At 37.1% G+C, this 42,423-nt stretch carries 22 protein-coding genes and 5 pseudogenes; 12 read left to right on the forward strand and 15 right to left on the reverse strand.

Annotated features, from left to right (window positions below; translation table 11 throughout):
* The 3 genes and pseudogenes from ACFIK8_RS07175 to ACFIK8_RS07185 all read right to left on the reverse strand — a co-directional run.
* Positions 1–104: pseudogene (locus tag ACFIK8_RS07175) on the reverse strand (phage tail protein); the annotation flags it as partial.
* Between the two features lie 30 nt (positions 105–134).
* Positions 135–428: a hypothetical protein gene (locus ACFIK8_RS07180; RefSeq protein ID WP_375669075.1), complete on the reverse strand. Its 294-nt coding sequence runs from the start codon at positions 426–428 to the stop codon at positions 135–137.
* A gap of 83 nt (positions 429–511) precedes the next feature.
* Positions 512–1,264, reverse strand: a pseudogene (locus ACFIK8_RS07185) (phage tail sheath family protein); the annotation flags it as partial.
* On the opposite strand from ACFIK8_RS07185, the pseudogene ACFIK8_RS07190 reads away from it, so the two are divergent.
* From ACFIK8_RS07190 to ACFIK8_RS07215, 6 genes and pseudogenes are all read left to right on the forward strand, one after another.
* Positions 1,261–1,456, forward strand: a pseudogene (locus ACFIK8_RS07190) (transcriptional regulator); the annotation flags it as partial. The pseudogenes ACFIK8_RS07185 and ACFIK8_RS07190 overlap by 4 nt on opposite strands.
* An 843-nt stretch (positions 1,457–2,299) precedes the next feature.
* Positions 2,300–7,522, forward strand: a complete 5,223-nt coding sequence (locus tag ACFIK8_RS07195; protein WP_375669076.1) for an autotransporter outer membrane beta-barrel domain-containing protein — start codon at positions 2,300–2,302, stop codon at positions 7,520–7,522.
* A 2,316-nt stretch (positions 7,523–9,838) separates the two neighbouring features.
* On the forward strand, positions 9,839–13,528 hold the full coding sequence (locus ACFIK8_RS07200) for an autotransporter outer membrane beta-barrel domain-containing protein (protein ID WP_404978553.1): 3,690 nt from the start codon (positions 9,839–9,841) through the stop codon (positions 13,526–13,528).
* A gap of 1,171 nt (positions 13,529–14,699) precedes the next feature.
* Positions 14,700–17,177: an autotransporter outer membrane beta-barrel domain-containing protein gene (locus ACFIK8_RS07205; RefSeq protein ID WP_375636411.1), complete on the forward strand. Its 2,478-nt coding sequence runs from the start codon at positions 14,700–14,702 to the stop codon at positions 17,175–17,177.
* Between the two features lie 674 nt (positions 17,178–17,851).
* Complete coding sequence (locus ACFIK8_RS07210) at positions 17,852–20,263, forward strand: autotransporter outer membrane beta-barrel domain-containing protein (protein WP_375636409.1); 2,412 nt, start codon at positions 17,852–17,854, stop codon at positions 20,261–20,263.
* 144 nt (positions 20,264–20,407) lie between these two features.
* On the forward strand, positions 20,408–21,625 hold the full coding sequence (locus tag ACFIK8_RS07215; RefSeq protein ID WP_375636407.1) for an autotransporter outer membrane beta-barrel domain-containing protein: 1,218 nt from the start codon (positions 20,408–20,410) through the stop codon (positions 21,623–21,625).
* A gap of 257 nt (positions 21,626–21,882) precedes the next feature.
* On the opposite strand, the gene ACFIK8_RS07220 is transcribed toward ACFIK8_RS07215, so the two are convergent.
* Positions 21,883–22,620, reverse strand: a complete 738-nt coding sequence (locus ACFIK8_RS07220) for a hypothetical protein (RefSeq protein WP_375636406.1) — start codon at positions 22,618–22,620, stop codon at positions 21,883–21,885.
* A 73-nt stretch (positions 22,621–22,693) separates the two neighbouring features.
* On the opposite strand from ACFIK8_RS07220, the gene ACFIK8_RS07225 reads away from it, so the two are divergent.
* Positions 22,694–24,841 carry an autotransporter outer membrane beta-barrel domain-containing protein gene (locus tag ACFIK8_RS07225; protein ID WP_375669078.1) on the forward strand — a complete coding sequence of 716 codons (2,148 nt, stop codon included), beginning with the start codon at positions 22,694–22,696 and terminating at the stop codon, positions 24,839–24,841.
* 1,614 nt (positions 24,842–26,455) lie between these two features.
* On the opposite strand, the gene ACFIK8_RS07230 is transcribed toward ACFIK8_RS07225, so the two are convergent.
* The gene (locus ACFIK8_RS07230; RefSeq protein ID WP_273788300.1) at positions 26,456–26,860 is read right to left on the reverse strand and encodes a flagellar protein FlgN; all 405 of its coding nucleotides are present in this window, start codon (positions 26,858–26,860) and stop codon (positions 26,456–26,458) included.
* Positions 26,861–26,898: 38 nt separating this feature from the next.
* On the opposite strand from ACFIK8_RS07230, the gene ACFIK8_RS07235 reads away from it, so the two are divergent.
* Positions 26,899–27,327, forward strand: coding sequence for a hypothetical protein (locus ACFIK8_RS07235; protein ID WP_375669079.1), 429 nt, complete (start codon positions 26,899–26,901; stop codon positions 27,325–27,327).
* Positions 27,328–29,593: 2,266 nt separating this feature from the next.
* Here the strand turns inward: ACFIK8_RS07235 and ACFIK8_RS07240 are convergent.
* Positions 29,594–29,824 (reverse strand): hypothetical protein, encoded by a 231-nt coding sequence (locus ACFIK8_RS07240; protein WP_375644942.1) that lies wholly within the window; start codon positions 29,822–29,824, stop codon positions 29,594–29,596.
* A 428-nt stretch (positions 29,825–30,252) separates the two neighbouring features.
* Here ACFIK8_RS07240 and ACFIK8_RS07245 point away from each other — a divergent pair.
* A pseudogene (locus ACFIK8_RS07245) lies at positions 30,253–30,611 on the forward strand (integrase); the annotation flags it as partial.
* 78 nt (positions 30,612–30,689) lie between these two features.
* On the opposite strand, the gene ACFIK8_RS07250 reads toward ACFIK8_RS07245, so the two are convergent.
* From ACFIK8_RS07250 to parA, 5 genes are all read right to left on the reverse strand, one after another.
* Positions 30,690–30,908, reverse strand: a complete 219-nt coding sequence (locus ACFIK8_RS07250) for an EexN family lipoprotein (protein WP_375636402.1) — start codon at positions 30,906–30,908, stop codon at positions 30,690–30,692.
* Between the two features lie 3 nt (positions 30,909–30,911).
* A complete protein-coding gene (locus ACFIK8_RS07255) occupies positions 30,912–31,178 on the reverse strand; it encodes an EexN family lipoprotein (protein ID WP_375644940.1) in 267 nt (88 codons plus the stop codon).
* A gap of 188 nt (positions 31,179–31,366) precedes the next feature.
* Positions 31,367–31,603 carry an EexN family lipoprotein gene (locus ACFIK8_RS07260; protein WP_375644939.1) on the reverse strand — a complete coding sequence of 79 codons (237 nt, stop codon included), beginning with the start codon at positions 31,601–31,603 and terminating at the stop codon, positions 31,367–31,369.
* A 1,153-nt stretch (positions 31,604–32,756) separates the two neighbouring features.
* Positions 32,757–32,987, reverse strand: coding sequence for a plasmid partition protein ParG (locus ACFIK8_RS07265; protein WP_015856697.1), 231 nt, complete (start codon positions 32,985–32,987; stop codon positions 32,757–32,759).
* Positions 32,984–33,613 carry a ParA family partition ATPase gene (parA, locus tag ACFIK8_RS07270; RefSeq protein ID WP_375636396.1) on the reverse strand — a complete coding sequence of 210 codons (630 nt, stop codon included), beginning with the start codon at positions 33,611–33,613 and terminating at the stop codon, positions 32,984–32,986. The genes ACFIK8_RS07265 and parA overlap by 4 nt, the downstream gene beginning before the upstream one ends.
* A 1,001-nt stretch (positions 33,614–34,614) precedes the next feature.
* Between parA and ACFIK8_RS07275 the strand changes: the two genes are divergently transcribed.
* Complete coding sequence (locus ACFIK8_RS07275) at positions 34,615–34,944, forward strand: TIGR01244 family sulfur transferase (RefSeq protein WP_375636395.1); 330 nt, start codon at positions 34,615–34,617, stop codon at positions 34,942–34,944.
* 159 nt (positions 34,945–35,103) lie between these two features.
* A pseudogene (locus tag ACFIK8_RS07280) lies at positions 35,104–35,331 on the forward strand (D-alanyl-D-alanine carboxypeptidase); the annotation flags it as partial.
* A 1,652-nt stretch (positions 35,332–36,983) separates the two neighbouring features.
* On the opposite strand, the gene ACFIK8_RS07285 reads toward ACFIK8_RS07280, so the two are convergent.
* Together ACFIK8_RS07285 and ACFIK8_RS07290 are read right to left on the reverse strand one after the other, a co-directional pair.
* On the reverse strand, positions 36,984–37,985 hold the full coding sequence (locus ACFIK8_RS07285) for a bifunctional riboflavin kinase/FAD synthetase (RefSeq protein ID WP_375644938.1): 1,002 nt from the start codon (positions 37,983–37,985) through the stop codon (positions 36,984–36,986).
* On the reverse strand, positions 37,985–38,830 hold the full coding sequence (locus tag ACFIK8_RS07290) for a TIGR01459 family HAD-type hydrolase (RefSeq protein ID WP_375636389.1): 846 nt from the start codon (positions 38,828–38,830) through the stop codon (positions 37,985–37,987). The genes ACFIK8_RS07285 and ACFIK8_RS07290 overlap by 1 nt, the downstream gene beginning before the upstream one ends.
* Before the next feature lie 1,240 nt (positions 38,831–40,070).
* On the opposite strand from ACFIK8_RS07290, the gene ACFIK8_RS07295 reads away from it, so the two are divergent.
* Positions 40,071–40,430 carry a helix-turn-helix domain-containing protein gene (locus ACFIK8_RS07295; protein WP_375636387.1) on the forward strand — a complete coding sequence of 120 codons (360 nt, stop codon included), beginning with the start codon at positions 40,071–40,073 and terminating at the stop codon, positions 40,428–40,430.
* A 661-nt stretch (positions 40,431–41,091) separates the two neighbouring features.
* Here the strand turns inward: ACFIK8_RS07295 and ACFIK8_RS07300 are convergent.
* Both ACFIK8_RS07300 and ACFIK8_RS07305 read right to left on the reverse strand, forming a co-directional pair.
* Positions 41,092–41,466 carry a helix-turn-helix domain-containing protein gene (locus ACFIK8_RS07300; RefSeq protein WP_375636575.1) on the reverse strand — a complete coding sequence of 125 codons (375 nt, stop codon included), beginning with the start codon at positions 41,464–41,466 and terminating at the stop codon, positions 41,092–41,094.
* 65 nt (positions 41,467–41,531) lie between these two features.
* Positions 41,532–42,317, reverse strand: coding sequence for a DNA adenine methylase (locus ACFIK8_RS07305; RefSeq protein ID WP_375645185.1), 786 nt, complete (start codon positions 42,315–42,317; stop codon positions 41,532–41,534).
* Positions 42,318–42,423 lie beyond the last annotated feature (106 nt).

Below are 42,423 nucleotides of genomic sequence, written 5' to 3' on the forward strand. Positions count from 1 at the left end.
TCCATACAAACCCATGAGGCAGAAAACTCTTCTTCAAAGGATTGGAAATTCAGCCAGTCCACATAAAATTGATGCGGTCCTAACATCATCAAAGGATCTCTCATAGGCTCCCTCCCCTCATTGCCTCCCTCCCCTCATTCTGTCCCGCCATGCAGCGCATTAGCGCGTGCCCGTTGAATGGCGTGGGCAACCGCACGACCAGTGGCCACAGGATCACGGGCGCCATTGACATGCACCGTGACATTTTGATTGTGGGTGATGGGGGAGCGCTCTTTGCCTCTTTGTTCTCTCACAGAGTAATTGGCATGCCCCGCCCCCGCAAATTGTGCAATCGGTTGAATGGCTGTTGTGCCTCCCAAAAAACTTGGTAAATGGAAAAGGTCTGATAAATCAACGCTGCCAATCCATTCTCTGATGCGGCTTGGCAAAGATTTAAAAAATCACTCAACCTTGTGATGGGTACCCATAAAACCATCAACAATCAGGGTAAAACCGCGTACAATGCGTAAAGTCATGCCTCACTCCTTGCTGCTTTGCGATAAGTTTCAAGCGTATCGCCAAAAGTGTGCATCATTTTCTTTTGGATATCTTCAATAAGCCAATCAAATATGCGCTATTGCACCGGCTACCGAAACTTAAATCTCCTAAAGGTGGCACTTCTTCTGCATCAAACTCCACCCGAAACTGTCCTAATTGTAAAATACTGTTGGAATTTAAATCGCGATCAAACCAAACCCGCCCCCCAGCAGTGCACCCCGCGCAATAAGATCATCAAGAAACTGCGTGAGAGAGCGGGTAATAGCAATGACATAGTGAGCAGTCAGATTCTCGTCATTAGCCCAAGGGCTAAAACTGTTAGTGATAGTTTTTTCAACGCTGCACGGGTGCGCACCACATTGACAAAACGCCAGAGTGGATCACTGGAGGTGGTATGATTTCCCCATAAAATACGTCCATTGGCAGCTATTTGTCCCCCAGAATTATTTAAATGCGCATTTTGGCTAAGCCGTGCTGGAATAAAGGTCGCAATATCGGCTTGGTTGAGGCGATTTGCCTCATGATCGATTTCGCCATCAAAATAGCTAATCGGGCGCGCCGTGCCTAAAATGCCATGCACATCTTGGTTGGAGGGAGACCAAAAAACACCGCCCCTTTGCTTATCACGTTTGATAAACATGGCGGCAGCAAAGGGACTTGCCGGTTTAATGCTCCATCCACCATCACTATTTGCCACCCGTACAAAGGGATCAATCAAATAACAAAAATGCAACAATTAAATTTCCCCCTGAAGATATAGCAGAACTCGCGGCGGAGCTTTATAAAAAGTTACAAGAGCTTATTCAAGACATCAACGACAGTGAAGAAATAGAGCTTACCTTGCCTCTTTTTAAAATTGCATTTAAAACATCAAATAGAGGTTAAAAAAACACTCAAGAACGACACAAATCCAACCTAACCATCATTAAAAATGGAAAATGAAGGTGCCTTTCTCCTTACATTAAGATTTTTAATAACAATTTGTTTTTAAAATATCATATCTTTTTTCGCTTTTTGGGCTGATTTGGGAGCGAACTTCACAATTTATAGATTTTTTTCAAAGGGTCTTCAAAGGCGGCTTTCTAGGCTTCCACAGAGTTTTTTTTAATCCTCAAAGCCTTTTCCTATTTTTTCCATTGAATCACAGATTTTTCTCATTTTTAGATGTAAAAATCCATTTTGATAAAATGTGCATTTAATGGTGAAAATTAGTCATAAAAAAATCATAAATTCCCACCCAATCTCACCTATTCCCACTTAAAAAACTCCTGTCAAACGACAAGCTTTCTTTTTTGTATATTCACAGCAGCATAGATACTGCTATTCTTTATTGCTCATTTCCTCTTTTCTGGTTTCTTTTTTAATATCTTCTCCATTATTTTCTTTCTTGTGATAATTCAATAAAGTTTATCTCTAAATAATGCACAATAATAACACTATGATATACAATAAAAAATTACAAATAAATTTTAATATCTTCATATTATTTTATAAATTTTTAATAAATTAGTGATTTAAATATTTTAATTTTTAATATTATAAAATAATTTTTATTTATAATTTAGTTTTATTTTTATTCATAATGAATAATAAAATAGATTTACAGTAAAACATTACGTATTTTATTATAAAATTTATAATTATACTTTACACAAAAATAAAAATAATCTATTTGTCTCAAAGTAGAAAACCATTCATTTGATATCCTTCTTATAAGCGGGGGCGGAATGCGTGGGGCTTATAAGTTAAGGAAAATATCTAAATGTATAAAAAATCTCTGTTACTCTGTACAGCGGCTATGACTGTTACGCTGTTTGGCACCCATTTCAACGCATATGCTGCTAACAATGTTCTTAAAAATGATGCAAAAGGTACAATAACGACTGCCACTTCAGGCAGTTCCTATGATGCAATTGAAGCAACAAATGGTGGCGCAATCAAGGGTGAAAATTTAATAGTAACCTCTCCTGATCCTGAAAAATTCAGCACTGGTGTAGCGTCGAAAGATTCGGGCAGTGAAATTACGTTAACGGGCACAACAACCATTGAAAAAGTTAAGGACGGACTTTCTGCAGAAAAAGGTGGTAAAATCACCAGCGAAAATTTAATAATAAATGGAACCAATATTGGTTTAGTAGCCCAAGATTCTGGTAGCAAGATTGAGTTAACGGGTACAACAACCATTGAAAAAATGACTAACGGGCTTCGGGCAGTAGGCGGTGCAGCAATTACTAGCAACGCTTTAACGATAACCCTTAATGAAGCTGGAGAATCTAATGTTGGTGTGTACGTCCAAGATGCTAATAGCAAGATTGAGTTAAATGGAAAAACAACCATTAAAAACGCCACAAACCATGGTCTTATGGCAGTAAATGGTGCAATCGTTAGTAAAGATTTAACACTAACTGGTGCTGCAACCCAAGGAACAAGTATTGGTATAGGAGCCTACTCACCTAATAGCAAGATTGAGTTAAATGGAAAAACAACCATTGAAAAATTCAAAAATGGCCTTGTAATGAACAATGGAGCAGCAATCAAGATAGATGGCGCTTCCATTACAGCTTCTGAAATTGGTGCTTCTTTCAGCGATAGTAAGAACAACGAAACCACGCTAGAAAATGTGAACATATCGAGCGGTAACGATGGCGCCTTGATGGATAAGGGAATAAATGCCGAAAAAAGCACTGTGACTTTAAACAATGTAACCGTCACTCAAGCAAACACAGGCATATTTGCAAATGATCACTCCACAATAACAGTCTCTGGAGGATCATTCGATGGAAAAACTGATGGGGTATATGCTAAAGAAGGCAGCACCATTAATTTAACCGGCGATGCTAAAATTACATCAACTGATGGTTATGGACTCCATGCAGAAGGCTCAGGGTCTAAGATCACTAAGGAGAAAGAAACCGTAACTGGGAAACAAGCTGCATTATTTGCAGAAAAAGGCGGACAGATTGATGTCACGGACGTTACTTTAACAACAACAGACGGCAGCGGAACTGGTGCAAAAGCCGATGGCGCTGACAGCATGATTACATTAAAAGGCAAAACAACCATTAAAAAAGTTACTAACGGGCTTCAGGCAGTAGGCGGTGCTGCAATTACTAGCAAAGATTTAACGATAACCCTTAATGAAGCTGGAGAATCTAATGTTGGTGTGTCCGTCCAAGACTCTAATAGCAAGATTGAGTTAAAGGGAAAAACAACCATTAAAAACGCCACAAACCATGGTCTTATGGCAGTAAATGGTGCAATCGTTAGTGAAGATTTAACACTCATTGGTTCTGCAACCAAAGGAACAAGTATTGGTATAGGAGCCTACACACCTAATAGCAAGATTGAGTTAAATGGAAAAACAATCATTGAAAAATTCAAAAATGGCCTTGTAATGAACAATGGAGCGGCAATCAAGATAGATGGCGCTTCCATTACAGCTTCTGAAATTGGTGCTTCTTTCAACGGTAGTAAGAACAACGAAACCACGCTAGAAAATGTGAACATATCGAGCGGTAACGATGGCACATTGATGGATAAGGGAATAAGTGCCGAAAAAAGCACTGTGGCTTTAAACAATGTAACCGTCACTCAAGCAAACACAGGCATATTTGCAAATGATCACTCCACAATAACAGTCTCTGGAGGATCATTCGATGGGAAAAATGATGGGGTATATGCTAAAGAAGGCAGCACCATTAATTTAGACGAAAAAGCTGCGGTTACATCATCTGATGGTTCTGGACTTCATGCAGAAGGTTCAGGAGCAAAAATCACGAAGACGGGAGGAACTGTCAGTGGAAAACAAAATGCATTATTTGCAGAAAAAGGTGGACAGATCGATGTCACGGATGTTGCTTTAACAACAACAGATAGCACTGGAACTGGCGCAAAAGCCGATGGCGCTAACAGCGTCATTACATTAAAAGGCACAACAACCATTGAAAAAGTTATAAACGGCCTTGATGTACAAAATGGAGCTACAGCCAAGATGACCGGTGGTTCTATTGCTGCTTCTCAAATAGGTGCTCTTTTCAACGCTAGCGGAAGTGATGAAAATAAAAACACGCTGGAAGATGTAACAATATCGAGCGGTAACGATGGCACATTGATGGATAAGGGAATAAGTGCCGAAAAAAGCACTGTGGCTTTAAACAATGTAACCGTCACTCAAGCAAACACAGGCATATTTGCAAATGATCACTCCACAATAACAGTCTCTGGAGGATCATTCGATGGAAAAACTGATGGGGTATATGCTAAAGAAGGCAGCACCATTACTTTAAACAACAATGTTACAGTCGCATCATCTAATGGTAATGGACTCCGTGCAGATGGTTCAGGATCTAAGATCACAATGGCAGGAGGAAAAGTAACAACAATAGGGGATGCGCTAGTTGCATTATTTGCAGAAAAAGGCGGACAGATTGACGCCACGAATGTTGCTTTAACAACAGATGGCAAAGGAACCGGTGCAGAGGCCTTTGGTCCTGATAGCAGAATTGAATTGCATGGCGATACAACAATTAACAATACTTTGAACGGTCTTGGAGCAGTTGATGGTGGTAAAATTACCAGCGAAAATTTAACAATAATCGGTGGTGAAGCAAGTGATCAAGACCCCGACAAAGACCGCTCTGGTGTATGGACAGCGGACTCTGGGAGTGAAATTACGTTAACGGGCAAAACGATTATTGAAAATGTTGATGAAGGTTTTTATGCAGATGGTGGGAGTAAAATCATTAGCGGAGATTTAACAATGACCGGTGGTGAAAGTAAAAATGAGACCGTTGCTGTAAACGCTGCAGAACCTGATAGTGCAATCGAATTAAATGGTAAAACAACCATTCAAAATTTTGATGAAGGTCTTTTTGCAGGAAATAATAGCACGATTAAGATGATTAATGGTGATACTAAAGCAGCACAGAGTGCCGTAGAAAACAAAATAGAAGTAAAAAAAGTTGCACTAGCCGTAGCATATGGTGGACTTATTGATCTCAAAAATGTTTCTGTAACAGCAGGAATTAGCGGCTTGCAGTTTTTAGGTCTCTCTAAAACCAAACTCAATGAATCGGATGATCCCCAAAAACATCAAAGTAGTGAAATCAATTTAACCAATGCAGATATTCACGTTGAAAATGGTACTGGAATTCTTATTGGAGCTCTCACTGACAACGATATTGAAAATAATGCAGATCTGGCAATCGGTACAGCAAATCTCAAAAATTCAGAAATCCATGCCGATGTTTTACTAGGAAACGGCATTTATTTGAAAGACAAAGGGGTTTGGAACCAAGTGGGTTTAAAAGAGATCTCCAACGGCACTTTTACATTAAGCGCTGATCAGTCTACTCTAGAAGGCAGAGCGAATATTGCTACAGACAGAAATGTACACTTTAATCTGAAAAACAATACAACATGGACGTTGAAGATCAGCAAAAACGAAAAAGATGATGATGGCAATCTGCTTGATATTGCTCAAAGATCTCGTTCTGATATTTCCACGCTTAGTCTCGATAATAGCTCCATTATTTTTAGCGAACCAACAGAAGAGCATTACCAAACATTGCATATAGGTTCTGGTAAACCAGACACAAAAGCAGTCTACAATGCAACGGGTGATACGAAGATTTACTTCAACGCAGAATGGAGTGATGGTGCTGCAATAAATGAGCAAAAAACCGATAGACTTTTGATCAATGGGGATGTCTCTGGCAACACATCAGTTTATGTTACGGGGCGCTTAGAAGAGAACAATGTCGAAGAAAATACCTCTGCTGCTGCCAATATCCGTGGTCTTTCACTCATTCAAGTTTCTGGAAAAGCAGAAGAAAGCTCTTTCAAACTTGTAAATGGCTATACCACAAGAGGTGGTTTACCAGATATGTATACACTACGTGCCTATGGACCAGATTCAAGCCAAGGCAAAGCCAATATTGCGCAAAACCTGTTTGATGAAAAGAATGAAAATTTCTGGGATTTCCGTTTGCAACCCGAACTGCTTGGAAATGGTTCAGATGTGATCGCCCCTGTAGCACAAACAGCAAGCTATTTGGTCATGCCAAATGCTCTCTTCTATAGTGGATTAACAGATATGGCTAAACAAAACGCGCTCTTAGCCAATATCAGAACATCCATCTTAGGAAAAGAAGAGGAAAAACAAACCGGTTTCTTCTTATACACCTATGGAAGCACAGGAACTTTATCTTCTGAACGCGGACCTCTCAAATACGGTTATGGTGCTGATATTCGCTATGCTGCTCTCCAAGCCGGTGTTACATTGGCAGCAATTGAAGGGCAAAATACCACAACACATCTCGGTCTTGTAGGTACCTATGGGCAGCTGTCGTTTACACCAAAGGACATGTCAGATGCAGGGAAGAACACGCTAGATAAATGGTCACTGACAGCCTATGGTAGTATACAACACAACAATGGTTTCTACATTGATGCACTCTTATCCTACGGTATCCTAAAGGGGCATATCGCCAATGCTCTCAGAGGAAATACCGCAAAGTTGAACGATGCCAAAATGTTTAGTATTTCCACCACTATTGGCAAAGAATTTGCAACCAATATGGAAGGTTTAACATTTGAGCCACAAGCACAAGTTGCCTATCAACATTTGATGTTTAACACCATTGAAGATGCTGATAATTTTACTGTTGATATGAACAATCCTTCTCAATGGTTGATCCGTGTTGGTGGACGTTTGACCAAAACCATTTCCACTGAAAACAACCGTCCTATGTCTTTCTATGGAAAAGTAAACTTAATCAAAACCTTTGGTGATGATGGTACCATTCATATTGGTAGAGACTTTGACCTTGATCCTATGGGACCTGCAATTGAAGGCGGCATTGGCATCAATGCACAACTGTCTCACAATTTCTCCCTTCATGGTGATGTAAGCTATCAACAAAAGCTTCAGAAAACTGGTATAAGTGGTGCAAGCTTTTCAGGTGGAATACGCTATCAGTTTTAAGACAAGGCTGTAAAAATAGCCTATCATTCTATTCAATTTAAAAAAAGGCAGCACAATGTGCTGCCTTTTCGCTTTATATAAATCCTAATGACACTAAAACTACCCCCTCCCTTTTTATCAAGAAAAATATAAGGTATTTTTATCCAGAATATATTAAAACCCACAAATAATGAACGCGGAAACTTTTTAATAACAGTGCAATTTTATTGACCAAAGTACTATTCATTTAAAACCTTAACATGAATCTCTTTATTAATTACGTTTTTAAACTTAAGATATGTCTGTTTTACCGCCCTCAATAAGATAAGCGATTATCAGAAACTTTCTCCTCATCTGAAAACTCAAACAATTTTTTGTCTATACAATATTCAAACAAGAAAAAACACAAAAAACTATAAACGATAGGATAGTAAAATATATTTTTGTATTAAGTGAAAATATCTTCAAATAATTATCATAAAATATCTTAATAGTCATAAAGAACTCTCAGTAATTATCAAAAATTATTTTTATTATTTTATCAAGATATAAAAATAATCCCACTACAAACAGAAAATAAATAAACTCATTTAATAAAAAATAAACTATACATAATATACATTTTCATGAAGATTATTTAAAATATTTGACAGAAAAATTAAAATAACTTACCGAGTTAGAGGTAATGTAACAACACTAAGAACAGTAACTCATTTTCTATTCTTCTTATGAGGTCGGTGGGGAAATGAATATTGGGGACTTCAAAGGAGAATACGGATGTATAAAAAATCCCTTTTATCATATACAGCAACAGTCGCGATCATACTCTCTAGTATCTATTCCAATGCACATGCTGAATCTCTTGAAGCTTCAGGAGAAGGACCAGCCGTCACCGGAGAAACCGGTAAGTCCTATGAAATTCTTCATGCAAAAGAAAGTGGCAAAATCACTGGTGAAAATTTAACAGTAACCGGAAATAAGGATACCGGCGAAGGCTCATCCACATCTTCTCCAGGATCATCTTCTCTAGAATCACCCGCTGCTGTAACAGCTGAAGGCGAGAACAGTATGATCACTTTAACGGGGGATAAAACAACCATTAAAGGAACTGATTTTAACATTAACCTTGGTCTTGAAGCAAAAAACAACGGTATAATCAAAATAACCGGTGGAACAGTAAATGCGAAGGAAATGGCATTATTTTCAGGTAACGGCGGACATATTATAGTTGAAAATGTCGTTCTAACAACGGAAGATGACGAAGGATTAGGTGTCGTCGTCGCTAGTGGAGATAAAAGCACGATTGAACTACAAGGAAATACAAAGATTGAAAATGCTGTCGTTGGATTAACTGCAAATAACGATAGCACGATCAAAATGACCGGAGGGTCTATTACAGCTTCTGGAGGGGGGGCTGCTTTCTTAAACAGTAAGGGCGATGCAAACGAACTGAACGGAGTGACGATATCCAGTCATAATGAAGTACCACTGCTATTCGGAATCAGTGCAAACAAAAGCATGGTAACTTTAAAAAATGTAACAGTCACTCAAGCAGAAATAGGCATATTTGCGAATGATTCTAAACTAGAAGTTTTTGGGGGAGAATTTAATGGAAAAAACCAAGGAGTATATGCTCTAAATGGTGGTACCGTTATTTTAAATAAAGGCGAAAAAGATGGTGCTACAATTACATCAACTGATGGAACAGGACTCGTTACAGAAGGTAAAAACTCTACAATCAAGATGACTGGAGGAATAGTAACAGGAAATCAAGCAGTATTATCTGCAACACAAGGCGGACACATCGAGGTCACGGATGTTTCTCTAAAAACAAATAGCAAAGGAGTTGGTGCACAATCTACCGGTCCTAACAGCACGATTGAATTGCACGGAAACACAATAGTTGATGATGCTGTAATCGGACTTTTTGCACAAGACGGCGGTGCAATCAAAATGAGCGGTGGTTCTATTACAGTATCCACAACTGGCAAATCTACAGTTGGTGCGAACTTCTCAAACAATAGTAAAGGAAATAAGCTTGAAAATGTGACAATATCAAAAAAAGAAGGTGATACATCCTCATTATTGGGAATAAGCGCCATCGATAACAGTCAAGTTACGTTAAAAAATGTAACCGTAAAACAAGCAAAAAAAGCTATTTTTGCGAGTAATTCTGAAATAAACGTATTTGGAGGAACATTTGAGACGGAAAATGACACAGTGTATGCTTTAAACGGTGGCAGCATCACTTTAGCTAAAAATGGAAACGATGGTACTACAATTATATCAACTGATGGAAATGGGCTCCATGCAGAAGGTGAAAACTCCATAATAAAAATGACGGATGGAACAGTAACCACGAAGAACTACGCATTATTTGCAGAAGATAAAGCACATATCGAGGTAGAAAATGTTACTCTAAAAACGACAGGGGACAAAGAAGGAGCTGGTGCAATTGCTATTGGTGACGACAGCGTCATTAAATTACATGGAAATACAACTGTTGATAATGCTATAATTGGACTCTTGGCACAAGACAATGGTGCAATTAAAATGACCGGAGGATCCATTACAGCTTCCAAGATTGGTGCTTACTTCGAAAACACTGAGAGCGAAAAGAACAAACTGGAAGGTGTGACGATATCGAGCGGTAAAAACGATGCGCCACTAATCGCTGGAATAGAAGCAGACAAAAACAGTACAGTCGCTTTAAAAGATGTAACCGTTACGCAAGCAACCAGTGCCATAATTGCAAATGATCACTCGACAATAACAGTCTCTGGAGGATCATTTGAAGCAAAAGGTATAACAATAGGTGCCGCAAACGGCAGCACCATTACTTTAACCAACGAAGCGCAAATTACCTCATCTGAAGACTATGGACTCTATGCAGAAGAATCCGGTAGCACCATCACAATGACAAAAGGAAACGTTACGGGGAAAGGTGTGACATTGGCTGCAGAAAATGGCGGACATATTACGGCCACAGATGTTACTCTAAAAACAACAGATGGCGATGGTATCGGTTCAGGTGCTGATGGCTCTAATAGTGTAATTAAGTTGCTTGGAAACACAACGATTAGTGATAGTGCAATTGGTCTTCACGCCCAAAGCAATGGCGCAATCAGTATGAAGGGAGGAAGCATTAAAGCTTCTGTAGCTGGTGCTGTCTTTTCTAAAAGTGAGAGCGAAGAAAACTATCTGGACAACGTGATAATATCAAGTAGTGAAGGCGGTGCGCTGCTAGGCTATGGAATAGAAGCAGAAGAAAAAAGTAAAGTCACTTTAAAAAATGTAACCATCTCTGATGCAATTAATGCCGTAGCTGCATATGACAATTCTACAATTAAAATCTCTGGGGGATCATTTAAGGCGGAAGGTGAAACAATATATGTAGCAGATAGCGGCACCATCAATTTAGACGATGCTGCACAAATTACCTCATCTAATGGTTATGGACTCCATGCAGACGGTTTAAACTCTACCATCACAATGAATGAAGGACACGTCAAAGGGGACCGTACAGCATTGAGTGCGGAAGATGGTGGTCATATTACGGTCACAGGTGTTACTATCACAACAGAAAAGCACCTTAGCGGATTAGGTGCAAGTGTTATCAATTCTAATAGTATGATCGAATTGCATGGAACAAATATTAGAGACACTTCGACTGGACTCCTTGCACGAGACGGCGGCGTAATCAAAATGAATAAAGGAACCATTACAACTTCTACAGGGGGAGCCACCTTTAATAACAGTAAAAGCAACGAAAACAAATTGGAAGATGTGACAATATCGAGCAATGGAAAAGGTAACTCGGTAATATTTACAGGATTAAATTCCCAAGCAAGCAATGTCACTTTAAAAAATGTACACATTACAAAAGCATTCATCGGCGTAATTGCAATGGATCATTCTCAAATCACAATCTCTGGAGGATCATTTGCTGGAAAAAATGTGGGGATACGTGCAGAGAGTGGAAGCACCATTACTATAACCGAAAACGCCCAAATTACATCATCTAATGGTTATGCCCTCCATGCAACCGGCTTAGACTCCAGCATCACAATGATGACAGGAAGTATAACAGGAACAGAGGCAGCATTAGCTGTTGAAAACGGTGGACATATTGATCTGACGGGAATTTCTGCAAAAGCAGAGAAAAACGGCATAAAATTTGAAAATCCTGTGGAAAATACAACCTCAGAAGTTAATTTAACCAACGCAAAGCTTCACGTTGAAAACGGTGTTGGAATTAACGTAGATGAATTAACCGGCACCGTCAATCTTGGCAATAAATCAGAAATCCGTGCTGATGTTTTATTAGTAACCAAAAATTCAACTGAAGAAAATAATTTAACTTTTACACTCAATTCTGATGACTCCATATTAGAGGGTAGAGCAAAAATTATTAACAGCCCTAAAACAATCTTTAATTTGCAAAACAATACACAATGGATTGTAAAAACCAGTACAAATGAAAAAGATGATGATGGCAATCTCCTTGATATTGCTCAAAGATCTCGTTCTGATGTTTCCAAGCTTAACCTCAACAACAGCTCCATTATTTTTGAGAAACCAACAGAAGAGCATTATCACACATTGCACATAGGATCTGGAAAACCAGACAACACAGCAGTCTACAATGCAACGGGAGACGCAAAGATTTACTTCAACATTGCTTGGAGTGATGGCGTAGCAAGTGCCGATCAAAAAACCGATAGGCTTCTCATTCACGGTGATGTCTCAAGCAACACAACAGTTTATATCAAAAGCGATTCAGGGGATAAAAATAGTGTAGTAAATGCTGCTGATCCTTCGAATATCGGTGGACTTTCGCTTATTCAAGTCTCTGGAAAAGCACAGGAAGACTCTTTCAAACTGGCAAATGGCTATACCACAAGAGGTCGTTTACCTTATAAATATACGCTGACTGCTTATGGACCAGACTCAAGCCATGGACAAGCCGATATTGCGCAAAACCTGTTTGATGAAAAGAATGAAAATTTCTGGGATTTCCGCTTACACAAAGAAATTCTTGAAACTGGTTCAGGTTCTGGTGTGGACACTCTTGTACCACAGACAGCAAGCTATATAGTTATGCCAAATGCTCTCTTTCACGCTGGATTAACAGATATAGCTAAGCAAGACGAGTTTTTAGCTAATATGAGAATATCCACCATAGGACAAGAACAAGGGATAAAGAACGCATTCTTCTTATACTCCTATGGAAATACAGCTACCTTATCTTCCAAGCGTGGTCCTCTGGAATATGGTTATGGTGCTGATATTCGCTATGCTGCTCTCCAAGCCGGTGTCACATTGGCAGCAATTGAAGGGCAAAATACCACAACACATCTGGGACTGGGGGGAACCTATGGACGCCTCTCTTTCACTCCAAAAGATATAGAAGATGCAGGGAAGAACACGCTGGATAAATGGGCCATTACAGCCTATGGTAGTATACAGCATAACAATGGTTTCTACATTGATGCACTCTTGTCCTACGGTATCCTAAAAGGGCATATCGCCAATGCTCTCAGAGGAAATACCGCAAAGTTGAACGATGCCAAAATGTTGAGTGTTTCCACCACTGTTGGCAAAGAGTTTGCAACCGGAATGGAAGGTTTAACATTTGAGCCACAAGCACAAATTGCCTATCAACATTTGATGTTTAACACCATTGAAGATGCTGATAATTTCACTGTTGATATGAACAATCCTTCTCAATGGTTGATCCGTGTTGGTGGACGTTTGACCCAAACCATTTCCACTGAAAACAACCGTCCTATGTCTTTCTATGGAAAAGTAAACTTAATCAAAACCTTTGGTGATGATGGTACCATTCATATTGGTAGAGACTTTGACCTTGATCCTATGGGACCTGCAATTGAAGGCGGCATTGGCATCAATGCACAACTGTCTCACAATTTCTCCCTTCATGGTGATGTAAGCTATCAACAAAAGCTTCAGAAAACTGGTATAAGTGGTGCAAGCTTTTCAGGTGGAATACGCTATCAGTTTTAAGGAAAGGCTGTAACAAGAAGCGTATTGCTATTCTGTACATTTTATCAAAAAAGGCAGCACAATATGCTGCCTTTTTTAATCTATATAAGCTACTATTCTTATCCCCTGAAACTTTTTTCTTTTCTCCTCAATGATCTTCTTCTCTCCCATTTACACGAGCCGCGCGGCATATTCATTATCGAATTTGTCTATAAAGCTAAGCAAAGTGTATTTTTAAACAATATAAAGAAAAGAACATTGGAAAAGATAATGATAAAAGAAGCTCTCTCTTCATACCTTTAATCTGTTTCTTCAATCCATTAGCTTAACACCACCTGTAAGGATTCATTTATATTTCCATGTAGCGTTTTTTAGGCAAAGCATTTTGACAATGCTTATCCCTCTCATTCCATACAATATATTGATTTATAAAGATAATTATTTGTTTTACATGTTGAATGAGAGTCCTGAATATCGTAGGATTATCTCATTTCAAACTTGTTTTATGTTGAATCAATTAAAAATTTGCTTGCACGTTACAAGCGGGGCTGGCGTGTGGAGCAAAGTTATATAAGAAAAGCTTAAGAAGCCCTATAATGAACTGTCTGAAGAACCAAGAGCTTGTCACAAACATTGGGAGCTAGCAAAGTGTGTGATGGGCTTGCTCTTTTATTAAGCTTAAAGGTATCAGCTTGCTCCTTCGTAAGCGTAAAGATGATGAGACTCTATGGCTTTAGCGTTATAACATTCATAACCACCGTCGCGAAATAGGCTTTGCTACCCTTAAGGAAAAGTCTCTTTAAAGAACGCCTGTGAATAGCCCCCTCATCTCTTCTTCTTATAGCAGAGAAAATTTGCTGATCGTTTTGGTGAGTGCACAAAATAATACATCTCAACGCTATAGAGCTTTTATAACGATTATCCTTAATAGACAATTTTAAATATCATACTTCATAGTGTTTTTTAGCATAAGCTTGACCAAGCTAGGTTTTATGAAATCCATTTTTCCCGACTTCTTATGATCATTAAAAAGTTTTTCTTAAGAAAAACTTCAAATCATAGAGAACACCATAACTATAATTCGTTTTGTTGTTTACAATAAAAACATAATGATATAAAAACTGATTGGGTACTTGCGCCATCAGGGGAATGAAGTAAGCATCAAAGCATACCAAATACTAAAGGCATATCTATGTGTAAGAAATATATTTATAAGAAAAATTTTTTGTTATGTACAATTGCTGGAACTTTCATTTTTTCTCATTTTGCTCCAACTTATGCAAATAGACAACCTCCTGAAATTATTAGTGAGTTTAAGCTGGAAAAAGGAGAAGAAAAAACTCTTAATAACGTTTTTATCCGCAATGGATTGAGCGCAGTGCACGCCTCTGAAAAAGCAATTGCCACAATTACGAACTCAACAATACATTCAGCTTCGTTTGCTTTTGCTGTATCACAAGGTGGACGTATTAATGCTAAAGAAGTAAAAGCCAATGCCCTGTATACTGGTCTATCGATTTCAAACGGTATCATTAACATTGAAGATTCATTCATAGAAAGCAAAAAACAATCCGGTATTGTTTTTCATAGCATTTTAGATTATTTTCTGAAAGATGGTGAAGAAGTTATCAATAAGGCAATTCTTAACAATACAAAACTTCTTGTGAAAAATGGTGTCGGTATTTTAGGACCATCATCTTCAAAGTCTGTTGCCGAGGTTCAACTTAGAAATTCAGAAATTCGTTCTGATGTACTATTACAAAATAATGTAAAAAAGAAAACAGATTCAGATCCTCATCCTGTGACTTTTGTATTAACCGCCGATAATTCGATTATGGAAGGAAGAGCAAGAACCTTAGCAGTAAATACAACTGTTTTTAATTTAAATAACAATAGCAAATGGTATTTAAATGTAAGTCAATACGACATAAATCGTGATTTTAGTTCATTTAATTATGCACTCCATGATATTAAGCAACGAGCACTGTCTACCGTTTCAGTACTGAACTTCAATAATAGCTCTATTGTGTTTAATGCACCACATAGGCTGGCAAAGAGTCAATATCAAACCTTGAGTGTAGGACGAACGATTGAGCTCCCTAATCCACACGAAAACAGGGATCCTGCTATAAAAACCGTTTATAATGCAGTAGGCAATGCAAGGATTTATTTCAATACAGAATGGAGTGATGGTTTAAAAAGAGAACAACAAAAAACTGACCGCCTTCTTGTCCATGGAGATGTATCAGGCACCACAACAATTAGTTTCAATAGTCTTTCAAAAGGTGCGCCATCAAAAGAAGAAGCTTCTATTCCCGCGAATATGCGTGGACTGTCGCTCATTCAAGTATCTGGAAAAACAAATGAAAATGCCTTCAAACTAGCAAATGGCTATGTCACAATGGGCAGTTTGCCTTATAAATATGTCTTAAATGCCTATGGACCGACATCACGTCTTGGAAAAGCAGAGAGCACACAAAGCCATTTAGGAGAAGTAACTCAACAATCAAAAGAAAAGTCCTCAAAAACCGACACGACCCCCGTTGTATTAGGTGGTGTAGTTTTAAAGATTGAGGATAATATAAAAGGTGAATCAACACCAAATTCTGAGCAAATAGGGAGCACACAAAACCATTTGAGAGAAAATCAGAATTTCTGGGATTTCCGCTTGCAAAGTGCAACGCTCGATGATGAAGGAAAGATCAGAGCTCTCGTTCCTCAGGTGGCAAGCTATTTGTCCATGCCTAACGCACTATTCTCAGCTGGACTGGCTGATGTAAACAATCAAAACACTTTACTGAACACGATACAAGAAACAGGCTTTGAGAAAAAAGATCATAAAAACAAAGGAATCTTCTTCTCGACTTATGGCAATAAGATGACATTATCCTCTCACCGTACGCCATTGCAATATGGCTATGGTGCCGATATTCACTATGCAGCTTTACAAGCAGGATTTACATCAGTAGCTCTAGAAGATCAAAACATGACCACCAATTTGGGTCTTTTCGGGACATATGGGAAATTAGCTTTCACCCCAAAAGATATGGAAGGTGCTGACAAGAGTACACTCAATAAATGGTCAATTTCTGCATATAGTGGACTGCGCCATAATAATGGTACATATATCCATGCTCTCTTTTCCTATGGAATGCTCAAGGGAGATATCACCACAGCTCTCATAGGAAAGACTGCAGAATTGAAAAACGCTGATACATTCAGTGCATCGGCGACCATTGGACAAAAGTTCGAAACCAGTACAAAAGGATTGGTCTTTGAACCACAAGCACAAGTTGTTTATCAGCGTCTCATGCTTGGCACATTCTCAGATGTCGATGGCTTTGATGTAGATATGGGAAATCCTCATCAATACTTAGTGCGTGTTGGGGGGCGCTTAACACAAACGACGATTTCTATTGAAAAAGGCAGTATTCTTTCTCTCTATGGTAAATTGAATATTATTAAAGCTTTTTCTAACAATGACACCATACAGATTGGTGAATCATTCCACTTTGATTCTATGGGAGCTTCTGTTGAAGGTGGACTTGGTGTGAATGCACAATTATCACAAAATATCGCCCTTCATGCTGATGTTAACTATCAACATAAGCTTCAAAAAACTGGTATATCTGGAGCAAGCTTTTCAGGCGGAATACGCTATCAGTTTTAAGAAAAGGCAAAAAACAATTTATAGTCTATTCATTTTTAATAAAAAAGCAGTACGAATGTACTGCTTTTTTTGCAATCTATAGGAAAGAGCCATCAATAACGGTTCTTTCTATACAGCTTTCTTTAAAGGATTAGTTTCATTCAAACCAAATGCAACAAAATTCTTTATCTCTCAATGACTGTTGAAGTCTCAAGAGAGCCGCCTTTTTGACTTATAAAAATCGAATGGATTCAATAAAAATTGTTGTATATCGATAAAAAATACAAAATATTTTAGCTTTTTTACATCAAAAAAATTCATAGTGAATAATTCTATATACAAGAAAACCAACTGAAAGCTTTTTGTAAATGCACAACAAATCTTCTCCAAAAACTTTGTAGAGTTTTCATAACAACAGCCTTAAGCAATAAACATCCTTGCAAAATATTTTGATCCTTAGCACTTTAAAACAAAAATACTTATCAAGCTAGGTTTTCTGAAATCCATCTTCGCTGCATTGCGCTTTATATTTTAAAAGCTCTTCTAAGACCAATTTTTAAACGATAAATAACAAAGCATAATATTCGTTTTGTTGTTTACAATAAAAATATAATGATATAAAAACTGATTGGGTACTTGCGCCATCAGGGGAATGAAGTAAGCATCAAAGCATACCAAATACTAAAGGCATATCTATGTGTAAGAAATATATTTATAAGAAAAATTTTTTGTTATGTACAATTGCTGGAACTTTCATTTTTTCTCATTTTGCTCCAACTTATGCAAATAAACAACCTCTTGAGATTCCTACGGTCCAAGTAGCTAATGGAGAAGAGAAGAGCCTTCATAATGTTTTTGTTCGTGGTAAGTATGATGCCGTGATTGCTAAGAAAGGTCATATTACCATTACAAACTCAATAATGCACTCAGGCTTTACTTTGCTTTCTGCAACGTCAGGTGGTCAAATTAATGCCAAAGGAATTGTGGGAGAGGCAGAAGGGCATGGTTTGTCACTCACAAACGGCACAATCCATATTGAAGATTCAACATTAAAGGTCATAGGCCACAGCAGAGCCTATGGTATCAATTTTGGTTATATTTCAAGTTCTACAATAAAAGAAGGAGAAGAAGTTGTAAACAAAGCAATCCTTAATAATACAAAACTTCTTGTAAACGACGGTGTAGGTATTTTCGGACCTTATTATCCCAAAACGAATGTAGTGTACCTTAAAAACTCAGAAATTCGTTCTGATATGTTATTAAAAAATGAAGTCTCACCCTTCTTCGAGGTTCAACCTGCTACTTTTACATTAGAGGCTGATAATTCGATTATGGAAGGAAGAGCAAAAACGCTTCCTCAAAATACAACGGTTTTCACCCTAAGCAATAACAGCAAGTGGCATTTAAAAATTAGTCTATTTGAGTTGGAAAATAGTTTTAGTCTATTTGATTATAAGCTCCTTGATCTTAAAAAACGAGCACAATCTATCGTTTCAGTCCTAAACCTTAATAATAGCTCTATCATATTTAATGCGCCGCATAAACTAGCAGACAATCATTATCAAACCTTGCATGTAGGAAAACATCCACAAAAAGCAGAGCAAAACAGAAACTCCGATGCAACAACGGTTTACAATGCATTGGGCAACGCAAGAATTTACTTTAATACAGAATGGAGTAATGGTCTTACAAAAGAACAACAAAGAACTGACCGTGTTCTCGTTCATGGTGATGTCTCAGGCACCACAACGATCTATTTCAACAATCTTTCAAAGCATGCAGAACCATTCGATGATGAAGAAGATTCAATTCCTTTGAATATGCGTGGGCTCTCACTTATTCAAGTTTCTGGGCAAGCAAATGAAGATTCCTTCAAACTTGCCCATGGCTACACCACAATGGAGGGCTTACCTTATAAATACATACTCAATGTTTATGGACCAACATCCAGCCGTGGGACAGCCGATAAGACACAAAGTCATTTAAGCGGAATATCACAAGAATCAAAACAGAAAGATGCACAAAATACCAATGCATCATCCCTTAAAAAAGAAAACAATGGACAAGCTCCCTTGGAAGAAAATGAGAATTTCTGGGATTTTCGCTTGCAAAGTGCGACTCTCGATGATGAAGGAAAGATCAAAGCTCTTGTTCCTCAAATGGCAAGCTATTTGGTTATGCATAATGCAATATTCTCCTCTGGCTTGGCTGATATAAACAATCAAAATACACTATTGGATAATATGCACTCAATAGTTTTCGGATTAGAAGGTCATAAACAGAAAGGGATATTCTTATCGACTTATGGAAACAAGATGACGTTATCTTCCAGCCGTAGTCCATTGGAATATGGTTATGGTGCAGATGTTCGTTATGCTGCTATCCAAGCAGGCATGACATTAGCAACGTTAGAAAATCAAAATATGACCGCGAATCTTGGTCTTTTAGGCACATATGGAAAGCTTTCTTTTGCGCCAAAGGATATGGAAGGTTCTGACAAAAGCATACTAGATAAATGGTTCTTTACGGCATATGGGAACCTCCACCATGACAATGGTCTCTATGTTAATGCACTTTTCTCTTACGGCATTTTAAACGGACATATTACAACAGCCCTTATCGGCAACACCACAGAGTTAAACAATACGGATACATTAAATATATCAGCTACCGTTGGACAAAAACTAGCAACTGGTATTGAAGGGGTGTCCTTTGAACCACAAGCACAACTTATTTATCAACACATTGCATTTGGCACTCTTTCAGATATTGATGGCTTCCAAGTTAATATAAAGACCCCTCATCAATGGTTGGTCCGTATTGGAGGGCGTTTAACGAAAACAATGCTTCCCATTGAAAAAGATCGTGTTCTTTCTTTTTATGGTAAATTGAATGTCATCAAAGCTTTTGGTGAAAAGCGCACTATCAATGTTATTGAATCTTTCTATCTCGATTCTATGGGCTCTTCCCTTGAAGGTGGGCTTGGCATTAACGCGCAACTTTCTAAAAATATCGCACTTCATGCTGACGTTAATTACCAACATAAACTTCAAAAAGCTGGTGTCTCTGGAATTAATTTTTCCGGTGGAATGCGTTATCGCTTTTAGAAATCTTAGCTCTCTATTTTGACGCATAAGCAGCGCTGAGATGAAAACAGTGCTGCTTATATTTTACTACATTACAAAAATTGTAGTGTGTCAAAAAGTGGTTCATTTTTAGCAAAACAAAAAAATATCTTAAGGAACATCTCTATGCATAAGAATCTTTTATGTACAGCCGCTTGTGCTTTGTTTTTTTCTTCTTTTAATTTTACGTCTACCAGTACCGCTTCTGGCTTAAACCCTCAAACACGCCATACCATTGATTTAATAAACACACCAACACAAGCATCGAAAACGACTCTTAACACATCCGCAAAAGCTCATGTGAAATTACCCATAAAAGTTAGGAGAACCGCTACCGCTGATACCGAAAGCACCTCTAAACTTACAGATAATGAAGCAGCCGCAACTTCTGCTTCTCTTGATTTGGCAGAAAAAAGAACAATTCTTACGCCACAAAAAGAAAGCTCTTTAGTCATGCCTATCGCGATGTTTTCTGTCGGTTTTTCTGATGTCAACAATCAAAATATCTCGTTAGACAATATGCAAATAACAATGTTTGAACCCAAAGATCATCCAGAGAGAGGCGTTTTCTTATCCACTTATGGCAATAAGAGCACCTTTTCTTCCAGCATTCAAGCAAAACAAGATGGTGTTCAAGCAGATATTCGCTATGCTGCATTTCAAGCAGGGGCAACATTAATAGCGCTAAACGATCAAAATATCAGCAGCAATTTTGGTCTTTTCGGAACATATGGGAAATTGTCTTTTACTCCTAAAAACAAAGAAAGCTCTCATAAGAAAATGCTTGATAAATGGTCACTCACCGCATATGGAAATATTCAACATGACAGTGGCCTCTATGCAAGTGCATTTCTCTCTTATGGAATTTTCAAAGAAAATAACACCACAGCTTTCATCAAACATACCTCAAAAGTAAATAATAGTAAAACATTAGGGGCCGCTGCAACTGTTGGTCAAAAACTGTCAACCAGTTTGAAAGGTGTAATCCTAGAACCGCAAGCACAACTTGTTTATCAGCGTCTCATGCTTGGCTCTTTCTTAGATGACGATAACTCTAAAATAGACATAAGCAAACCTCATCAATGGTTGCTCCGTATTGGCGGACGTTTGACGCAAAACAAAGGCCATGCCCTTTCCTTCTACGGCAAACTGAACGCGATCAAAACTTTTAGTGAAAACCTTCCGCTTGCTGCTATGGGATTTTTAATCGAAGGTGGTTTTGGTATTCAAGCGCACTTATCTGAAAATATCGAGTTTCATAATGATCTCAGCTATCAACATAAATTTAAAAAAGATGGCATATCTGCAATAAATATTTCCGCTGGAATGCGTTATCACTTTTAAAAATACTGGTATTCCTATCTTGAAATATAAAGCACTCTCATTATGTTTCGTTTTGTCTCTTACAAAAGAAACATAATGAGGTCAAAGTTTTATCTTTTATGAGAGAGGGGAAATATTTAGGAATACATCCATATGAAAAAAAGTTTTTTACTATACACAGTTTCTGGAGTTCTGTTTTATTCTTCCACCAGCTTGTCTTATGCTCTTCATGATACGAATGCACAACCTACGATAGATCTCCCGTCTCCACAACCCGCTCATTCAAATGCATCATCTTCATATCCACCTTTAACATCTAGCTCTACAAGAACGATCATAACCCCTCTTGTTACAAAGAGTGAATCTACAACGCCTACTCCTACGAGCACTCTACCTTCCACAACCCAACTTGAAGGAAATTTAGTTGGAAATACAATTTCTTCTTCAAAACAAAACTCTGATCTTAGCCAAGGAAGTACACAAACATCAAAGACTAAAGTGGCAAAAGGTGTACAATCTAACCCTACAGCCACACAAGATATTCTTACACAATCTCCAACGACAGAAATAGCTCCAACAGCAGGAATGGAAGCAAAATCTAGAAGACGTTCAGGTGTTCTCACCTCTTCTACAGACTCTTCCAGAAAAAAAATGCCCGAAAATTCTGTTGTATCATCACAGTCAGAACCTCCACAACCTGCACCCAGTTTACGACCAACACTTACAAACTCAGAACCTATAAGAGTGGAACTTACAAAACCAACAACAGAGCTATCGCCAACGCCTAAAGAACCAGAACTCGCACAGCCAATATCTTTAAGACCAGAAACTGGAAAACCAGCATTATCGGTACCGCCAAAATCTGTAAAACCAGCGCCCGTACAATCTGCCTCTGCACAAAAAATATCTGAAAAATCAGAGCTTGAAAAACCAATATCACCAATAAAACAACCTGAAAAGTCTACACAAATTGAGGATATAAGCTCTAGAGTTGAGGCTGAAAACGGTAAGACCATAACGCTACATAACAAAAAAATTCAAGACAATGGTTTTGCTGTACATGCAGAGGGAAATAATTCAAAAGTCAACATGATAGGGGGAACAGTTGATGCGCGTTTTGTTGCATTGAGTGTATCAGATGGTGGAGAAATTGATGCTACAGGTATTACTGTAACAGCAGAAACAGCTGGTTTGGTCAACATAGAAGGAACAATCAAACTGAAAGATTCAAGCGTACATGTCACGGGCAATCATGAAGCGGACGGTATTATTTTCCGCAACAATCCGTATAATGCCCCTAGAAAACGATATACACGCAATGCTGAAAGGAATGCCAACGCCGTTCAAGAACAAGATTTAGCCAATATTGCCGATAAAGTAACTCTAGAGAATACAAAGATTTTCGTTGAACATGGTAGGGGTATCAACCTTTATGGAATAAACATAAACGGTGAAGTCAGCCTTAAAAATTCAGAAATTCATGCCGATATTTTATTAAAAAATATAAAAAACGAAAATGCTTTCACAAACACCCTTACACTGGTTTCTAACCACTCTTCTTTAGAAGGTCGAGTAAAAACTTCTAAAGATAATAGAACTGTTTTTGATCTAAAAGAGGGGACGAAATGGCTTTTAAAGGCGAATAAAAACGCTGGAAATAATGATAATGTTTCAGATGACCATGTACAGTTTGGTGTTGATGAAAAATCATACTCTAACCTTTCTGGATTGCGCCTTACAGATAGTGTCATTATGTTTGACAAGCCAATGGAGGGACATTACCAAACTCTGTTTATAGGACCTAATCTTCCGAAAGCAGATGGAACAGCTCATACAACAGCGGTTTATAGTGCAACAGGTGTTGCAGAAATTTATGTAAATACTCAATGGGATAAACATTCTCCTATCACGGAGCAACAGACCGATCGCATTGTGATTAATGGCGATGTCTCAGGCCGTACTGTTGTTCACATCAATCTCCAAGAAACAGATAAAAAAATAACCGATAGCTCTGCTGTTTGGGGAGAAGACATGGCGTCACTTCCTTTAGGGACACATGGGATTTCAATCATTCAAGTTTCCGGACAAGCAAACGAAAATTCCTTCACGTTATCAGGAAACTATATGACAATAGGGAAACAGCCTTATAAGTATGTACTTACAAGCTATAAACCTGGGACATCTCATGAGAGCCAAAATCTTTTTGGTAAGAACAGTAATTTCTGGGATTTCCGCTTACAGAATGCCTACATTGATAAGGATAAAAAAGTTCGAGCACTTTTACCACAGGTAGCAAACTATTTAACCATATCTAATACTTTATTTTCTGCTGGATTTACTGATGTAAACAATCAAAACACGTTGTTAGACAATATGCGAACAACAGTATTTGGGGCAGAAGACAATAAAAAGAATGGTATCTTTTTCTCTTCCTACGGCGAGAAAGTCACCTTATCTTCCAACCGCGATCCACTGCATTATGGTTATGGTGCTGATGTAAACTATACTGCTTTACAACTGGGTGTCATATTAGCCGCCTTGGAAGGCAAAGACATAAGCACACATTTTGGTTTTGTAGGAACATACGGGAAACTTTCCTTTACGCCAAAAGAGATGCAAGATTCTGAAAAGACGACACTTGATAAATGGTCTCTTGCCGCTTACAGCGGCATCCAACATAGCAATGGTATATATGTAAACACCCTTCTTTCTTACGGAAAGTTAAAAGGAAATATTACCACAGCTCTTGTTGGAAATGCCGCACAACTGGATGGTACGGAGATGCTTAATATATCTGCAACCATTGGTCAGAAATTAGCGACCAACACAAAAGGATTGGTATTTGAACCACAAGCACAATTCATTTATCAAAATCTCATGTTTGATATCTTCTCAGATGCCGATGGCTTAAAAGTAGACATGGGAAACCCGCATCAATGGTTGATGCGTATTGGTGGACGTTTAACAAAAACTATAATGGCTGTTGAAGAAAGTAAGGCTGTTTCCTTCTATGGTAAAGTAAATGTTATCAGAGCTTTTGGTGATGGAAAAACAATAAAAATTGCTAATACCTTTCATGTTGATCCTACCGGCTCTTCAGTTGAAGGAGGCATGGGGGTGAATGCATATCTTTCTCAAAAAATCGTACTAAACGCCGATATCAGCTATCGGCAAAAACTGCAAAAAGCCGGTGTATCTGGCACCAATTTGTCTGGCGGGATACGTTATCGTTTCTAAAGCAGAAGCTAATTTTAATTTAAATAAAATGGCAGCACAAAGTGCTGCTTTTTTATTTAAACTTATATTTTTTAAATTCTCAAAAATCATTATCACATTAAAGAAGATTTTGACTTATAACTTTTCTTTTGCATATTGAATAAAAAACTGAATACCATAGCATTCTCTCATCAAAACACCCCATGCATAAAGTTTTATGTCTTACACCACACCTCAAGCGATGATGTTTTTACAGCACAACAGAATAAGCATTCATGCGGATTTAAAAAAGTTAGCCCCTTCTTCGCTGTAGACGCTCCATTTATTTTAGATGATGTACATTTAATATACCTGCTATAAAAACTTGCTATCTGTTATAAATTCTTAAAAGCGTGTTTTTCCTCTAAAATCTCAATGCCACACCAACTCCACCATAAGACAAAATATTGATTTATAAAGATTGTTCATTGTTTTGCATGTTAAATGAGAATCCAGAATAGCGTAAGATCCTTTCATTTCAGACCTGTTCCATGTTGAATCAACCAAAATCATGTCTCTTGCAAGTTACAAGCGGGAAGAGCCCTTGTGGATAAAAAACTATTAAGAAAGGATTAAAAATGCCCCTGATGAACCGTCTCAAGTGCCAAGAGCTGTAGCAACACCCACGAGCTGGCAAATATGCACCAGCTTACTCCTTTATGAAGCGTAAAAATCGTGGTGCTCTATAGATTTACCGTTATACCATTCACGGACACCACCGTGAAATGGGATTGGGTGCCTTAAGAGATGTTTCTTTAAAAAAGCACGTGAATTGGCAACACAATGACGTTCTGTTTTACATGAGGGGCGCGTGCCCCCATTAAAGAACGAGAGAAACTGAAGCGTGAAATAATGCGTGATCTTCATCATTTAACAGATAGTGCTTTAGATGCTTTTGAACAAAATAAAGCTAAATTAAAGGATGGTGGTACAGAGGAAAGCTGATTTCTAGCCCTTTATTCTTTCCCAATAAGATCGCCTCCCCATTTAAAATATTACGCCAACAAAGATATAAGCAATCTATTCACTCAAATCTGGATGCTCTCTCCAATCTGGCATACAAAAACTAAAAACAGCAGAAGAAAATATTAAACCGCTTTAATTTTTGTCTCAAACATATAGATTTAAACAACTAACCGCTTCATATCACCACACTTCAAAGGACAGTGCTCTATAAGGCTTATAGGCAATATTCATCACATACTCTCAAAAGACTAATGCATAAAACCTTACATTACCATAGCTCCAAGCAAGCTGTTTTTAAGGCATCACGGGCTGGTCTAAATATTCCCTTGATCGCCTCCCTAAACTAAAAAATGAAGCTCCCTATTAACTCAGTCTGCAAACAATACTCCGTAAATATTCCCCCTTCTCTTAGTCCTCTCCCAGCTAGCTTCCCACAGCACGCAGTTCACATCACTACACCTTAAAAGACACTGTTTTAAGAACAGCGTTTTACAGTACAACAGGATAATAATTTAAATACCCAAATGCGCTTAAAACAAGTCTACTCACTAAACGCATTATTTATCCAAATAAACTGATCTACCTAATCATTGTCATCACTTAGAACAGCCAATATTCATCAGATTTGAATCATTCCTCTGTTTCTTTTACGCGTCCAGATAATTGCATAGCTCTAGAAAGATCATTAACTGCATTTAAATGCGTCTGAAGCAATTCACTATTACGCTGTAATTTTTCTTGTAAATCAGACAACAAACTTTCAACTTCATGCTCAATATCTTGATTCATGTAGCGCTTCACATCGCTCATGGATTTATTAAGATCACGCAAACCACGTATTTTACATAAATTTATTTCTTCGTAATCTGGAACACCACTGCTCTCTAGCATATTGCTTTCATAATCAACAACTTGAGCTAATCCTTTAACAGCAGCAACAAATTTTGTCATCGCCCAATCACGATCAATAAGATTATTATCAAGAACTTTTGCTTTTGATGCAAAACTATCATCACCATATTGCACTACAGACATTTTTACTTCCCCTTCAACACTCTTGTTCAATCTTTCAAATGAGGGAGATTAAACAGGTTCTCTTCAATGCTGATACACTCAATAAAGCTCGTGGTGCAAACATCGCTCAAACAACAGCACGACAATCCTTCAAAGCGTATACCACTTCAACTTTCAACGCATTCTCTCAAGTATTTTTCTTGCTTTGCTCCAAAACCATCATTACGGCTATACTAATTCACCAAAACGCTATAAACTTAAACCTTACGCAGCAATATCGAAAGTTCTACATTTGCTCTGTCTATTTTGGTCTATTTCGCCTTGCCGATTTTATCTTTGCCTATTTCGTCACCAGCATGCCTTCAACAGAAAACAACAACGCTCTCACGAGAACTTTGTCCATAAAAAGACCACCTGCCGACAAAAACCCACAGCATATCTCGCAGCATATCAAAGACTTAAGCTCATTAAAAATTTCAGCATTTTAACGATAGCAGCATCTTACCCTCCATAACCTTATGGCTTTTTTTGCACCTAAACTTGCATACCTTCCGGCACCCCATAAGATGGCACCCTACAAAATTAGTTGCACCCATTCAAAAAGACACACCCTCCCCCATGCTCCTTCTGCACATATGCAGTACTTCGCATAAAAAACAAAAAGAATGCTCTTTTGAACAGATTAGCCATACAGCAATATTAAAAAAGACATCTTAAAACAGCTAAACAGCCATCAATCTCCCTTTTTTTAATTATCATTCGCTTTTCTTTGCAATGAACGACTATATAAGATTTTTTGAACCTTTTCAAGAGTTTCTTAGCCAATCAATTCGATACGTCTTCAATTGCATATTCACGCGCTTGTTTTAAAGAAACATCTCTTAAGTGTACCCAAGCCTATTTCGCGCCATAACCCATGAATAATATAATGATAAATCCCCCATGACATGTATAAAATCCATTGAGCACTGTCCATCTTTACGCTTAATAAAAGAAGCAAGCCAGCACACCATCACATATTTTGCTAGCCCCTCATGTTGCGATATCCTTGACATTTAAGTGCGGTTCAAAAAGCATGCCTTTCTTGTACAGTTTCGCTCCGCATGGACCCTCCCCACTTGTAACTGCAAAAGACATGGTTTTGGTTGATTAAACCTAGAGCAGATTTGGAATGAAAAAATTTTACGGTATTCAGGACTCTAATTCAAGTTGAATAACGATAGATTATCATTATAAATCAAAATATTATCCAATGCATAATGCTTAACGCTCCCCACATTGATATTTTCAGAATTTCCACAGCATCTTCCTATAGGTTATTTCACTCCATAACACAGTTTGCTCTTAATATCGCGGCTTTACATGTGCTACTGGTATAAAAACATAGAAACAATCATTTTATAATAAAGGTACAATTTTTGTTACGAACTTTCTCTCATTTTCAACCTTCTAAATGCAGCTCTTCTCTTTCATACTCATCACATTTCAAATCTATCCCATGTTGAATAAATTAAATTTACTTGTTTGCACATCACAAACAACGCCCTGATGTGTTGATAAAATACACTGAAAGAAAAATGCCTCTTATGAACCGTCTCAAATGCCAAGGGCCATAGTAAACATTGGAAGCAAGCGTACGATGACAGTGACTTGCTATTTCATAAGTGTAAAGATGGTAGCATTCTATAGATTTTTATATTATTCAAATTTTATATTATTTCACGAGAGCTTTACTGTTATACCATTTACGAGTGTCATCGTAAAATGTTTGTCGTGTGCATTGAGAGATGTTTTCTTACAAGTACATAAATATGCAATACAAATATATTAATATACAACATAAGTATATTTCGTTTGGAACGTTCTGTTCTTTTGTGCAAAACATGCCCATTAGAACAGCATTAACCAATCTTACTATGAGATAAACGATCAGAAAACATTTTTGTCTTCTTCTGTGCACCTTAAAGGACAAAGATCTTAACTCAATCTGCTCTGTACGCAGTCCGAATTTTTGTCAAGCAATCTTCTCTTGACTTCCTACTCATGTGAGTCACTTAAACGAAAGGCTCAATAAATCAACCTACGAATATTCATCGCACACTAAAAAATACTTAAACGTTACAAGAAAACTTATATGCCTTATATTACCGCTATAAATGATAGTGTTTCATAGCATAACAGGATAAAAAAGTTTTCTGCAACACAAAACCTACAAAATCAATTAATATTCTCTTTAAAACTTTCTTTTTTAAGATTTACAGTGCTCTAATTCCTCAAGCCTTTACAAAAAAGAAACGATTTTAAGCTTGCCTAATATATTGTATCAACATATACTACGGTTTGTAACATATTGTTATTCATAAAATCACCTCAAAAAGAACAGAAAGAGGTTTTTATGGCTGATCTCGTAAAAGCCGCAGTGCTTTATTCAACCTTGATTATCACCATGAATGCTTTTGTTGTTATTTTAGTTCTCGTAATAGAAATATACTAAACATACTCTCTTGGCTTTTTGTAATTTGCGCAAACGATCATTTTAATTTTACATAAGATCAAAGCGAAAATTTAACTCTACAGATAAATTACACACCTAATTTCAAACATCGCTTGCAACTATTTAAGTGTTAACTGTGCTTTTTGTATGCATTTTTAACCATCAGTTTCCATCTTTTCACGCTACTTGAATCTCAACTTCATTCCCGCCTTAAAGAACTAAATTTTCTACCAGATCCGATCTGTAAATAATTTGTCTCCTTATTGAGTAAGTTCCTCTTGCTTCTCCCCTTCAGGGCATATCACAATTCTAAAGGAATATTTCAAGAAGCTTATGATAAATCCATTGAACACCATCATCACACACTTGCGAGGGAATAAACCAGCACCATCACATACTTTTCCAGCACCAAATGTTGCAACAACCTTTAATCCTTGAGATAGTTCATAAAAGACATTTTTACTTCTTTCTTCAACAGTTTTTATCCACACGGCTCTCCATGCTTGTAACGTGCAAGTAGATGGTTTTAATTGATTCAACCTAGAACAGATTTTGACGAGATCCTTATTCAACATAAAATAATTAAATTATTTTTATAAATCAAAGTATTATTCAAAAAACAACTCATACATAAAGTTTTGCATGAGCTCCACCACTCAACATGATAATATTACAACACAATTAAAATAAAAAATAACAAGGAAAAACCTTACAAACTCAGAAAAGAAAGGGGGAAAATGAAAAGATATGGAGAGCGCTCAATTCCTCACACATCCAGCAAAACCGTCCTAGCAAAACTGCCTCACGTCTTAACTAATGTTATAATATTCTCAAATCAAAAGCAATTTTTTAAAAATATTTTGAGAAAAACATTTAAGTATAAAACGATAATAATTCCATTCAGAATATTTTTCTCTTTATTAAGACAGAGAAAAGTAAATTCCAAACAAATGTTTCCTCCCAATTTTTCCGAAATTAGCCGCAACGCTTAAAGCCGGTCTTAGTGTGATGAAACATTTATTTGTGATGAACGCAGAAAAACACCCCAAAGGTAGATTCAATCTCATGTTTTAAATACATGCGACCAAAACATTAAACAATCAGCACATAGTTTGAAAAATTAGCAATAACACGTAGCAACTCATTCGGATGCAATACTATCACAATTGAAAGCACTTTTTGGCTGGACAAATAGACAGTATAGCATCCGTTTACACAAAGAGTACAGATCGTAAACGGCTAATTCTTGAAGCCATCAAAAGGCTCTCTAAAAGTTAGAGAGAGCCTAAAAAACGTAATAGAATCAACAATTAACCAATTCCTTATTGATAGAATAATTTATTGAATTTTATGTTTTTAATTAATGCCAAACATAAGTTCCATATACGCTTGTCTGGCATGTTGACAATTTTTAGATTTCTTTATAGACGATGGATCCATCTTTTCACACTTTTTTACCCACTCTTCGAGTAATGTTTTATCTTTCTTGAATTCCGCCACGCTGTGATTTTTTTCGCAAGCAGCAAGGACAAGTCCAGTACAAAGCAGCACTGCTGTAATAATGACTTTATTCATGATTTAATTCCCTTCCTTTTTATCTTCAGTTTTTTCTTGGTCGTCCTTTCCAGAGCCGAAAACTCCCCATTTTTTACGAGTTTCTAATTCAGCTTTTTCTGCGTTTTTACAATTTTGAGAATCAAAACTCCCTGCAATAAAACATTTCTCTAACCACTGATTGAGTAATTTAGGATCTTTCTTAAAATCTGCTACGCTATAGTTTTTCTCGCATCCAGCAACAGCAAGTCCAGCACAAAGCAGCACTGTTGTAATAATGGCTTTATTCATAAATAAATTCCCCTTTTTTCAAATTTACAAAGTTTAGGACACAATTTAGGGTTCCATTAAATTTGTACATTCGGTTCATTGGTGCATTTTCAAAAATTTTAAAATCGACTTCTGTACGCAATTTTTTCCAACCTATGATGATAAATCGCGTACAAAGAAAAACACCGCTATCAATATATTTTTATGATTTAATTGTTGTCCTGCTTTTTTTCAGTTTCATTCCCTTTTTTGCCACTTTCACGAAGTTCCTTTGCAAGATTTCTATAATGCTCTTGAAAAAGCTCCATATCGGCTTGCATGACATTTTGACAATTCTTGGTTGCAAAAGCAGAGGTCCCGATTTTATCGCATTTCTTTCCCCATTCTTGCATCAATTTTTTATCTTTCTTAAATTCCTCAACACTGTAGTTTTTTTCGTGAACCAACAGTAACAAGCCCCGTGCAAAGCAACAGCGCTGTTATAATGATCTTGTTCATGATTTAACCCCTCTCTTTGTTTTATATTTTATTAACAATATCTTTGGATTCACATCCCCTCCTATATTGTGACCTTGCGTCTAACTTTCCTTTGCAAATACGCAAACTTGCAACGCAAACATGTTAAATCATGAAAACTGCTTTTATTTATCAGACTTGCATTTGTAGCATTATCTGCACGGCTGCTCTTTGTATTTGAAGTATTTAAACTTCAGCAGTAATTTTGATATCTTGGCATTTTTCAAAAACCACTTCATCATGAGAAGTCGCACAAAATCTTATCAAAAATTCGTAATGCCTATATCCATTGCAAATTCCCTGCAAAAGAAAGAATACACCTTTTAACCAACTGATTGCGCTCTTATCATTTCTTAAACCACCGGAAAAGAAAGAAAACTTTAAGTCCCCCTGCACTTTTTAAATGCCAATAGAAATGCTAAAAAAGCGATCTTATACATTATCAATTGAAGCAAAAAAGCCTATTTCCTTGCGTACCATTACGACTGGCATTAACTATTTAAGACTATAAAATCATATAAATGTAAGAAATACTGTCTATAATATGCTCAATGACTTCTTTTGTTTATTAGGAAAACTTATAGCGCGCCAATATCAGTAAATTTTACTTATTTATATCCCCCCTTTATAAACATGAATATAATTTAATAAAATAAATCGCTGCATAACAGAAAAAAATAATCAACGCTACTCTTAATTACATTATTTACGCATGTATTAAGTGAAATAAACAAAGAAATAACCTGACGTTTAAAATCATTATCAAGAAAATTTTTATGGAAGAATAAACTTATCTATTCATCTAGCGGATAAGATAGCGATATAAGATCACAAGTAGTATGATGATTATCATACTTATAGGGAAAAGTTTGTATAGGGAAAAGTTTGAAACGGAGAATTTTTCGCAAACTCATAGCTCTTTCATGAAATGATACAGAACCTTATGAAAAACAACTTAAATGAAGCAGCCCTCGTGAAAAAAGAAGGGAGATTTTATCATTATTAACTTCGTATAAAAACAAATGATATCATCTCTAGAAAAAGTATTCAAACCAACGAAAACTTATTATCATATATCACTTTTTACACTTTTCCGTATTTTTGTGAAAGCAATTCGCGCACCTCATCGGCTATTTTAGTTCCACGACTTGCACAACTTACCTTAATCAATCGATGCAAACTTTCTGGTATATCAATCGTGAGGCGCTTCATACCTCCACTCATGCTCCCTTTGGGGCTTCCTACCCATGCATCTGCTGTTAAAGGAATTGATTTATTCGTTGGTTTCGTGCCGATTTTAATTTTTTTATTCATCGCGCTAACTCCTTGATTTCCGCTGCAACAGCTTCAATCTCTGCTGTTGCTGGTCCTTGCTTATCAACTTCATAAACCGCCTTCCCCTGTGCTGCTGCTTCTGCAAAAATCACGCGCTGCGCAACGCTAGAAGAAAGAACATGCACGGGGTATATGCCAAGAGCTTCGTTCACATCACGCCCTATCGCTGTATTGACTATTTTACGATTAATAACAAAAGCAGATTCAAGATTTTCTTTATAAATACGTGCTTCGTCAATCAGCTTTACAATTCCATCGGCTGCCCAAATATCATAGGGACTAGGCAAAACAGGTATAAGCACCAAATCCGAAGCCATAAGAGCACTACGAGCAAGATCAGTCACACGTGGAGGACCATCGATAATAATATGATCATAACCATGACCAATCTGTGTAATCTCTTTGTGAACCGTTGCACGTGGTAAACCAATAACCGAAAACAAAGGTGCATCTTCACGCGCTGCAGCCCAATCCAATGCGCTCCCCTGTGGATCAACATCAATAAGCAATACCCGTGCACCGGTACGCGCAAAACTGGCCGCAAGATTAACACTCAACGTAGTTTTTCCTACGCCTCCCTTTTGATTCAAAAGTCCAATGATCATTTATTACGCCTTTCAGCATTATCGTTTTTACGATTATACAGAAAGTAATAAAAGAAGCAAGCATCCAATACGTGCAAAATAACCATTTCTCCTATTTTTAGGATAAAACGACAGCCCGCAATTTTGTCTTTATAATATTCTTTTAGCATAAGAAAAAACATTATGAAGATGATGTTTTTGAGAATAACAAAAATAAATCTAAACAAGAGACACGATCTTCTTCCCCCACCCTAAAACGAAGATTCTTACATCCATGTCGATCTGTGAACAATGCTCTGTAAATGATCCAGCTTCTTATCTCGCGCCTGCCATTTGGGCTTCTCCCTTCATGCAGTCCACTTAATGCAACTCTACAAATAAACTCCACTCTGAATATACAACAAACTATAAGAAGCATTCATTGTTTTGCACGTTGAATGAGAGAGCCGAAATCAGGAAGATTCTCTCATTTCATGCCCTCTGATATTAAATCAATCAAAATCATGTCTCTTGTACGTTACAAGCGGGGCTAGCGTGTGGGTAAAAACTGTACAAGAAAGGATTAAAATACTTCTTATGAACTGTCTCAAGAGCCAAGGACTGTAGTAACATTGGGGACTGAAAAATATAACAATGGTACCAGCCTACTTCTTCATAAGCGTAAAGAGGGTAGTGATCAATGAATTTTATACTCTTATACGCTCGACAGGGTAAAATAGGCTTAAGAGAAATAAGGATACCTCTACCAAACGTGTGAACAAGCAACACAATGGAATGTCTATGCTTGGTAAACATAATAGATTATGCATAAAGACCAAACAGCCGTCTTGCATAAGGTCGAATAACGAACATATTGCGGAGTGAGATATTTTGCATCTTACAGCTCATTTTCCCAAAATAGATCTTCTCGACAAAAAGAATATTTTTGTTAAGATACCATTGAAAAACTTACCTTCACTATGTTCTTTTATATACCAAACTAGGGGGGATCGTGAAAATCGTGCAATTGAGAATAAATAAAGATGAATTTACAACAAATTGAACCTGATATTTTTATCAGCGCCCAAATTAGCATAGAAAATATCAAAACATTGGCACAAGCTGGTTTTAAAACAATTATCTGCAACCGCCCCGATCACGAGGAGCTTCATCAACCTGACTTTTCTAGCATTAAAACGGTCGCAAATGAATATGGCATAAAAGCCTATCACATTCCCATTTCTCCTCCAACTATAGAACAGTCAGCTGTTGAAGCTATGCAAACAATTTTAAAAACCGCCTCTCTGCCTCTTCTCGCTTATTGCCATCACGGAGCACGCTCGCTGCATCTTTATCGTTTAGCGCGTCTTTAAACACAGATTTCATACGCTTCCTCCTCGCCTTAAAAGATAAAGACTCTTAAATACACATCGATCTGTAAAAAATAATCTGTCAATAATCTTTGTCTTGCGCTTTCCACTCAGGCTTCCCACTTCATAAGACTCTACACGCAAACTTTGCTGTTAAATATACAACAAACATGCACACCTGAAGCCATAAAAATGCATGAAAATTCATATGATGATCAAGGAAATCTATTTTCACCTCACCTTTTATCACTGCTTCACCTTCTTTGTCTCTCCCTTTACCAGTACGAGCTCATTCGTACACCATAGACACCTAAAACAACAGTAAAGCCACTAAGAAAACCCCATATTCCGTATAAAAGGCATGCAGAATATTTTATAAAAAATCCGTAAGCCATAATCTATGGTTAATTGCAAAATATTGATTTATAACAATTAATTATTTTGCACGTTGAGTGAGAAACCCTAATACCATAAAATTATCTCATTTTAAGTCTATTTATAGTGAATCAATCAAAAGCGTGTTTCTTGTATGTCACAAGCAGGAAGAGTTCGTATGAAATAAAACGAGTTAAGAAAAATCCCTCTCATAAACATAAACGCTCTCAAATAGCCAAGGCTGTACAACACTGAAGGCTTGTCAATATAACTGATGATACCGGATTGCTCTTTTATTAGACATAAAGATGATAGCGCTCAACGGAGCTTGCAAGATACCATTCATGAGTGCCATCATGAAAATGGATATAGGAAGCGTTGAGAGATATTTCTTTAAAACAGGCGCGTAAATTAGCAACACAAGTATATTCCAGCATTTTATTTTACCTGTAGAACGTGATTATCCTATTCAAAAAACAACAAAGCCTGAAACTGTTATTTTCATGATTTAAGAGATATTGCTCTAGACACTTTTGAAAGTGGCAAAGCCGAATTTAAAAAAGACAGTCATCTGGACTGATTTCCCCCTTTATAACTTCATATTTTTCCCCAATAAGGCTGTAGATTGATTTCAGAGATTATCCAAATGAATATAGGCAATAGGGCTGTCCCCATCTGGTATACAAAAGCTGTAACAGCAGAGAGAGCACTAAAGCGCCTTAATCTTTGTCTCAAACATACTGCTCGCGTTGAGGATTGCTAAAGCAAAAGTTTTATGAGAAAAGCAACAAGACATAATTGGCTTTGCATTTTCATATCCTTACAAGACTGCCTTGCCGTTACATTATAGGCGTTATATTTGTGAAGGACAAAGGAGATATATGGACAGTTCTTTGCTTGAGAATCTGAAAGATTTACGTATTACGACAACCAAATTGTGCCTTTATCAATCAAAAGCATTAAAAATTTTTGAAACAAGTACACCTGCTTTCTCACAATGATTTCTTTTTATCTGCAATCGATCATAGTCTCCTTAATGTAGATTTCCTATCACAATATACGAGAGAAACGAGACTTAAAGCATTTTCCATCAGCTTCATTCTCGTTTACGTGATTGGTTAGCACAAAGCCGCTGCTGACCACCGCTCTACTTCACGAGGCTCAACAAACGAACCTTTTTTTTAATATTCATCATATGATACTAAATATCACATGCGTAAGATTTTACATAAACCCAATCCCATCATAAAAGACGATATGTCATAATAAAACAAATTAGAAAAAAGAGACCATAAACTTTTGAAATAAAAGAGTTATCGATTAAATTTTATCAAACTATAAGCTTAAAATCGCAAAAAATTTTAAAAACAGCCTTTCTCTCTCTTCACGTCTATTATTGCCAAATAGGCTGAGGCTTATTCTTTACTGCATCTTTTATGATGGGTTTTAACGGATCAGAAAGAAACAAGCAGTAAACTTTTGAATGACAACAAAAGCCATAAAATGAACTTTGAAAAAGATAATGCCAAAATCAGATATTCAGATATTCGATTCTCCCTCTCAACAACGGAAACAACATATATTCCACGATGTTTTGGAATATATCTTTGTGATTATAATCACTTTAAGTGCTATTTTTACAGCTCTTTTATCTTTTGCAGATAAGTTTAGGGCATATTTTTAAAAGTAAGCAGCCTATCCAACTTTGATAATGGTTGTGCTATCTTTAAAATTTCTTTTGCTTTTTTTTCATCACGATGCATTTGCGCAATCAAAGGTTCAAGCCCATCAAATTTTTCTTGTCCTCGCAAAAACTGGAAAAAAGAAACGGTACAGCTTTCCCCATAAAGGTCGTCGTTAAAGTCAAACAAATAGGTTTCCAAAAGTGGCGCACCATTTTTAACAACCGTTGGACGACAACCAAAGCTTGCAACACCATCATACAAAACACCGTTCGCACGACGCAAACGTACCGCATAAACACCATGAGCCAAGCGAACTTGGGGAGGCAACATTTGATTGGCGGTAGGAAATCCCAAAAAACGCCCAAGTTTATCGCCTTGAATAATATTGGAGCATACCCGATAGTGATACCCTAACAAATGAGCTGCTTTGTCCACTTTTCCTTGTGAGAGAAGCTGCCGAATAAAACTAGAGGAAATAATCAACTGTTGTGAATCTTGAAGACGCGAAACGCAAGGAACTTGCACAACCTCAAATCCATATTTCTCTCCCCTTTGGCAAAGAAGCTGCACATTTCCACTTTTCTGATGACCAAATTGAAAATTTTCCCCTGTCACCACAACTGAAACATCAAAAGCCTGTTTTAAAATCGATTTGATAAATTCATCCGCTGAAAGCGTGGCAAAGTGCGCATCAAAGGGCTGTTCAATCACACCATTAAAGCCAAGGACTTTAAAAATTTCAGCTTTTTCAGCTGCCTCTGTCAAACGATAGACAGGAGCTGAACGTTGAAAAAAACTTCTTGGATGTGGTTCAAAGGTTAAAACAACTGCTGGTTTCTTTTTTATCCGTGCGAAATCAAGCGCTTTTTGCAACACCATCTGATGTCCGCAATGAACACCATCAAAATTTCCAAGTGCCAACACGGCTCCCCGCCAAGCCGAGGGAAACATGTGAGTCCCCTGAAGACGCAAAAAATTAGCCATTACTGAAGTGCCCACATGATTGCTTGTGGTTTATAACCATGACGTTCAAGAAAAGAATGCAAAGCTTGCTTATCCACCACACCATTTTGCGCATAATCATAATGATGAATCCCCCCCATAATATAAAGGGCATCAAGACCAAAATGAGCCGCCCCCTTAATATCCGTCAAAAGACCATCACCAATAGCTAAAACTTGACTTTTTTCCACAATTCCACGAATGTTTTGAAGTTTTTCAAAGGCACACTCATAAATAGGCGCGTGAGGTTTTCCAGCAATGCGTACTTCCCCCCCTAATTGTTGATAAAGACGCGCCAATGCACCAGCGCACCAAAATTCTTTATTTCCATAATGGACAATCACATCAGGATTAGCACAAATAAAAGGTAAATTCCGCGCCCGCATGCGAAGAAACATCTCCTCATAAGCAGAGGGCTCTTCGTCAAAATCTTCAAGAAAACCGCTGCAGACGACAACAGAAGCCTCCCATTCTTCAACAAATTCACACTCTAACCCTTCAAACAGCACCAAATCACGTTGTGAACCAATAAAAAAAACTTTACGCGGAGCTGTCCGAATGAGATCGCGCGTTACATCCCCTGAAGTGATAATGGCATCATAATAGTCACGATGAACATTCATGCTTTGTAATTGAGCAGCAACATCTTCCCGTAGCCGAGGAGAATTGGTCAATAAAATAACATTTTTTCCCATTTGTCGAATTTTATACAATGCTTTCAACGCTGGTTCAAATGCATGTACACCGTTATGCACAACACCCCACACATCACAAAAAACAGCATCATAATGCGTTATAATAGTCTCAATATGGGTAAGTTCATTCATGGTGCACCTATCTTTATTTATCATTTAAAGCTGTCTTTTATTTCAAAACTACTTACCGAAAGATAATACTTGTGTCATCTGCTTTCTCAAACCATATTCCAACTTTGCATCGCTTATAGCAATCATAAAAAATGACAAAATAAATAAGTTATCGTTAAGTTGTGCAAAATTCTAAAACGCTTTATATCAAAAGCTTATCATTCCACAATGCTCATTTTTCTCATAAAAACTTTAATTCTAACAATAACTGCGTTGATACAGTTTTTTATCTAAAACACGCATATTCTTTAAAACGAACAAAAAACTCCTTAAAAAAACGCTTCCCTAAGTATAGAATTATTAATTTATAATAATAATTTATTATTCATACATAATGAGAAACCAAAATATCTTTTCTCATTTCAAATCTGTTGATATTGAATCAATCAAAACTATTCGCTTGCACATTATAAGCAGGATGAGCGTATAAATAAAAACACGTGAAGAGAGAAAAAATAGCTTTTATGCTCCCTTTCAAAGGTAAAAACTGTCGTAATATTTTAGACTGACAAAGAGTATGTGCCCTCCAAGCATCTTTTTTTCAGTAAAGATAGAAATATAGCTTTTATCCCATTCATCGAAGCTTTTACGTTATACACTTTACGAAACGCCATTTGTGAAATGGGCGCTAACATTGAGAAATATCTTCTCAAAACAAACATGTGAATATACAACAACCAAATCTATTCTGTTTTGATTTTATTTTGCATGAGGGCTCTTTACTCATAAAAGGTTTCCCCTATCATCATGATATCTCAGACGCATCAAAACAAGCCATTTTGGTTATTGGTTAAGCACAGCACCATAGGCAGTGCCTTGAGCTTAAAAACCAAGGTTTGCCTTTGTAAAAAGCGAATCTTAAAACATGAGTTTAGTAAGCGGGTTTTAAAAAGTTGAAAGGCAAATAACCTCTCATTTAAAAAAATCTATCCATCTTAAGAAAAACTATTTTTATTGCCAATCTCCTAAAATTACTTTACTAATTAGAAAATGTATTGGTCGTATACGCAACGACCAATAGGGCCTTGAAAACCCGAAACCCTAGCGTAAAAATAAACCCAGTGTGTGGGTATCCCGGAATTCCGGGAGATTTTGTTATGTCCAGGTGCTCCAAGCACTAAAAGCAAAATGCTGACTAGGGTTCAGTGTTTTCAAGCTCCCGGAATACCAATGCGAGGGCGCTCGCAACCGGAGGGGGCAAATACAAACTCAAAATCTTAATGTTGATCTTTTTGTAGGCAAAAAAATTCGCTTTAGGCGAAAAATGCTCAAAATGTCTCAAAAAACATTAGGGCATCATTTAGGTGTCACTTTCCAACAAATCCAAAAGTATGAAAAAGGCTTAAATCGCGTGAGCGCAGGACGTTTAAAGGAAATCTCCGATATATTGGATGTCCCTATTGCCTTTTTTTACGCTGATATCATCAAAAAAGAACATACCCCGTACCATCATGATGAAATTGTAGCGAGTAAAGAGGAATATTTGCTTTTAAAAAGTTTTAGAATTCTTACATCTGTCAAACAAAAAGCAATTTTAAAATTAATTTCTGATCAAAATTAAAACCTTTAAAAACATAAGTATAGGGTGCTACACGCTCTGTTCTTGGCTTCCTTCCCACACATCAAAGGATGCAAATCCCTCCTCAAACTGGTTGATACCCAATCCAACTTCTCAAAAACAGCTCCCTCTCGGCTTCACATTTCATATGGTTCCTTTCACAAAATTATACAAGAAAGCCCTCTCTTGAATATTCACTACACTCTCTTATCAAAACACCCCATGCATAAAGTTTTTATGCCTTACACCACACCTCAAGCGATATTGATTTATAAAGAGTATTCATTGTTTTGCATGTTAAATGAGAATCCAGAATAGCGTAAGATCCTTTCATTTCAGACCCGCTCCATGTTGAATCAACCAAAATCATGTCTCTTGCAAGTTACAAGCGGAAAGAGCCCTTGTGGATAAAAAACTATTAAGAAAGGATTAAAAATGCCCCTAATGAACCGTCTCAAGTGCCAAGGGCTGTAGCAACACCCACGAGCTGGCAAATATGCGCCGGCTTACTCCTTTATGAAGCGTAAAGATCGTGGTGCTCAATGGATCTACCATTATACCATTCACGGATAACATGTAAGTTTTATGTAAAAATAACTTGCTGTATTTATACAGCTTTTTTACAGTGAGGGACGCGTAAATAAAAGTTAGGGAATAGGATTTTCTAACATTTCTCTATAAAGCACGCTTCGCACAATGTTTCTAATGTTTCTTTGAAGTCTACTAACGCTTCTTGATGTAAGCCATCTAAAAGCCTCATAAACGCAACAACAGTTTCACGTTGCAACGGAGTAGAAGGTTTTATTATGATGCTTTTTCGACACGAATAGGCTTCTTTTTTTAAGAGAGAAGCCATAGCTTTATCTAAACCATAAAGCTCTATGATCTTTTCTTCCAATCCTACAGGAACAGATTTTTTGCCAATTTCTACAGAAGATAAAAATGCTACAGATATGTCTAATTTCTTAGCCATATCTAAGAGGCGTTCTGAGTGATCAACGCGAAGTTTACGTAAAATTTTACCAAAGGGTGTAAGCATCAAAAAAAGTCCTATTAGAGAAGAAATATTTTTTCTGATTCTAACAAATCTTTTTATGATTTTCTTCAATTATTACGAATCAAGAGTTCTTTTCGGGGTGGTTTTTTAGCAAAACCAGAGGTCCAAAGAGTTTCTAATTCTAAAAAGTCAAAATCCTTAAAGATCTCTCTAACCTCATCACAATCATTCAGACTCAAAACAAATTTGCCTTGAATGCTTTTGAGAACTTTTGCCATACTCACAAAATCATCTTCAACAAAATTCCCAGAGCTGTAACATTTCTTCTTCACAAGATAAGGCGGGTCTAAATAAAATAAACTGTCGGGTGCATCAAAAAGTTCGACAACTCGCTCCCACGATAAATTTAAGATTGTTGTATCAAGAAGCTTCTGTCTAACACGCCGCATCCTTGATAACAGCTTATCGGGATTAAATGCTATAGGCTTTTTCCTTCCAAAGCTAAAAGAGACATAATCTTTTTTCCCATACATCACACAACGTTGGAGAAACAAAAAACGTGCGGCTCTTTCAACTTTGGAAAGGCTTTCTGGGGCAATAGATGCAAGTTCAAAAAACAACTGTCTTGAACAAACAAACCATTCTAGTCGTTTGGCTAAATCATCAAAGTCATTTTGAACACATTGAAACAGGTTCGTAATCTCTCCATTCAGATCATTAATAACGGAATATTTTGCTGGTCTTTTATTTAGGAAAATAACACCAGAACCTAAAAACGGTTCAACATAGGTTTCATGGTCAATATTATTTAAAATCGGTATAATTTTCTTACGCAGATAGTGTTTACCACCCATCCACGCAAACAATGTTTGTGTAAATTCTTGTTTCATCATATTTTTAAAGGAGAGATTTGATATCTAACTTTTTGTTATCCACTTTTTGAGGTGTGAGAAGCTATTCTCTACGGCGTCCACAAAACGGGAAAAATCTATTACAAAC

Source organism: Bartonella sp. MR168JLCBS, assembly GCF_042194175.1.

What these genes read in the sequence shown, in the direction of transcription:
- ACFIK8_RS07230 (WP_273788300.1), bottom strand. Translation starts at nt 26,860, where the DNA reads ATGTCTGTAGTGCAATATGGTGATGATAGTTTTGCATCAAAAGCAAAA.
- ACFIK8_RS07210 (WP_375636409.1), top strand. Translation starts at nt 17,852, where the DNA reads ATGTGTAAGAAATATATTTATAAGAAAAATTTTTTGTTATGTACAATT.
- ACFIK8_RS07235 (WP_375669079.1), top strand. Translation starts at nt 26,899, where the DNA reads ATGAGGGAGATTAAACAGGTTCTCTTCAATGCTGATACACTCAATAAA.
- ACFIK8_RS07200 (WP_404978553.1), top strand. Translation starts at nt 9,839, where the DNA reads ATGACGGATGGAACAGTAACCACGAAGAACTACGCATTATTTGCAGAA.
- ACFIK8_RS07250 (WP_375636402.1), bottom strand. Translation starts at nt 30,908, where the DNA reads ATGAATAAAGTCATTATTACAGCAGTGCTGCTTTGTACTGGACTTGTC.
- ACFIK8_RS07195 (WP_375669076.1), top strand. Translation starts at nt 2,300, where the DNA reads ATGTATAAAAAATCTCTGTTACTCTGTACAGCGGCTATGACTGTTACG.
- ACFIK8_RS07305 (WP_375645185.1), bottom strand. Translation starts at nt 42,317, where the DNA reads ATGATGAAACAAGAATTTACACAAACATTGTTTGCGTGGATGGGTGGT.
- ACFIK8_RS07290 (WP_375636389.1), bottom strand. Translation starts at nt 38,830, where the DNA reads ATGAATGAACTTACCCATATTGAGACTATTATAACGCATTATGATGCT.
- ACFIK8_RS07205 (WP_375636411.1), top strand. Translation starts at nt 14,700, where the DNA reads ATGTGTAAGAAATATATTTATAAGAAAAATTTTTTGTTATGTACAATT.
- ACFIK8_RS07285 (WP_375644938.1), bottom strand. Translation starts at nt 37,985, where the DNA reads ATGGCTAATTTTTTGCGTCTTCAGGGGACTCACATGTTTCCCTCGGCT.
- ACFIK8_RS07300 (WP_375636575.1), bottom strand. Translation starts at nt 41,466, where the DNA reads ATGCTTACACCCTTTGGTAAAATTTTACGTAAACTTCGCGTTGATCAC.
- ACFIK8_RS07265 (WP_015856697.1), bottom strand. Translation starts at nt 32,987, where the DNA reads ATGAATAAAAAAATTAAAATCGGCACGAAACCAACGAATAAATCAATT.
- parA (WP_375636396.1), bottom strand. Translation starts at nt 33,613, where the DNA reads ATGATCATTGGACTTTTGAATCAAAAGGGAGGCGTAGGAAAAACTACG.
- ACFIK8_RS07220 (WP_375636406.1), bottom strand. Translation starts at nt 22,620, where the DNA reads ATGGTCTTACCGTTTTCAGCCTCAACTCTAGAGCTTATATCCTCAATT.
- ACFIK8_RS07255 (WP_375644940.1), bottom strand. Translation starts at nt 31,178, where the DNA reads ATGAATAAAGCCATTATTACAACAGTGCTGCTTTGTGCTGGACTTGCT.
- ACFIK8_RS07215 (WP_375636407.1), top strand. Translation starts at nt 20,408, where the DNA reads ATGCATAAGAATCTTTTATGTACAGCCGCTTGTGCTTTGTTTTTTTCT.
- ACFIK8_RS07275 (WP_375636395.1), top strand. Translation starts at nt 34,615, where the DNA reads ATGAATTTACAACAAATTGAACCTGATATTTTTATCAGCGCCCAAATT.
- ACFIK8_RS07225 (WP_375669078.1), top strand. Translation starts at nt 22,694, where the DNA reads ATGATAGGGGGAACAGTTGATGCGCGTTTTGTTGCATTGAGTGTATCA.